This window comes from uncultured Roseobacter sp., from assembly GCF_947496515.1.
Taxonomy (GTDB): Bacteria; Pseudomonadota; Alphaproteobacteria; order Rhodobacterales; family Rhodobacteraceae; genus Roseobacter.
Genome location: NZ_CANMDB010000005.1, coordinates 1 through 56354 on the forward strand (window position 1 = coordinate 1; position 56354 = coordinate 56354).

The 56354-nt window shown below is 61.8% G+C and carries 54 protein-coding genes (1 of these 54 running past the window's edge); 27 read left to right on the forward strand and 27 right to left on the reverse strand.

The window, feature by feature from the left end; all coding sequences use genetic code 11:
• The first annotated feature begins 144 nt into the window (after positions 1–144).
• Entirely contained in the window at positions 145–1485 is a 1341-nt protein-coding gene (locus Q1A53_RS10550) for an IS1182 family transposase (protein ID WP_299966093.1), read from the forward strand.
• A gap of 305 nt (positions 1486–1790) precedes the next feature.
• Here the strand turns inward: Q1A53_RS10550 and Q1A53_RS10555 are convergent, their stop codons facing one another.
• On the reverse strand, positions 1791–2138 hold the full coding sequence (locus Q1A53_RS10555) for an H-NS histone family protein (protein ID WP_299966096.1): 348 nt from the start codon (positions 2136–2138) through the stop codon (positions 1791–1793).
• Positions 2139–2472: 334 nt separating this feature from the next.
• Between Q1A53_RS10555 and Q1A53_RS10560 the strand changes: the two genes are divergently transcribed.
• From Q1A53_RS10560 to Q1A53_RS10575, 4 genes are all read left to right on the forward strand, one after another.
• Positions 2473–3102, forward strand: coding sequence for an antirestriction protein ArdA (locus Q1A53_RS10560; RefSeq protein WP_299966099.1), 630 nt, complete (start codon positions 2473–2475; stop codon positions 3100–3102).
• Between the two features lie 93 nt (positions 3103–3195).
• Entirely contained in the window at positions 3196–4902 is a 1707-nt protein-coding gene (locus Q1A53_RS10565) for a ParB/RepB/Spo0J family partition protein (protein WP_299966101.1), read from the forward strand.
• 226 nt (positions 4903–5128) lie between these two features.
• Positions 5129–6067: a DNA repair protein RadC gene (gene radC / locus Q1A53_RS10570; RefSeq protein WP_299966103.1), complete on the forward strand. Its 939-nt coding sequence runs from the start codon at positions 5129–5131 to the stop codon at positions 6065–6067.
• A 29-nt stretch (positions 6068–6096) separates the two neighbouring features.
• Positions 6097–6801 carry a thermonuclease family protein gene (locus Q1A53_RS10575; RefSeq protein ID WP_299966105.1) on the forward strand — a complete coding sequence of 235 codons (705 nt, stop codon included), beginning with the start codon at positions 6097–6099 and terminating at the stop codon, positions 6799–6801.
• 15 nt (positions 6802–6816) lie between these two features.
• On the opposite strand, the gene Q1A53_RS10580 is transcribed toward Q1A53_RS10575, so the two are convergent.
• Entirely contained in the window at positions 6817–6996 is a 180-nt protein-coding gene (locus tag Q1A53_RS10580) for a hypothetical protein (RefSeq protein WP_299966107.1), read from the reverse strand.
• A gap of 505 nt (positions 6997–7501) precedes the next feature.
• On the opposite strand from Q1A53_RS10580, the gene Q1A53_RS10585 reads away from it, so the two are divergent.
• Positions 7502–8401 (forward strand): hypothetical protein, encoded by a 900-nt coding sequence (locus Q1A53_RS10585; protein WP_299966110.1) that lies wholly within the window; start codon positions 7502–7504, stop codon positions 8399–8401.
• A 124-nt stretch (positions 8402–8525) separates the two neighbouring features.
• Here Q1A53_RS10585 and Q1A53_RS10590 read toward each other — a convergent pair whose 3' ends face one another.
• From Q1A53_RS10590 to Q1A53_RS10600, 3 genes are all read right to left on the reverse strand, one after another.
• The gene (locus Q1A53_RS10590; RefSeq protein WP_299966112.1) at positions 8526–10673 is read right to left on the reverse strand and encodes a P-loop NTPase fold protein; all 2148 of its coding nucleotides are present in this window, start codon (positions 10671–10673) and stop codon (positions 8526–8528) included.
• A gap of 145 nt (positions 10674–10818) precedes the next feature.
• The gene (locus Q1A53_RS10595; protein WP_299966114.1) at positions 10819–12075 is read right to left on the reverse strand and encodes a relaxase; all 1257 of its coding nucleotides are present in this window, start codon (positions 12073–12075) and stop codon (positions 10819–10821) included.
• The gene (locus tag Q1A53_RS10600) at positions 12072–12515 is read right to left on the reverse strand and encodes a hypothetical protein (protein ID WP_299966117.1); all 444 of its coding nucleotides are present in this window, start codon (positions 12513–12515) and stop codon (positions 12072–12074) included. Before Q1A53_RS10600 ends, Q1A53_RS10595 begins: the two co-directional genes overlap by 4 nt.
• A 617-nt stretch (positions 12516–13132) precedes the next feature.
• On the opposite strand from Q1A53_RS10600, the gene Q1A53_RS10605 reads away from it, so the two are divergent.
• Positions 13133–15163, forward strand: coding sequence for a DEAD/DEAH box helicase (locus Q1A53_RS10605; RefSeq protein WP_299966119.1), 2031 nt, complete (start codon positions 13133–13135; stop codon positions 15161–15163).
• A 157-nt stretch (positions 15164–15320) separates the two neighbouring features.
• Entirely contained in the window at positions 15321–16715 is a 1395-nt protein-coding gene (locus Q1A53_RS10610) for an aminotransferase class III-fold pyridoxal phosphate-dependent enzyme (RefSeq protein WP_299966122.1), read from the forward strand.
• 1 nt (position 16716) lies between these two features.
• On the opposite strand, the gene Q1A53_RS10615 is transcribed toward Q1A53_RS10610, so the two are convergent.
• On the reverse strand, positions 16717–18057 hold the full coding sequence (locus Q1A53_RS10615) for a hypothetical protein (protein WP_299966125.1): 1341 nt from the start codon (positions 18055–18057) through the stop codon (positions 16717–16719).
• 155 nt (positions 18058–18212) lie between these two features.
• Between Q1A53_RS10615 and Q1A53_RS10620 the strand changes: the two genes are divergently transcribed.
• The 8 genes from Q1A53_RS10620 to Q1A53_RS10655 all read left to right on the forward strand — a co-directional run bounded on the left by Q1A53_RS10620 (position 18213) and on the right by Q1A53_RS10655 (position 29513).
• On the forward strand, positions 18213–18467 hold the full coding sequence (locus tag Q1A53_RS10620) for a glycine zipper 2TM domain-containing protein (RefSeq protein WP_299966127.1): 255 nt from the start codon (positions 18213–18215) through the stop codon (positions 18465–18467).
• Positions 18468–19290: 823 nt separating this feature from the next.
• On the forward strand, positions 19291–20772 hold the full coding sequence (locus tag Q1A53_RS10625) for a PLP-dependent aminotransferase family protein (protein WP_299966129.1): 1482 nt from the start codon (positions 19291–19293) through the stop codon (positions 20770–20772).
• An 87-nt stretch (positions 20773–20859) separates the two neighbouring features.
• A complete protein-coding gene (gene xsc, locus Q1A53_RS10630) occupies positions 20860–22638 on the forward strand; it encodes a sulfoacetaldehyde acetyltransferase (protein ID WP_299966131.1) in 1779 nt (592 codons plus the stop codon).
• Positions 22639–22675: 37 nt separating this feature from the next.
• Positions 22676–23680: a phosphate acetyltransferase gene (gene pta / locus Q1A53_RS10635; protein ID WP_299966132.1), complete on the forward strand. Its 1005-nt coding sequence runs from the start codon at positions 22676–22678 to the stop codon at positions 23678–23680.
• A 43-nt stretch (positions 23681–23723) separates the two neighbouring features.
• Positions 23724–24746, forward strand: a complete 1023-nt coding sequence (locus Q1A53_RS10640) for a putative sulfate exporter family transporter (protein WP_299966781.1) — start codon at positions 23724–23726, stop codon at positions 24744–24746.
• A gap of 117 nt (positions 24747–24863) precedes the next feature.
• A complete protein-coding gene (locus Q1A53_RS10645) occupies positions 24864–27698 on the forward strand; it encodes a molybdopterin-dependent oxidoreductase (protein WP_299966134.1) in 2835 nt (944 codons plus the stop codon).
• Positions 27699–27879: 181 nt separating this feature from the next.
• The gene (locus Q1A53_RS10650) at positions 27880–28641 is read left to right on the forward strand and encodes a 4Fe-4S dicluster domain-containing protein (protein ID WP_299966136.1); all 762 of its coding nucleotides are present in this window, start codon (positions 27880–27882) and stop codon (positions 28639–28641) included.
• The gene (locus Q1A53_RS10655; protein WP_299966138.1) at positions 28641–29513 is read left to right on the forward strand and encodes a DmsC/YnfH family molybdoenzyme membrane anchor subunit; all 873 of its coding nucleotides are present in this window, start codon (positions 28641–28643) and stop codon (positions 29511–29513) included. The genes Q1A53_RS10650 and Q1A53_RS10655 overlap by 1 nt, the downstream gene beginning before the upstream one ends.
• A 67-nt stretch (positions 29514–29580) precedes the next feature.
• Here Q1A53_RS10655 and dapA read toward each other — a convergent pair whose 3' ends face one another.
• Positions 29581–30456, reverse strand: a complete 876-nt coding sequence (gene dapA, locus Q1A53_RS10660; RefSeq protein ID WP_299966140.1) for a 4-hydroxy-tetrahydrodipicolinate synthase — start codon at positions 30454–30456, stop codon at positions 29581–29583.
• 164 nt (positions 30457–30620) lie between these two features.
• Here dapA and Q1A53_RS10665 point away from each other — a divergent pair, with 164 nt between their 5' ends.
• Positions 30621–32558: a lytic transglycosylase domain-containing protein gene (locus tag Q1A53_RS10665; protein WP_299966142.1), complete on the forward strand. Its 1938-nt coding sequence runs from the start codon at positions 30621–30623 to the stop codon at positions 32556–32558.
• Here Q1A53_RS10665 and Q1A53_RS10670 read toward each other — a convergent pair.
• On the reverse strand, positions 32523–33392 hold the full coding sequence (locus Q1A53_RS10670) for a DMT family transporter (RefSeq protein WP_299966145.1): 870 nt from the start codon (positions 33390–33392) through the stop codon (positions 32523–32525). The two genes, Q1A53_RS10665 and Q1A53_RS10670, sit on opposite strands and share 36 nt — an antisense overlap.
• Positions 33389–34066 (reverse strand): tRNA (5-methylaminomethyl-2-thiouridine)(34)-methyltransferase MnmD, encoded by a 678-nt coding sequence (mnmD, locus tag Q1A53_RS10675; protein ID WP_299966149.1) that lies wholly within the window; start codon positions 34064–34066, stop codon positions 33389–33391. The genes Q1A53_RS10670 and mnmD overlap by 4 nt, the downstream gene beginning before the upstream one ends.
• Positions 34067–34129: 63 nt before the next feature.
• Here mnmD and Q1A53_RS10680 point away from each other — a divergent pair, with 63 nt between their 5' ends.
• A complete protein-coding gene (locus tag Q1A53_RS10680; protein ID WP_299966151.1) occupies positions 34130–35161 on the forward strand; it encodes an FAD-binding oxidoreductase in 1032 nt (343 codons plus the stop codon).
• 55 nt (positions 35162–35216) lie between these two features.
• Positions 35217–35627 carry a VOC family protein gene (locus Q1A53_RS10685; RefSeq protein WP_299966154.1) on the forward strand — a complete coding sequence of 137 codons (411 nt, stop codon included), beginning with the start codon at positions 35217–35219 and terminating at the stop codon, positions 35625–35627.
• Positions 35628–35678: 51 nt separating this feature from the next.
• Here the strand turns inward: Q1A53_RS10685 and Q1A53_RS10690 are convergent, their stop codons facing one another.
• The 4 genes from Q1A53_RS10690 to Q1A53_RS10705 all read right to left on the reverse strand — a co-directional run bounded on the left by Q1A53_RS10690 (position 35679) and on the right by Q1A53_RS10705 (position 39337).
• Positions 35679–36221: an NAD(P)H-dependent oxidoreductase gene (locus Q1A53_RS10690; RefSeq protein ID WP_299966156.1), complete on the reverse strand. Its 543-nt coding sequence runs from the start codon at positions 36219–36221 to the stop codon at positions 35679–35681.
• 113 nt (positions 36222–36334) lie between these two features.
• Positions 36335–36997, reverse strand: a complete 663-nt coding sequence (locus tag Q1A53_RS10695; protein WP_299966158.1) for an OmpA family protein — start codon at positions 36995–36997, stop codon at positions 36335–36337.
• Between the two features lie 124 nt (positions 36998–37121).
• Entirely contained in the window at positions 37122–37988 is an 867-nt protein-coding gene (locus Q1A53_RS10700; protein ID WP_299966161.1) for a bifunctional helix-turn-helix domain-containing protein/methylated-DNA--[protein]-cysteine S-methyltransferase, read from the reverse strand.
• A 236-nt stretch (positions 37989–38224) separates the two neighbouring features.
• Positions 38225–39337 carry a Hint domain-containing protein gene (locus tag Q1A53_RS10705; RefSeq protein WP_299966163.1) on the reverse strand — a complete coding sequence of 371 codons (1113 nt, stop codon included), beginning with the start codon at positions 39335–39337 and terminating at the stop codon, positions 38225–38227.
• Between the two features lie 96 nt (positions 39338–39433).
• On the opposite strand from Q1A53_RS10705, the gene nth reads away from it, so the two are divergent.
• From nth to Q1A53_RS10720, 3 genes are read left to right on the forward strand one after another with little or no spacing between them, the layout of a single operon-like run.
• A complete protein-coding gene (gene nth, locus Q1A53_RS10710) occupies positions 39434–40078 on the forward strand; it encodes an endonuclease III (RefSeq protein WP_299966165.1) in 645 nt (214 codons plus the stop codon).
• On the forward strand, positions 40075–41061 hold the full coding sequence (locus Q1A53_RS10715; protein WP_299966168.1) for an adenosine kinase: 987 nt from the start codon (positions 40075–40077) through the stop codon (positions 41059–41061). Before nth ends, Q1A53_RS10715 begins: the two co-directional genes overlap by 4 nt.
• A 2-nt stretch (positions 41062–41063) precedes the next feature.
• Positions 41064–41660, forward strand: coding sequence for a GNAT family N-acetyltransferase (locus Q1A53_RS10720; RefSeq protein WP_299966171.1), 597 nt, complete (start codon positions 41064–41066; stop codon positions 41658–41660).
• Here Q1A53_RS10720 and Q1A53_RS10725 read toward each other — a convergent pair.
• Positions 41657–42145 carry an RNA pyrophosphohydrolase gene (locus tag Q1A53_RS10725; protein ID WP_299966174.1) on the reverse strand — a complete coding sequence of 163 codons (489 nt, stop codon included), beginning with the start codon at positions 42143–42145 and terminating at the stop codon, positions 41657–41659. The genes Q1A53_RS10720 and Q1A53_RS10725 overlap by 4 nt on opposite strands.
• Entirely contained in the window at positions 42142–42696 is a 555-nt protein-coding gene (locus tag Q1A53_RS10730; protein WP_299966176.1) for a GNAT family N-acetyltransferase, read from the reverse strand. The genes Q1A53_RS10725 and Q1A53_RS10730 overlap by 4 nt, the downstream gene beginning before the upstream one ends.
• Here Q1A53_RS10730 and Q1A53_RS10735 point away from each other — a divergent pair.
• Complete coding sequence (locus Q1A53_RS10735) at positions 42695–44722, forward strand: NADPH-dependent 2,4-dienoyl-CoA reductase (protein ID WP_299966178.1); 2028 nt, start codon at positions 42695–42697, stop codon at positions 44720–44722. The two genes, Q1A53_RS10730 and Q1A53_RS10735, sit on opposite strands and share 2 nt — an antisense overlap.
• Before the next feature lie 6 nt (positions 44723–44728).
• On the opposite strand, the gene Q1A53_RS10740 is transcribed toward Q1A53_RS10735, so the two are convergent.
• Positions 44729–45172, reverse strand: coding sequence for a DUF4399 domain-containing protein (locus Q1A53_RS10740; RefSeq protein ID WP_299966181.1), 444 nt, complete (start codon positions 45170–45172; stop codon positions 44729–44731).
• A 209-nt stretch (positions 45173–45381) separates the two neighbouring features.
• Here Q1A53_RS10740 and Q1A53_RS10745 point away from each other — a divergent pair, with 209 nt between their 5' ends.
• Entirely contained in the window at positions 45382–46287 is a 906-nt protein-coding gene (locus tag Q1A53_RS10745; protein ID WP_299966185.1) for a LysR family transcriptional regulator, read from the forward strand.
• 11 nt (positions 46288–46298) lie between these two features.
• Here Q1A53_RS10745 and Q1A53_RS10750 read toward each other — a convergent pair whose 3' ends face one another.
• From Q1A53_RS10750 to Q1A53_RS10765, 4 genes are read right to left on the reverse strand one after another with little or no spacing between them, the layout of a single operon-like run.
• Entirely contained in the window at positions 46299–47243 is a 945-nt protein-coding gene (locus Q1A53_RS10750; protein WP_299966187.1) for an OmpA family protein, read from the reverse strand.
• Entirely contained in the window at positions 47240–47812 is a 573-nt protein-coding gene (locus Q1A53_RS10755) for a peroxidase-related enzyme (protein WP_299966190.1), read from the reverse strand. The genes Q1A53_RS10750 and Q1A53_RS10755 overlap by 4 nt, the downstream gene beginning before the upstream one ends.
• On the reverse strand, positions 47805–48539 hold the full coding sequence (locus Q1A53_RS10760; RefSeq protein WP_299966193.1) for a GNAT family N-acetyltransferase: 735 nt from the start codon (positions 48537–48539) through the stop codon (positions 47805–47807). The genes Q1A53_RS10755 and Q1A53_RS10760 overlap by 8 nt, the downstream gene beginning before the upstream one ends.
• Positions 48536–49261 (reverse strand): molybdopterin-binding protein, encoded by a 726-nt coding sequence (locus tag Q1A53_RS10765; RefSeq protein WP_299966195.1) that lies wholly within the window; start codon positions 49259–49261, stop codon positions 48536–48538. Before Q1A53_RS10765 ends, Q1A53_RS10760 begins: the two co-directional genes overlap by 4 nt.
• Before the next feature lie 51 nt (positions 49262–49312).
• On the opposite strand from Q1A53_RS10765, the gene sfsA reads away from it, so the two are divergent.
• Both sfsA and map read left to right on the forward strand, forming a co-directional pair.
• Positions 49313–50020: a DNA/RNA nuclease SfsA gene (gene sfsA, locus Q1A53_RS10770; protein WP_299966197.1), complete on the forward strand. Its 708-nt coding sequence runs from the start codon at positions 49313–49315 to the stop codon at positions 50018–50020.
• Positions 50021–50086: 66 nt separating this feature from the next.
• The gene (gene map / locus Q1A53_RS10775; RefSeq protein WP_299966199.1) at positions 50087–50905 is read left to right on the forward strand and encodes a type I methionyl aminopeptidase; all 819 of its coding nucleotides are present in this window, start codon (positions 50087–50089) and stop codon (positions 50903–50905) included.
• On the opposite strand, the gene Q1A53_RS10780 is transcribed toward map, so the two are convergent.
• Genes Q1A53_RS10780 through Q1A53_RS10790 form a run of 3 tightly spaced genes read right to left on the reverse strand, consistent with a single transcriptional unit; the run spans position 50890 to position 52855 of the window.
• Positions 50890–51075: a hypothetical protein gene (locus Q1A53_RS10780; RefSeq protein WP_299966203.1), complete on the reverse strand. Its 186-nt coding sequence runs from the start codon at positions 51073–51075 to the stop codon at positions 50890–50892. The two genes, map and Q1A53_RS10780, sit on opposite strands and share 16 nt — an antisense overlap.
• Positions 51076–51092: 17 nt before the next feature.
• Positions 51093–51650, reverse strand: a complete 558-nt coding sequence (rsmD, locus tag Q1A53_RS10785; protein ID WP_299966205.1) for a 16S rRNA (guanine(966)-N(2))-methyltransferase RsmD — start codon at positions 51648–51650, stop codon at positions 51093–51095.
• On the reverse strand, positions 51647–52855 hold the full coding sequence (locus tag Q1A53_RS10790; protein ID WP_299966207.1) for an FAD-dependent oxidoreductase: 1209 nt from the start codon (positions 52853–52855) through the stop codon (positions 51647–51649). Before Q1A53_RS10790 ends, rsmD begins: the two co-directional genes overlap by 4 nt.
• Positions 52856–52951: 96 nt before the next feature.
• Here Q1A53_RS10790 and Q1A53_RS10795 point away from each other — a divergent pair, with 96 nt between their 5' ends.
• The gene (locus Q1A53_RS10795; RefSeq protein WP_299966210.1) at positions 52952–53440 is read left to right on the forward strand and encodes a peroxiredoxin; all 489 of its coding nucleotides are present in this window, start codon (positions 52952–52954) and stop codon (positions 53438–53440) included.
• 17 nt (positions 53441–53457) lie between these two features.
• Here the strand turns inward: Q1A53_RS10795 and Q1A53_RS10800 are convergent, their stop codons facing one another.
• The 4 genes in view from Q1A53_RS10800 to Q1A53_RS10815 are tightly spaced (at most 48 nt apart) and all read right to left on the reverse strand, a layout consistent with a single transcriptional unit that may run on beyond the window.
• Positions 53458–54384, reverse strand: coding sequence for a mechanosensitive ion channel domain-containing protein (locus Q1A53_RS10800; protein WP_299966213.1), 927 nt, complete (start codon positions 54382–54384; stop codon positions 53458–53460).
• 2 nt (positions 54385–54386) lie between these two features.
• A complete protein-coding gene (locus Q1A53_RS10805) occupies positions 54387–54683 on the reverse strand; it encodes a 4a-hydroxytetrahydrobiopterin dehydratase (RefSeq protein ID WP_299966215.1) in 297 nt (98 codons plus the stop codon).
• Positions 54680–55867, reverse strand: a complete 1188-nt coding sequence (locus Q1A53_RS10810) for a GNAT family N-acetyltransferase (protein ID WP_299966218.1) — start codon at positions 55865–55867, stop codon at positions 54680–54682. Before Q1A53_RS10810 ends, Q1A53_RS10805 begins: the two co-directional genes overlap by 4 nt.
• Before the next feature lie 48 nt (positions 55868–55915).
• Positions 55916–56354: the 3' portion of a glycerophosphodiester phosphodiesterase family protein gene (locus Q1A53_RS10815; protein WP_299966220.1), read on the reverse strand. It continues 329 nt past the right edge of the window; 439 of the gene's 768 nt are visible here — the last part of the coding sequence; the start codon falls outside the window, past its right edge; its stop codon occupies positions 55916–55918.

The window sequence follows — 56354 nt, forward strand, 5'->3', positions numbered from 1 at the left end:
ACGGCAAGTTTATCCCACACTGCGAAGACACCCCCCTGCCACAATCTGTGTGCCTACAATGGCCGATGCTGATTGAACAACTCCGGCCTTGATCGAGGCCCAACCGACTGATTCACTTGTCATATTGGCGAGGAGGATCGAGCGATGATGGGACGGCTGGAGACGCAGGAGAAACTGTTTTATCGGTTCCGGATCGAGGATCATGTTCCCCAAGGTCATCTGTTGCGCCGGATCGATTGGCTGTTGGACTTCGACGCGATCCGCCAGGAGCTGGCTGCGCTCTACAGCCATACAGGCCGCCCGTCTGTCGATCCCGAGCTGATGCTGCGCATGCTGCTGATTGGCTATTTGTACGGCATCCGGTCCGAGCGACGGCTTGTCGAGGAGGTTCACCTCAATCTGGCGTATCGGTGGTTCTGCAAGTTGGGCCTGGAAGGCCAGTTGCCGGATCGCTCAACCTTTTCCAAGAACCGCCATGGTCGCTTTGCCAATGGCGATGTGCTGCGTCGCCTCTTCGAGAGCGTGGTCGAGAAGTGCATCGGCTTCGGCATTGTCGGCGGCACGGACGCGGCCATCGACGGCAGCACCATCGAGGCGGATGCCAACCGGGATCGTAAGGATGCGCCGGACGCGATTCAAAGAATCTGGTCGCGGCAGGAACAGGTGCAGCGCCCGGTGGCTGAATATCTGGAAAAGCTGGCCGACGCCGAAGGCACGGTACAATCCGGCCCGAAGAAGAAGCCGCCCAAGTATATCTCAGAGATCGATCCAGAAGCGGCATGGTCGCTGAAGGACGGCCCTGGCCGGTTCAGCTACGAGACCAACTACCTGGTCGACACCGATCATGGCATCATCGTCGATGTCGAGGCCACGCCCGCCCGGCTCAGCCAGGAAATCGTCGCGGCGAAGGCCATGCTCGACCGCAGCCGTGACCGCCATGACTTCCGCCCGGATCGGGTGGCGGCAGATGGGTCATACGGCACCGGCCCGTTCCTGGCCTGGCTCCTGAAGCGTGAAGTCACGCCGCATGTGCCGGTGCTGGATCGTCAGCATCAGACCAAGGGCAAATACGACATCAGCCATTTCCAATATGACCCAGAGCGCGACAGCTACACCTGCCTTGAAGGCCATGAGATGCCGCTGCGGCGGATAAAGCAGGCCGACCGGATCAAGAGCTACTTTGCAGGGAAGGACACCTGCGGCGCATGCCCGATCAAAAAGGCCTGCACAGACGCGCCGTTCAGAACGGTCACGCGCCACATGGATGAAGAAGCGCGGCAGGCCGTTCGCGATCTGCGCGACACGGCCGCCTATGACGAGAGCCGACGACGACGAAAGAAAGTCGAGATGTTGTTCGCCCACCTGAAACGGCATCTCGGCTTCAAACGCCTCCGGCTCCGAGGCCTCAAAGGAGCCAACGAAGAATTCCTCCTCGCCGCCACCGCCCAGAACCTAAAACGTCTTGCCAAAATGGTCCCGTGCTGAGGTTCGCTAAACCAGTAATCGGCAACTGCCAAAAACACTGCCTTTGACCGCGATTACAGCGAGTTGAGAGACCGCGCGTCGGTCAAACACAACATCTAGTAGGTCGAGTTTTTCACCTAAATCGACCGTATTCGGCCTGGCTGAATCGCAGCGATTCACACAAAGCCCCGCACCTTGCCCGCTCCATCGTCCATTTCCAATGTCCGCTACGGGCTGAAGACGACAAAAAGGTGCGATTTATGCCTTCGCGACAGCTACCGCACTATTGCTTTGAGTAGAGCAAATAACTGGATACCTCAGAAACCTCACCCCTTCTTTATGGCTAGCTCTTCCGGTTTCTTGCCCGCTGCAACCGCTTCCTTAAACCAGGCAGGCTGGCGACCTCTGCCAGACCAGGTGAGTGCCGGATTTTCCGGGTGGGCATACTTTGGCTTTGCCGGTGCCTTAGGCTTGGATCTTTGAGCTGAACGCTTAACCGGCTTTGCTGTTTGCACGATCTCTGTAAGATCAAAGCCGTGCTGCTTGGCTGCTTTGACAGCTGCTGCAAGAGCCTGTTTCTTCTCCTGCGCTTCCAACTTCTTCAACTGCTTCTCAGCATCCGCAATGATTTTGGTGAGATCTTTGCGGGATTTATTCTTCAGATTAAGTGCCATTTCTGCATACTTTCTCGGGTTACTTATTCAGTGCTTTAGCCAGGTCTCTTTTGGAGTTCAAGGCGAATAACTTAGGGCCATTAGTAATGGCAGTTGCTCGTATGAATGAGACTGGACAGCGGCTTGGCCGCTGACACCTTTTTTCGCGTGGGTGTACCCACGCTTGGAACCTGTCTTTCAGCTTACATCAAATCCGGCGACGCCTCCGGCTGCGGCGCAACAGGTTTTACCCGTAAGGCGTTTTCGCCGAAACGTGGCCGTTTCGGAAACGCCTAAACGGTCCCCCACAAAACCTGTTGCCCCGTCCCCGGCCTTTGATCGAGACGTCCTGATATTGGCGCGCTCTTCGAGCGCGGTTTTCCTTGTTTGTTTTAGCAGGACGCTCGCCGCTGGGCAGAGGTTCAAGCGCGGCCTTTTGGAAGGGCTGCGAAAGAAACCTCAAAAAGAAAGCGAGATAATCATGCCTCAACTTCATGCCCAACCCTATGACATCACAGCCAGCGGATTTTACTTCGAAGATGCGGAGGAGTTCCGCGTTAGAGTTGCTGCCCTGCGCAACGATCATGGAGACCCCATCGAAGAGTTTGAAATCCAGTTCATCGACGGTGACGACATCGACTGTGCTCTTGCCAGTGCCATCGGTCTCAGCCAAGCGAACTATGCGGCGTATCTGGAATGCTGTACGGCGTGGGAAGACTGGCAAAAAACCCTTGTCATTATCGCAGTAGCGGAAAGCGGCTACAGCTTCGAGCCTGACAAAGACCCCGCTGACTACGATATCGACATCTATCCTGCGGACGGCCTGAGAGAGCTTGCCCATCAATTCGTTGATGACGGCCTCCTCGGCGATATCCCCGACAATCTCCTGCCGTACTTCGATTATGACGCCTTCGCCCGTGATCTGAGCGTCGAGTACACGGAAGCCATGATTGCGGGGCAGCGGCTCGTCTGGCGAGCGGGGTGAGCGCGGCGGCGCAGCCCCAAGTCGCACGGCAAATGCGGCTTCGGCGTGCGCCTGTCGCACGAACTCACCCCAAGCAATGAAAGGAAACACATCATGCAACTCAACCATATTCCCCTCGATGACCTCACCCCCGCCAAACTGAACGTGCGCAAACGCGGCGGTAAGCAGGCAGGCGATCTTCTGCCCAGCATCCGTGCCCACGGCCTCTTGCAGCCATTATTGGTGCGCGCCACAGAGAATGGCTTTGAAATCGTCGCAGGTCAGCGCCGCTATTATGCGCTCAAGACCCTCGCATCAGAGCAGGACGACACGCCGCCCGTGCCCTGCATGATCATGGAGGAAGGCGAAGATGCGCAGGCTATCGAGGCTTCCCTCGCCGAGAACCTCGCCCGTCTCCCCATGGATGAAATCGACCAGTACAAGGCCTTTGCCGCCCTCTCGAAACAGGGCATGAGCACCGAGGACATTGCCGCACGGTTTGGCATCACCACGCGGCTGGTCACTCAACGTCTGGCGATTGCGGGGATCATTCCGCAAATCCTGAGCGCCTATCAGAAAGGCGACATCGCGCCCGAGACCCTGCGCTTGCTCACTATGGCGACCAAGACTCAGCAAAGAGACTGGCTGCGTCTGTTCAAGAGCGACGATAACCACGCCCCCGAGGGCTACCGCCTCAAGTGCTGGCTCTTTGGTGGTGCGGAGATCAAGACCGATGCCGCGCTCTTTGATCTGGACGACTATAAGGCCAGCATACTCTCCGATCTGTTTGGCGAAGATAGCTACTTCGGTGATAGCGAGGCCTTTTGGATGTTGCAGAATACCGCCATCGCCAAAGCCAAGGACGCCTATCTCGCCGAAGGCTGGACAGAAGTGGTTGTTCTCGACGTCGGCGAATACTTCCCGTCATGGGACTATGTGACCACGGCAAAGGAAGACGGCGGCAAGGTCTATGTGCATGTCGCGCATTCGGGCGAGGTCACCTTCTATGAAGGCCAGCTCTCCCGCAAAGAAATCACTGCGCGGTCAAACAAGAGCGCTGACAAACCTGCAAAGCCCGAACTGACCGCCGCCATGCAGAACTACCTCGCATTGCACCGTCATGCCGCCGTGCGGGAAAACCTTCTCGCCCATCAAGGCATCGCGCTTCGTCTGGCAGTTGCGCAGATGATTGCAGGCTCCGCCCTCTGGTCTGTTCAGGCCGAGCCGCAGAAAGCGGGTAAGGAGGCCGTTCGGGACAGCCTTGCGACCAACAAGGCGCAGCAGCGCTTTACCGAGGCACGCTCAGATATTGCCAAGCTTCTGGACTTGCCACTGGAAGCTGGCCAGACCGTGGTGCCGCGCCGTGAGGATTATGGCGCAGGGCGCGATCTGCACCGCATTTTTCGCAAGCTCTGCGATCTTGGTGACGACGAGGTCATGACCATCCTGACCTTCGTCAGCGCAGAGTGCCTCTCAGCGGACAGCGCCATGGTGGAGGTCTTGGGCAAAGCGCTTGGTGTCTCTTTGGCCAACGACTGGTCACCTGACGAGGCGTTCTTTGACCTCTTGCGCGACAAGCAGGCCATCAACGCCATAGTCGGCGAGGTCGCAGGTAAGGACATCGCTGCCCAGCACATCACCTCAACCGCCAACGTTCAGAAATCCGTGATCAAGGCCTGCCTCGAAGGTTCGCGTCCTGCGAAGGTAAAGAACTGGCAGCCAGGCTATATAGGCTTCCCCATGAAAGGCTACACCGACAAGGGCGGTCTACGGGCGGAGCAGCTTTGGAACACCGTCAGCAAGATCTACAAGAAGACATAGGAGTGTCGCTGCGCCCGCCAGACTGGTAGGGCGCAGCGTTCCCAGATCTGAAAAAATCGCGCGAAGGACCCGAGCGGGCCTTCGCGCTTAGCTGTGCAGGAAATGAAACAGGACAGGCATCGGCATGTAAGATGTCCAGGCATTCGCGCATTAACTGAAATTTAACCATGACTGCGCGACGTTGCGCGCTGGAGCACGCACCGCGCATCAGTTCAAGAGTTTCATCATGTCTGAACTTTTTACCTCCGGCCCGGCAAGAGTGATCAAGTCTCTAGTCTCACACCCTCTGCCGCGTAAGAAGCGCGCGCCGTCCCAAGAGGCGGGATTTTCGGAGGATGCTTTGCGTGGTCTCAAAGATCTGGATGCCCGCTCACCGCCCCCTGGTGTGGAAACCAAACCGGCCTTCACACCGGGCTACAGACGTACCGAGCGCTTGTCAGAAGAGGCTTCTGCAGGTGGTGGTCTGGTGACAGATCACAACGGCGACGAGGTTCCGCACTATTGGGGTCATCGAGATCGGTTGCGCAAACGCTTCCTTTCGGGTGGGCATGAACCGATGCCGGAGTATGAGCTGCTCGAACTGCTGCTTTTCAACGCGATCCCGCGCATTGATGTGAAACCGCTGGCCAAGCGGTTATTGTCGACGTTCGGTGACCTTAACGGCGTCATCGCCGCCTCAGAGCACCGTATCCTGCAAGTCGCAGGTGCAAACCGCTGGGTCTACTACCACCTGCGGGTGGCCGAGGCCTTTGCGCAACGCATGGGACAGGCAAAGGTCTTGCAACGTGACATTGTCTCCAATTGGGACGATCTCATCACCTATTGCCGAACCTCAATGGCACACCGCGAGACCGAGCAGTTCCGCATTCTGTTCTTAGACCGCAAAAACGTGCTGATTGCAGATGAAGAACAGGCCAAGGGCACGGTCGATCATGTTCCCGTCTATCCACGCGAGGTCGCAAAGCGCGCACTGGAACTCAATGCCAGTGCCATCATCTTGGTGCACAACCATCCTTCAGGTGATCCGTCACCGAGCCCCTCTGATGTATTAATGACGGAAGATGTCGGTGCCGCCTGCAACACCATCGGTGTAAAGGTCCATGACCATGTCGTGATCGGCAAAGAGGAGGAGTACTCCTTCAAAGCTGCAGGACTGATTGAGTAGCGGTGCTGGTCCCGCGCGCATTGAGGGTCATGACATCGCTGTTCTGTAGGTTCGCCATGGCAATGGTCATGGCGCACACGCCCGCTCATGCAGAGCCAACCCCTGAAGGCGCGCAATCCATCACGGTTCGTGGGGCTCTAAGCATCTTCGATGGTGATACCCTTGAGATCGGACCACTCCTCATCCGACTGCACGGTATTGACGCGCCCGAAAAGGGACAGCGTTGTAACGCCAAAGACGGCGAGACGTGGCGTTGTGGCACCGCTGCGATCAATCGGCTCACAGATCTCGTCGCAGATCAGGACATCGCCTGCGCAGCGCTCAGCCGCGATCCCTATGGTCGGATCATCTCCCGCTGCGAAGTCGGCGGTGAGGACATCGCGCGAACCCTGATCGAAGAGGGTCTCGCTTGGGCCTTCACAGAATACAGTGATGACTATGTGTCGCTAGAAAGTACGGCGCGGGCTAGAGGCATTGGTATCTGGCAGGCTGAGACGCAAACACCGTGGGACTTCCGCGACGACAAATGGAACAGAGCACTAGCCGAGGCCCCAGATGGTCGTTGTCCAATCAAGGGCAATATCAGCTCCAGCAAAGACAAGCAGAAGATATACCACACACCCTGGTCACCGAACTACACCAACACCAAGATCGATACCGACGCCGGAGAGCGCTGGTTCTGCGATGAGGCCCAGGCGCTCGCCGCGGGATGGCGGCCTGTGGCAGGAAGGTAAGGTTAGTCGGCCGCATCAGTCACACAAACCCGCGAAAATCGGATGAAACTGGTGGTCGAAAGCATCATAGTACGAGCTGACAACATGATACTCGTACTCCCATCGCTCATATTCCTGCTGGTCTGGCATCAGGGCATCCCATTCCGCTTTCAAACTAGCAAGTTCGCGATCACATTCTTCATATAATTTTTCCATCCAGGAATTTACCACAAGATATTGTGAATCAACAATATTTTTACGCCCGGCTTCACCGGCAGAAAGGGCAAACTTGCCTAGACCATCGGACAGATATCGCTAAATCGATATCTGAAATGCCCGAAGGGCTGTCGGAGCCCTTCGCGACCGCCGTGGCCCCAAGTACAATGTCTGAAGTCATGGCGGTCGATGTGAGAAGCACACACACAAGACCTTCTAAGACTAGACGTTAGCAGACTATCCACCTTAGAGTGCACCAAACATAGTACTTTTACTTCCTACCAACAGCTTACATACACGCAGTCAAGTTTGATCAAAATGTCGCCCAGCCGATCAAAACCACACTTAGAAAAATGGCAGTATGTGATCGCGTGCTTCGCCGTTTTGGCAACTCTAGCTATAGCTTCAGCTTTCTGGCACGAAAACCTATCCAAAAACCCAAACAGAGAGCCTACCCAAACCACGAAGGGGGATTGTAGCCCCAATATTTCGGAGAACCATGGTGATGTTGAAGTATCTTGCTAGTGTATTTTTTCCGTTCTTTCTCGTCGTGCCAATGGCGTTTGCGCAGGGCCAAATCTCCACAGGCGACTGTAGTCCAAATATTCTTAACTCTAGTGGTTCGGTGACCATCACCTGCTTCAATGGTGAGCAAAAGCGGCCCCTAAAATCTGAGATCACCTATGAAATTCAGAGTATTGGTGGATATGAAAGCCAGGTTATTGCGACAGTCGATGGAATTCCCTATGTCGCACTCAAGCCGGACGCCGGATTGACTTTTGAGATTGCGACAGGCGATTTCGACAACAATGGTCACACAGATCTGTTGTACAGTTGGTCATCTGGCGGAAACTGTTGTCCTCCTAGTTTTGGCGTCTTATCGTATTTTGGTAATGGAGTCTTTAAGGATTTAACACATGATGATTTTTGGAGTTGGAATGACCCAGAGCTGACAACTCGCGGCACGAAGACCCGATTTAGGGTCGACAGCGTCGTAAGCGGTATGGGCGGTACAGAAACCAGTTCTACAATGAATGTTTTCGAAATTGCTGACGGCGAATTGGTGCAAATAGAAAACGGCGTAGCTACAGCTTACGTTCCAAGTCTGGTCGAGCTGTTTGCTACGGACTTCGAGAAGTATGCCATTTCGAAATCCCAAACGATTTCGGTTGGTATTGATGTCGATCTCGACAATGAGCAAGACACGATGGTCTGTTCTTGGTGGGAACGGTGGGGACTGATTGTTTGTGAGATTCACGCATCTGCGAAAGGGATGATTGAAACTTCAACGGGTTGCACGCGCGTGGGTGTCTTGGAAACATCTAGCGATGGAGTTCGAGACCTAGTCTGTAACCGAGACACTATCATGCGCTACTCCGCCGCTTCAAATCGATACAGCTATTGATTCGAAATCAAATCACGTCGCGTCTGACGCAACAATGTGTGAGGCTTTGCCGTCATCTATGTTTTACGCTCGCGCAACGCGATCCAAATCCGACCGGGCTCAACCGACGCCTACCGTTCAAACGCTAAGTATCGTCAATCCCGTCGAGCAATTCTCGTGCAAGAACTCTTTTCTCAGAGGCCACAGATCCATCATCAGAAATAGCCTTGAGCCGCTCTTCTACTTCACGCCATTCACCAAAAAAGTGCTCCAAGGTGAGAGTCTTAAGTCTATGTCGGATGCCCTCATTGGAAGAGTCAATCAAGCTGGTCATCTTGCTTAATACATTCAAAAACTCTTCGTCCGTCTCGGTGTTTCGTTCCAACCACGCGAAGACCTCCTTTCTATCACCGAGTTGCAACCAAGCATACATCAGGGATAGGAAGTGGGGCGTCGCGAGTAAGGTCTCGGTATCAGCAAGCGATAGCCGCTTTAGGTATACTGTTGTCGCGCACTCCATCTCCTCCGCGGTCAACAAACGCTTGTCTTCGGGTTGAGCTTCCTCGCCATAAATGCCATGCGCGAACGTCGAACTTCGAATTATTCCCGTCAACCAAGCAAGAGACGGCGCTGTTGAGAATATGGTGCGGATCAGCTCCACTCGCTTTGAGGGATCGACACGCTCCAGAAGTCCAAAAACTTGTCGCTTGTCGCCGCGTAGTAGATCAGGATATCCCAATTGCGCGATTGCAACCTTTGCAAGTTCGTCCATATGGTGCCCAAGTACCAGAAACAGTCCAATCACTTGCTCAGATGAAATCTGATCTCTATGAGATTGTAGTCTGTAGAGCATCACCTCTGCCATTCGACCACCTTGTGGCCGCCGCTCCGCAATAAGCGCGCTGAACTCTGATTCTGCCGCTGTTCGGTCATTGGCGCACAATGACAAGAAATCCCGAACCTCCGCGTCGCTTATCGCCCCCGACGGGCTCGAAAACGAAAAATAAAGGCGGAAGTGCATAGGGCTAGCAAGTCGCATGTTCGAGGCAAGCCGCTGACGCTCATCCTGCGTAAAGCCTGAGAAGACTTTAAATTCTTTGTCCTTTTGGTACAGCGAGTAAGCATCTATTCCCGTTAGATGCTCTTGAAGAGCAAGGATCAGTCTTTTCACCTCCTCACCCTCTGCGTCGATCACCTCAAGAAGTTTCTTGCCCATGTGAACGTTTGCGTTTGGAGTGATCATTCCCCAGTCTCCGATTGCCGAGAGACTGAAAACATACTGTTCAATCCAATCGTAGAGCTTTGGTTTTTTGGTACGCACGATCTGTAGGAAAACAGCGTCTGCCGGGTCCACCTGATCAATCATTGGCAGCCAGTTGAGTCTAAGAAAGTTGAGGACCCTCACGACATCGCGGGGTGTCGCGAGATGTCCATTTACCCAGCTTTCCATGACCGTACTGAGCCTGCTTTTCTGATCTTCAGTTAAAACTCTACCAGCAACCAGTTCCTCCACTTCACTTGAAAGCCAATTCTGTAGGTCAAAATGCTGCGTCAACGGAACGCGGAAAGATGCTTGAACTATCTTTTCTAGGTAGGATTTCCCATCCGGTATGCTAACCGACTTTTCAAGAGCATGTGCAAGGACCGTTGGATCATAGGCCAGAATATAGCCAACATTCGGAAAATCAGCCACTGCCCGAACGAGCCTAAGGACTTCTGCTGCCTCATTCGGTTCCAGCCGATCTAAATCATCTATAAATACGACAATAGGGCGACGCAGCTTCTCAAGTTGAGATCGAAGTTTTTGACGAAGCTCACTCAAAGACTGATTTGCGAGCTCGGATGCGCGCGAGCCACTTAACCGAGCAAAACGCGCTATACGCTCAGCCCACGGCAAACCAAGCAACCCGGCAGCATCTGTGAGTGTAGCCAGACCGGACGATACCTGAGCATAGCTTCGCAGCAGCTTTCTAACATCGTCATTCGCATCACTTGGAGCGAGCTTAACCACAGCAGGTTCGAGTTGAATAAATAGTTGTCGCAGAAGCTCGTCTCGCCCTCCGATCAGCCAGGGTTCAAATCTGATCACGTCTGGGCCGTTTTCCTCATTAGAAAGTCGGTTCAGCGCGAGACTTACAAGAGATGACTTTCCCGACCCCCACGGACCTTCTACACCAATGACAAATCCATCCGTTAGGTCATTTTGGAGAAATGCCTTCGCGAGTTGGTCTGCGATGGCCCCAAAGCCAAGTCGGTCACTTTCTTCGTTATCAAGCGGTAGATCACCAATCATTAGATTTAGGGTGTCCTTTTTCTGCTCCGTCGTTCAATCACACTTTTGCCGGACACAGGCATTGCCGCAATGCCCACGACAGAAAAAAGATACAAGGCGTCTAGATCCATCTACTTGGATCTCAACGACGACGTGACCGGAAGCATTACCTATCAAAAGCCGGTTGTTGCGTTCGGTCAAGTTGCTCATGACTTCTTGACCAATCGAAGCGTTCTCGATCTTGGCTCAAGGCTTGGGCTTGCGCTTGCAAGTGATCCTGCTCTCGCTGGTTGGATCGTTTAAGGTGGCGACGTTCTTCAAGATGCCGGAAAATGAGATCATCACTTTGGTTTTGGTCGCGGAGATGCGCCTGCCAGGCAGCCTGTTCGTTCTCGTGCCGAATGCGTCCGTGCTCACCAAGTAGTCGGTCCCAGAGGCCACTTAGGCCCCGCCGGAACATAGATTGACGCATACGCGCTTCTGCCTCGCGGCGTTGGTTCAAACGGGTCTTGAGCTTCTGCCGTTCGTGCTTTTGCTGTTCCTTAAGGCGCGCTTTCTCTTTGGCTTGGCTACGAGAGAGTGCCTCCGCTTGCCTTGCCAAGTCCTCGTCCCAACGAGAGAGGGTTGTGTTCATCTGACTTGCAATTTTGGCGTTAGTCTCTTCGACACTGGCATAGCCATCGGGCTTGCCCAGCTTTTCTCTTACATCCTTTGTCTTTACTCCTGTCCATTTTGGAACGGCATAGACCTCCCCTTGAACGTCAACCGCGACGTAGCCACGCCGATCACCTCTGGCCAGGTAGAAGCCTTTCTCTTCCAGCGCACTTGCGAATGACGCCGCATCATCTGAGCATTGCCACGCTTCCCGGAAGACACGCTTGATGTCGCGTGGATCTTTCTTCGCCCGTTTTGCCTGCTGCCATTCTGCGAGCGTGAAGTTAGTCGGGTTGCGGTTCTCCCTGTCCCGCAGCCCTTTAGGCAATCGCCAGTGATGTTCCAGAAACAGATCCTTTGAGAGTTCGGTCAGGCGGTTGTGATAAAAGGGCAGGTTGATCGCTTTCATCTCTTTCACGTCAATCCGCGACCAAACCACATGGGCATGACGCCGACCGTTCTTCTCATGGAAGACAATCGCGCGAGGTTGACCCGTAAGACCGAGACGTTCTTCCGCAGTGGATATGGCGGTTTCAAAAGCGGCTACAGGCACATTCTCTGTCTCGGGTGGATTGAGACTGAGTGAAAACAGGAACTGTTTGCACTGCGTACCTTTGGCGATGGCCTCTGCTTCTTGCATCGCGCCACGCATCGTCTCAGACACGAAGCCTCGCAATTCGTGTAGCTCAACGTGATCGTTCTCCATCACGTTGCATAGGTGAGCAGCCAGCTTCAATCCGCCACCACGCTGGTTGCCATTCAGGATCATGATGCGTCCGTGTCTTCATACCTGAGCGCGCGCATGACTTCCGCTTTGATTGCCAGAACGGCGGCGCAGGCATTCACGAGTTCTTCTTCGGTCTCCGGCGTTACAGGCAGTGCTCCTGCTTGAGCCGCCTTAGCCAGCTCTCTTAGACTGCTGGCTGCTTCCATAGCACCCAGCATGCCCAAGACCTGCGCAAGTGCTGCATGATCACGGACTGGCAGGGCCTTGGCTGATGGCTTTGGTTTTTGACCACCTTTGAAGATCTGGCTCTTCACGTAGCGATTGAGCGAAACCCCTGCGGCAGCTTCTTCTAAGGCAGCACGTTCTTCCTCGTTCAAGCGAAGAGACAGCGGTGCCAGACGCTTCTTCTTAGGCTTTGCTGATGGCTGGCCAGCGCCCTCAAAAGCACCCACCAGCTTTTTCGATGCTGGAAGGTTCCTCATGGCTGCACCTCGGGTGAAGCCAAAGCCGCCGATGCAAGACTACTCTCCTCGCATTCTTGACCGCCCGGCTCCAAATTTATGTGAAATTCAAAGCCTTTGAGTTGTTCTTCCCAATCTGCTAGTGTTTCAAAAAAGGTGTTCGAGCTTTCTCCCCGTAAGCGCACCACAGTCGCTTCGGACAGTAGCGACCAAGCTCGGCACAATGGTGTCATGCGGCAGTCGTTTCGAAGAAGCGATGAAAGCGCTTGGTTCTAGTTTTCTCTCATCATCCGCGCAACAGTCGCTTCGGACAGAAGCGACAATCCTATATCACATCCGACGTCGGTCAGGCACGGGAGACAGATTCAAAAACATATGGTGAGCCACCGTATTCCGATCTAACGGAGGTGAGCTCGTACATCCCTCGGCCCGTCCGGTGGCGCGTATGTGCGATCCACGGCGCGACACTTGGGCGTGCGGCGTCGCAAAAGTCGGGGACGATCGTCAAAGCCACCGCGCGCGAAACCCGCACCGCTGTCAACCAAGAGCGCCCTACCCATCGACTCCGCCCGCCGGGCAGCATAAGGCCAGCGCAACCCCGGCGCGCCCCCCGTGCGCCCAGCCAAAGGACGGCCCCCGTGATCCAGACCCTGACCGACGCCCTGCAAGAACGTGGCTATGACAGCCTGACACCCGTGCAGGAGGCCGTCACCGACCCCGGCCTCAATACGGCCGATCTGCTCGTCTCCGCTCAGACGGGCTCCGGCAAGACGGTGGGCTTCGGCCTCGCCATCGCGCCGACCCTGCTGGAGGACGCAGCCCAGTTCGGCCCTGCGGCCGCCCCCCTTGCGCTGATCATCGCACCCACACGGGAACTGGCCCTGCAGGTTCAGCGAGAGCTGGGCTGGCTTTTCGCCAAAGCAGGCGCCACCGTCACCTCCTGCGTGGGCGGGATGGACAGCCGCACCGAACGTCGCGCGCTGGAACGGGGGGCGCATGTTGTGGTGGCAACGCCGGGACGGCTGTGTGACCATATCAATCGCGGCAACATCGACCTCTCTGCCGTGCGTGCGGTGGTCCTGGACGAAGCCGATGAAATGCTGGACATGGGGTTCCGCGAAGAGCTGGAAACGATCCTGTCCGAGACCCCGCAGGACCGGCGCACGCTCATGTTCTCTGCCACTGTTCCAGCGGCCATCGCCAAGCTGGCGGAGCGGTACCAGCGCGATGTCCAGCGGATCTCGGTTGCGGGGCCCGCACGGCAGCACGCCGACATCGCCTACCGCGCGCTGCTGACCCATCCGCGTGACATCGACAACGCAATCATCAACGTGCTGCGCTATTATGAGGCACAGAACGCGATCATTTTCTGCAACACCCGCGCGGCGGTCGCGCGCATGACCGCCCGACTGACAAACCGTCGGTTTCCTGTTGTGGCGCTCTCCGGTGAGTTGACACAATCGGAACGCAGCAACGCGCTGCAGGCGCTGCGCGACGGGCGTGCCCGGGTCTGTGTGGCCACCGACGTGGCCGCCCGCGGCATCGACCTGCCGGATCTCGCGCTGGTGATCCACGCCGATCTGCCCTCCAACGCCGACACGCTGCTGCACCGGTCGGGCCGCACCGGCCGCGCCGGGCGTAAAGGCGTCTCGGCGCTGATCGTTCCGCCCAAGCAACGGGCCAAGGCCAACCGGCTGCTGGGGTGGGCCAAGCTCTCCGCGGACTGGGGGACACCGCCCTCAGCGGCAGAGGTCTACGCCGAGGACGAGACCCGCATGCTGGAGGATCCCGCGTGGAACGCCCCGGTGCCGGACGCCCAGCAAAGCCTTGTCACAAGCCTCGCGGACCGCTTTACGCCGGAGCAACTGGCCGCGGCCTTCGTCAGCCTCGCACAGTCGCAGCGCGCCGCCCCGGAGGAGCTTGGCGACCCCGATGCGCGCGACACCGCCCCCCGGCAGGCCTTTGGACCATCGGTGTGGTTCTCGCTCAACCAGGGTCGGAACGCGGGCGCCGAACCGCGCCGGATCCTGCCGATGATCTGCCGCCCCAGCGATCTGACCAAGGACGACATCGGCGCGATTCGCATCCAGTCCGAGCAAAGCTTCGTCGAGGTGCGCGCCGACCGCGCCGATGCCCTGAACGGTATCGCGCTGGAAGAAGGGCTGACCCTGACCCGCCTCGATGCCCCGCCCAGTTTCGAGACCGCCCCGCGCGGCAAACCTCCGCAGCCGAAGCCCTACAAACCCGCCGCGGCCCCCAAGGGCAAGCGCCCGCCGAAATCTCACAAGACCGAGCGGTCGCCCATGAAACCCGGTGCCAGGCCACAACCGAAATCATCCGCGACCGGGCCGGAGGGTGCCACGGCGGGCGCACCAAAATCAAAGGGACGGGCCAAGGCGGTCTGGACTGAACCGCGCCGGCAGGCCGCCGACGCCGCGACGCGGGACGCTTCGGCAGGCGCGGATCCGGCAGGGCACAAACAGGCGGGCCAGAAGAAACCTGAGGGCAAGAAACCGAGGGCAAAGCCCGCAGGCACACCCGACGCCAGCCGCAAACGGGCCGCCGACCCCTCCAAACGCTTTGTGCCCCCGCACAAGCGCGGCAAACCGGCGACCAATGCCCGTCGAAGCGGCAAAGGCCCCAATGCAACGCCCCGGCGCAAGGGCTAGACGGCCCTGCCCTTGTCGCGACCCTGATTCTGGCGCTATGATTGGGATGTCGCTGGCCCTACTGGCGCGTGCGGAAAAACAGTCATAAGGCGCGAATACGGGCGCACCGCGTGTATCGCCCGGCTTTCATTTCACGCTCAACAGAAAGGTCTGACCCATGGACGGCAATTTCAACGAGAACGACCTCAGCCGCGTTGTCGAGGCAGACCGCGCGAATGTTTGGCACCACCTGATCCAGCACCAGCCGTTTTTTACCGGCGCGGACCCCAAGATCATCATCGAAGGCAAGGGCCTGCGCGTCTGGGACCAGCACGGCGTCGAACACATCGATGCGGTCTCGGGTGGCGTCTGGACCGTCAATGTGGGCTACGGCCGCGAGACCATGGGCGACGCGGTGCGCGATGCCATCGTCAAGATGAACTTCTTTGGCGGCACTGTGGGCTCGATCCCCGGGGCGCTCTTTGCCGAGAAACTGCTGACTAAGATGCCCGGGCTCGACCGGATCTATTATGCCAACTCCGGCTCCGAGGCGAATGAGAAAGCCTTCAAGATGGTGCGCCAGATCGCGCACAAGCGCTACGGTGGCAAGAAGCACAAGATCCTCTACCGCGACCGCGACTACCACGGCACCACCATCGCGTGCCTGTCGGCGGGCGGTCAGGACGAGCGCAATGCGCAATACGGCCCCTACACGCCCGGTTTCGTGCGCGTGCCCCACTGTCTGGAGTACCGCAAGCACGAACAGGACGGCGCGCCGGAGGCGAACTACGGCGAATGGGCCGCCAACCAGATCGAAGAGGTCATCCTGCGCGAAGGCCCCGACACCGTGGGGGCGATCTGCCTTGAGCCGGTGACCGCAGGCGGCGGCGTGATCGTCCCGCCAGAGGGTTATTGGCAGCGTGTGCAGGAGATCTGCAAAAAATACGACATCCTGCTGCACATCGACGAGGTCGTCTGCGGCGTGGGCCGCACGGGCGAATGGTTCGGCTATCAGCACTACGGCGTCCAGCCCGACATGGTGACCATGGCGAAAGGCGTGGCCTCGGGCTATGCGGCGATCTCCTGCCTCGCCACCACCAACGAAGTCTTTGACATGTTCAAGGACGATGCGTCGGATCACATGAACTACTTCCGCGACATCTCCACCTTTGGCGGCTGCACCGCCGGGCCTGCCGCGGCACTGGAGAACATGCGGATCATCGAGGATGAGGATCTGCTGGGCAACACCAACCGCATGGGCGCCTACATGCTCGACAAGCTGCATGAGCTCAAGGACAAGCACGCCGTGATCGGTGACGTGCGCGGCAAGGGCCTGTTCGTCGGGGCGGAACTGGTGGCAGATCGCGCCACCCGCGAACCCGCCGCCGAGAAAATGGTCCAGGCCGTGGTCGGCGACTGCATGAAGCAGGCGGTGGTCATCGGCGCCACCAACCGCTCCCTGCCGGGCAAGAACAACACACTGTGCTTCTCGCCCGCACTGATCGCCACAAAGGACGACATCGACCAGATCTGTTCTGCGGTCGACAGTGCCCTGACCCGCGTCTTCGGCTAAGCTATCTGTCCTCCGCGCCCTGCGCGGGGGACGCCCCTGGCGCCATCGGTGTTATCAAAGGGTTGATCCGAGCTAAGGACACGAGTTCTTGGCAAACTGGTCCAGGCTCTTGCTGTGTGAGCCATGCGCTGAAATCATCAGAAAAATGGGGGCCTTTGTTTAGTCGAACACCGGTCCAGTCTGGTGGGATGACATCGGCGCGGTGTAGCACGGTTATCCCATTCAGAGGTTTTTCCGGGTCCGGGCGGGTAAAGACGTTCCCGAAACCCGACAACGAATGTTGCCTGCGTTTGAAAAAGACCGACGTTCCGACATGGACATGGCACGCCCCGCAGAACAGAGCTGGCACATACGAGGCCTGAAATACGAGTCGATACGCCTGATTGCTCAAAAACACAGGATCGGTGATCATCACGCTGCGCAGATGCACTTCACTCTCCAGATAAGGCTGGCCGATCTTATCCAGAATGAGTAGCGCGCCCAAGACCACACCCCCGTTCCGATCCTGCGTCAATAGCCGCAATGCGTCGACGACCCGCCCGCCTAAGGCATCGCTCTTTGTCAGCTCAATGATAGCACCCAGCGTCGCCGTGCTAGGTTGCGAGTGCAGCAAGTGATCCTGATTGAACCCGAGCCCGCAGGCCTCGCGCTCCGTCACATAGCTCACAATCGGCTCATCCACGCCTGCCAACCCGAATGACCGTAGCCAGTCCCCCAAGGGTTGGGTCTCGATCGACGCCAGCATCTGATCGCGCAGCTGGTTCACCAGGCTCAGCGTCATGATCTCATTCTGCATCGCCGCGGCTTCGGTCTGCTCCTGCAACCGCTGGGTCTGCGCCTCCATGAACCCGGTCTGTGCGGCCATCAGCTCCTGCTGCTTCTGCATCACCTGCGTCTGCTCTTCCAGCTTGGCGATCTGCTCAAAGAGCAGCACGGTTCCCGTGAAGGACGCAAATGCCAGCAGCAACGCCAACGCCGTCCCGATCACCCAACGATAAAGGTTCGACCAGGCGTACCAGCCCAGCGTCACCCGGGCGAGCTTGTCCGCCGCCTGCTCGGCAGCGGCCCGGTCCTGCGCCATGGCCGCCGACACGCCCGAGATCAGGGTCGAGGAGATCTCCTCCACGCTCGCCTCCGCCCGCCCCGTCAGCCGCCGCAGGATCTGACCGCGGAAAAGCAACACAATGACCAGCACGGCCACAAGCGTCACGATCACGCTGAAAATGATCGCGACCCAGTTCTCGACGAAGCCTTTCGTTACACCCCAGGCGCCTACCGCGACAGGCACGCTGACCAAAAAGGCCGCGAAGACGCCGATCCAGAACGAAAGATGACGTGACATGGCCCCCCGCTGTTCCATTGCTGCGCGCACCTTGCCACAGGCCCGCACGGCGCCAAAGCCGAAATCAAATCGGCGGGTTCCCGCACGGACCCATGGGCGCGGTGGAACCGGTCCGGAGATGCTGCGTTGAGGCGGCAGACCACAAGGAGTTTGCCATGAAAAAGTTAGCTGTTTGCCTTTCGCTGGTTGCCGTCGTGTCGGCCTGCGCCACCCGGGATCAGAACACCGTCGCCGGCACCGTCGGTGGCGCCGCACTTGGCGCTGCCATCGATGACGACAACCGCTCCCGCGGTGCCCTTATCGGCGCCGCCGCCGGTGCGCTCGCTGGCAATTATCTGGGACGGACCGCGGGCGGCGACTGCGTCTATCAGAACCCCGATGGCAGCCGGTACACCGCTGCCTGCCCCTAATTCGGATGGGCCAGACGAACAACTCCTCCCCCCAGTGCTTCGTCTGGCACCTGTTCGGTCGCGCGCCCCATGTCGCAGCCCCGCGTCACTTGGCCCACCGAACGCTCGCGCGGGTGGCTACCTCCTTGCCATTCAACCACCCGCGCGGCATTTTTCGAAAAATGCCATCATCACCCCAGCGGCGACCTGCCGCACACACTGTAGTCGCATCGCGACGTTGCACACAGATGGGGTCGGCAAGGTCTTGACCGACCGGTCCGCAATTCGACCCCCGGCCACGTGAAACCGGCGGGTACCGCGATCTGCGGGCCAACGGTATACAAATAAATCGACATGGTCAGACGTGAGCACATCCTCGGCTGTCTCCAATACAAGCGGCGCCATGGGGTTGCGGTCCATGGTCCCCGGCTCCAAAGGCCTTCGAAGGCCTTTGGCCACCGGTGCGCCCACCCCGGCCGTGGGCACCGGGACGGCCCCCATCACCTGAACGGCAAGGGAGTGATGAAATCCCAAACAAGACTTCCCTCACTGGCTGGTTTCTGCGTCTATGAGAGCATCCAGCCACGCTGTCAGCAGTCCCGTGCCGGTAACGCGCACATTGGGTCGCAGCTCACCCCGCGGCCGCGAACCCACAGGCAGCGAGCATATTGCCCGCACATCACAGCGTCATACACTTGCAAAAAATCTCACTTAATGATACCAGAGGTTTCAATATTAGGCGATTTGGTCAAGACAAGTCGGCCGCTCGGGGGAGATAGCAGGTGTTTTCACATCTGAATTATACCAGTTTGCAGCCGATATAAGTCCAGTATAGGCTCGCGACATGGCGCTCCCGGTTGAGACATTCTTTCTGCATCCCGACACCCAGGGTACTCTGCAATCGCAGATCCAGCAGATGATCGCCCAAGGCATCCTGTCGGGACGCTTTCAACGGGGCGAAAAGCTGCCCTCAACGCGCAAGCTCGCCCACCACCTGGGCGTCAGCAGGATCACAGTGACCATCGCCTACACCGAACTGCTGGCCAACGACTACCTGACCTCAAAGGGGCGGTCGGGCTATTTCGTCTCGGCCAACGCACCGGTCCCCCCCGCCTTTGCACCGAGTGCGGCCACCTCCGACGCAGTCGACTGGAACCGCGCCATCGGTCAGCGCTTTTCGGGCGGCGACACGGTGCGCAAGCCGCCGGACTGGGCCGGCTACCGCTATCCCTTCATCTACGGTCAGGCCGATCCGGAGCTTTTCGACCACGCCAACTGGCGGCTTTGCGCGCTCAAGGCGCTCGGCCAGAAGGACTTCACCGCACTAACCACCGACTACTACGATCAGGACGACCCGCAGCTGATCGAATTCATCGCGCGGCACACCCTGCCCCGGCGCGGGATCACCGCGGCGCCCGAGCAGATCCTGATCACGCTCGGCGCGCAGAACGCGCTGTGGCTGACAACGCAGGTCCTGCTGACCCAACGCCGCCGAGCCGCGATCGAGGATCCCTGCTACCACGCGCTCCGAGACATTTTGAACCAGTCCCGCTGCCATATGACCCCTGTGCGCGTGGACGCCGATGGCATGCCGCCCGATGCGATCCCGCCCGATACGGATGTGATCTTTACCACGCCGAGCCACCAGTGCCCGACCACCGGCACCATGCCGATGAACCGCCGCCACGACCTGCTGGAACGGGCCGCCGCGATGGATGCGCTGATCGTGGAGGACGACTACGAGTTTGAAATGTCGTTCCTGAAAAACCCCTCTCCCGCGCTGAAAAGCCTCGATGCAGACGGCCGCGTGATCTACGTGGGCAGTTTTTCCAAGTCACTGTTTCCGGGCCTGCGGCTGGGGTATCTGGTCGGCTCTGCGCCCTTCATCCGCGAGGCACGTGCGCTCAGGGCCAATGTGTTGCGACACCCGCCGGGACACGTGCAGCGCACCGCCGCCTACTACCTGTCGCTGGGTCATCACGATGCGCTGATCCGGCGGATGGGCACCGCCCTACACGAACGGCGCGAGGTCATGGCACAGGCAATCGCCGAGACAGGATTGCAGATCGCGGGCCAGGGCGCCTACGGTGGGTCATCCTTCTGGATGCGCGCCGATCCTGCCATCGACACCAAGGAGCTCGCCCGCCGATTGCAGGCGCGCAGCGTGCTGATCGAGCCGGGGCACGCATTTTTTTCCGGCCATGACCGGCCCCGCAACTACTACCGTTTGGCCTACTCCTCCCTTCCGGCAAACCGGATCGCCAAGGGCATCGACCGTGTGGCGGAGGAAATGCGCAGCATGCAGGAACTGGCCTTAAATGAATGAAATAATTGGCCCTAACCTGTCACCACCCAACACTCTAAGTAACGCTCAACCCAGAATCGAAACACAACTCCAAGGAATGTGCTCGCCATGAAAATGACCACCGAAGAAGCCTTCGTCAAAACGTTGCAATCCCACGGGATCGAACATGCCTTCGGGATCATCGGCTCCGCCATGATGCCGATCTCCGACATCTTCCCCGACGCAGGCATCAAGTTCTGGGATTGCGCACACGAAGGCTCCGCTGGCATGATGTCCGACGGCTACACCCGCGCCACCGGCAAGATGTCGATGATGATCGCGCAAAACGGCCCCGGCATCACCAACTTCGTCACGGCCGTGAAAACCGCCTACTGGAACCACACACCCTGCCTGCTGGTCACCCCGCAGGCCGCCAACAAGACCATCGGTCAGGGCGGCTTTCAGGAAATGGAGCAGATGAACCTCTTTGCCGATTGCGTGGCCTATCAGGAAGAGGTGCGCGATCCCTCCCGCATCGCCGAGACGCTGGCCCGCGTCATCGCCAAGGCCAAGCGTCTGTCCGGCCCCGCGCAGATCAACATCCCGCGTGACTTCTGGACCCAAGTCGTCGACATCGACATCCCCGAGCCCATCGAGTTTGAAGTCTCCCCCGGTGGTGAAAACTCCGTGGCCAAGGCCGCAGAAATCCTGTCCAACGCGAAAAACCCCGTCATCCTGAACGGCGCGGGCGTGGTGCTCTCCAAAGGCGGGATCGAGGCGTCCAAGGTGCTGGCCGAACGCCTTGATGCGCCGGTTTGTGTGGGTTACCAGCACAACGACGCCTTCCCCGGCAACCACCCGCTTTTCGCAGGCCCGCTCGGCTACAACGGCTCCAAGGCCGGCATGCAGCTGATCAAGGAAGCGGACGTGGTGCTTTGCCTCGGCACGCGCCTCAACCCCTTCTCCACCCTGCCCGGCTACGGCATCGAATACTGGCCCGCGGATGCGACCATCATTCAGGTGGACATCAACCCCGACCGCATCGGTCTGACCAAGAAAGTCACCGTGGGCATCGTCGGTGATGCGGCCAAAGTGGCCAACAACATCACCGCACAGCTCTCCGATACCGCCGGTGATGCAGGCCGCGCCGAACGTAAGGCCAAGATCGCCCAGACCAAATCCGCCTGGGCGCAGGAACTGACCTCGCTCACACACGAGCAGGACGACCCCGGCACCGACTGGAACGTGCGCGCCCGCGCGGCCAAGCCCGACTGGATGAGCCCCCGCATGGCATGGCGCGCGATCCAGTCCGCCCTGCCGGTCGAGGCGATCATCTCGTCTGACATCGGCAACAACTGCGCCATCGGCAACGCCTACCCGGCGTTCGAGGAAGGCCGCAAGTATCTCGCACCGGGTCTTTTTGGTCCCTGCGGCTACGGCCTGCCCGCCATCGTCGGCGCCAAGATCGGCCAGCCCGATGTGCCGGTTGTTGGTTTCGCGGGCGACGGTGCCTTTGGGATCGCGGTGAACGAGCTGACGGCGATTGGCCGCGGTGACTGGCCCGCCATTACCCAGATCGTCTTCCGCAACTACCAGTGGGGCGCGGAAAAGCGGAACTCCACACTCTGGTTTGAGGACAACTTCGTCGGTACCGAGCTGGACGAGGATGTGTCCTACGCCGGGATCGCGAAGGCCTGCGGCCTGAAAGGTGTGGTTGCCCGCACTCAGGACGAGCTGACAGACGCGCTGAACCAGGCGATCAAAGACCAGATGGAGAATGGCGTCACAACGCTGATCGAAGCCATGATCAACCAGGAGCTGGGGGATCCCTTCCGCCGCGACGCCATGAAGAAACCTGTCGAAATCGCGGGGATCTCCAAGGAGGACATGCGTCCGCAGACGGTTTGATCCGGGTGCAGGTCCAACCAAGCCAAGGGTGCAGGCCATGAGCGTGCTGGGAGATCTGAAAGATCGCGCCGCCGCCGGGCCTGCCCACATTGTGATGAGCGAAGGCGGCGATCCCCGGATCGTCGCTGGCGCCATCGCTGCCGCACGGGCGGGTATCGCGCGGATCACGCTGGTGGGCGCGCACGATGCCGTGGCCGCGCAGCTTGAGGCTGCAGGCGCCGCCGAAGGACCCGATCTCGCCATCGCGGATCCCACCACGTCCCAGCATACCGCCGCTTTTGCGGATGCCTTCTTTGAGCTGCGCCAGCACAAGGGCGTCACCCGCGACGCCTCAGCTGAACAAGCGCGCGATCCGCTGGTGTTTGCGGCCATGATGGTCCGTCTGGGCCACGCTGACGGGACGGTCGGCGGCGCCGTCTACACCACGTCCGACACCGTGCGCGCCGCGCTCCAGGTGATCGGCAAGGCCAGGTCAGCCCCGCTCGTTTCCAGCTTTTTCCTGATGGCCCTGCCCGAAGGTCACCCCGCGGGTCGCGACGCCATGATTTTCGGGGATTGCGGTCTCGTCATCGAACCCGCGGCCGAAGAGCTCGCCGCCATCGCCGTTGCCTCCGCCGCCTCCTGTCAGCAGTTGCTGGGCACGTCGCCCAAGGTGGCGCTTTTGTCCTTCTCCACCAAAGGCTCCGCCCGGCATGATGCGGTGAGCAAGGTCACGGATGCCGCCGCGATCCTCGCGCGCGATCACCCGGATCTCGACGCCGATGGTGAGCTGCAGTTCGACGCGGCCTTCGTGCCTGAGGTCGCAGCCGCAAAGGCCAAGGGCTCCGCCATCGCCGGTCAGGCCAATGTCATGATCTTCCCCAATCTCGACGCAGGCAACATCGGCTACAAGATCGCCCAGCGGATCGGCGGTGCAGAGGCCATCGGCCCGGTGCTGCAAGGCCTCGCCAAACCGGCAAACGACCTCAGCCGCGGCTGCACCGCCGAAGACGTCACCAACATGATCGCCGTCACCGTCCTGCAAGCGCGGGCGCAGACATGATCCCCCCCGCCACCATCCGCCGGGGGACGCTCGCCCCATGACCATGGCCGATACCGCCTCGCACTTTGTCCGCGACCTACCCGAGCAGGCCCGGACCCTCTTTCCGGGGGTGATTGTGGCGGTGATCGTCGCCATCACCGCCCAGTTCCTCGCCGATCACTACGAAGCGCCCGCGATGCTGATGGCGCTGCTGCTGGGCATCGCCGTGGCGTTTCTGGGCGACGAGGGCAAGACGGTTGCGGGCATCGGCTTTGCCGCGCGCACCGTGCTGCGCATGGGCATCGCTTTTCTGGGCGTGCGGATCTCCTTCGATCTGATGGCGGGGTTGGGGATCGAGATCGTGCTGCTGGTCATCGGCGGTGTGCTCGCCACCATCGCCTTCGGGCTCGCCATCTCGCGGCTCTTCGGGCACGGCTGGCGCTTTGCGTTTCTCACTGCCGGGTCCGTCGCGATCTGCGGTGCCTCCGCCGCCATGGCCATCGCCGCCATCCTGCCCCGCGACGACAAATCCGAACAGCGGCTGATCTTCACCGTGCTGGGCGTCACCGTGCTGTCCACCGTGGCAATGATCGCCTACCCGATCCTCGTGACCAAACTGGATCTGGGCGACACCGCGGGCGGGATCTTTCTGGGGGCGACCATCCACGATGTCGCACAGGTCGTCGGCGCTGGCTTTTCCCTCTCCGAGAACGCGGGCGACACTGCCACGCTGGTCAAGCTCATCCGGGTGTCGATGCTGGCACCCGTCGTGCTGATCGGCGCATTGCTCATCCGCGCTTTCGCCGATGCCCCCGCAGACGGCAAACGCCCGCCCCTCCTGCCCTTCTTCGTCATCGGCTTTCTCATTCTCGCCACGCTCAACTCACTGGGCTTGATTCCAACCCTTGTCGCGGATTTGATGAGCCAGGCGTCCCGCTGGATGCTGCTGATCGCCATCGCCGCGGTCGGCATGAAAACAAACCTCAAACGGGTGCTGGCGGTCGGAGGACCCGCCATCGCCCTTTTGGTGACCGAAACACTCTTCATCGCAGGGCTGATCCTTGCGGGCATCACATATTTCGCCTGACCCGGCACAGCGGATCTCAGGCCATCACACGCAGGTCGCACCGACAGCCCGGGCCAAAGGGCACCCGATGCGACACACAACAACAAGCGCCCCGCCACGGGCGCAGGGGGAGGCCAGATGACATTCCAGCAACCTAAACTCGACACGTCGCCGCATGTCTCGGACGAAGTGCGCAAGACCACCTGCTACATGTGCGCCTGCCGCTGCGGCATCAACGTGCACATGAAAACCGGCGAGGACGGCGAGAAACACGTGGCCTATATCGAGGGCAACCGCGATCACCCGGTCAATCAGGGCGTGCTCTGCGCAAAAGGGTCTGCAGGCATCATGCAGGTCAACGCCCCCTCGCGGTTGCGCAAGCCGCTCAAACGTGTGGGCGAACGTGGCTCGGGCGAGTTCGAGGAAATCGAATGGGACGAAGCCCTGCAGATCGCTGCCGACTGGCTGGAGCCCGTGCGCGCCGAAAACCCCGAAAAGCTCGCCTTCTTCACCGGGCGCGATCAAAGCCAATCCTTCACCTCCTTCTGGGCGCAGAACTTCGGCACCCCCAACTACGCAGCCCACGGCGGGTTCTGCTCGGTCAACATGGCCGCGGCGGGCATCTACACCATGGGCGGCGCCTTCTGGGAGTTCGGCCAACCCGACTGGGACCATACCAAGCTCTTCATGCTCTTCGGCGTGGCCGAGGATCACGACAGCAACCCCATCAAGATGGGCATCGGCAAGATCAAGGCCCGCGGTGCGCGCGTGATCGGGGTGAACCCCATCCGCACCGGCTACAACGCGGTGGCCGACGACTGGGTCGGCATCACGCCGGGCACCGACGGTCTGTTCATTCTGTCGATGATCTATTGCCTGATGAAGGCGGGCAAGATCGACCTGCACTACCTCGCGCAATATACCAACGCGCCGGTCCTGGTGATCAACAACCCCGGCCAGCCCGACCACGGCCTGCTGATGCGCGACGAGAATGGCAAGGAACTGGTCGTGGACCGCGCCACCGGCCAGCTCACGCCCTTCGATCAGCCCGGCGTCAAACCCGATCTCGCCGCCACCTACGAGGCAGATGGCCAGACCCACCGCCCGGTCTTTCACCAGATGGCGGAGATGTATCTCGATGACGCCTACACGCCCGAGGCCGTGGCCGAGCGCTGCGGCATCCCCGCAGGCCGCATCCGCGCCATTGCCGCCGAACTGGCCCGGGTCGCGTTTGAGGAAAGCTTCACGCTGGATCACGCCTGGACCGACTTCCGCGGCGAAACGCATCTCAGCATGACGGGCCGCCCGGTCTCCTTCCACGCCATGCGGGGTATCTCCGCGCATGCCAACGGCTTCCAGACCTGCCGCGCGCTGCACACCCTGCAGATCCTGCTGGGCACGGTCGAGGTCCCGGGCGGTTTCCGCTTCAAACCGCCCTACCCGAAACCGGCCACCGCGCACCCGAAACCGCATGTGGGCATCACCCCCGGCGCGCCGCTCAACGGCCCGCATCTGGGCTTCACCCACGGCCCGGAAGATCTGGCGCTGAAGGACGACGGCACCCCTGCGCGCATCGACAAGGCCTTCACCTGGGAAAACCCCATGTCGAGCCACGGGCTCATGCATATGGTGATCTCCAACGCCTACGCGGGCGATCCCTACAAGATCGACGTGCTGTTCATGTATATGGCCAACATGTCGTGGAACTCCTCCATGAACACCCGCGGCGTGATCGACATGCTCACGGACAAGGATGAAAACGGCGACTACGTGATCCCCAAGATCATCTACTCGGATGCCTACTCCTCCGAGATGGTCGCCTATTCCGATCTCATCCTGCCCGATACGACCTATCTGGAGCGCCACGACTGTATCTCGCTGCTGGACCGTCCGATCTGCGAGGCCGATGCCGCCGCGGACGCCATCCGCTGGCCGGTGATCGAACCTGACCGCGACGTGAAATGCTTCCAGTCCATGCTCTGCGATCTCGGCGCCAAGATGAAGCTGCCCGGCTTCATCAACGAGGACGGCAGCCAGAAATACGCCGATTACGGCGATTACATCGTCAACCACGAACGCCGACCGGGCATCGGCCCGCTCGCAGGCTTCCGCGGCGAAAACGGCGATCAGGCGGGCCGCGGGTCGGTGAACCCGGGCCAGCTCGACAAATACATCGCCAATGGCGGCTTCTTCGTCGAACACATCCCCGCAGGCGCCAACTACTACAAACCCTGGAACGCCGCCTACCAGGACTGGGCGGTGAAAATAGGGATCTACGACGCGCCCCAGCCCTATCTCTTTTCGCTCTACGTGGAACCGCTGCGCAAATTCCAGCTCGCCGCCGAGGGCCATGGGCCAATCCAGCCCCCCGATCACCTGCGCGAACGGATCAAGGCGACCATGTCTCCCCTGCCCATCTGGTACTCCTCGGAGGCGGACAACCACGGGTCCGAGTTCCCCATCACCGCGCTGACCCAGCGCCCCATGGCCATGTACCACTCCTGGGGCTCGCAGAACGCCTGGCTGCGGCAGCTTCACGGGCACAACCCGCTCTACCTGCCCACCAAACTGATGCGCGAAAACGACCTTGCAGACGGCGGCTGGGCGAAGGTCACCTCGCCCCACGGCGAGATCACCGTGCCCGTGCTGGAAATGGCCGCCCTCAACGACAACACAGTCTGGACCTGGAACGCCATCGGCAAACGCAAGGGCGCCTGGGCACTGGAGGAAAACGCCCCCGAAGCCACCCGGGGGTTCCTGCTCAACCATCTTATCCACGAGTTGCTGCCGCCCAAGGGCGACGGGCTGCGATGGGCCAACTCCGATCCTGTCACGGGACAGGCCGCCTGGTTCGACCTCAAGGTCCGCGTGGAAAAAGCCGCGGCCCCCGCCGAGGCCAAACCCGGCTTCGCCCCCATAAAATCCCCCGTGGGCACAGGCCCCAAAGACCTCACGTGGAAGGTGGGTAAATGAGCGTGCCCCTGCCCTCCCGGCCGCTCTTTCATCTTGCCAGGAAAACTCCGGGGTCCGGGGCAGAGCCCCGAAAAACCATCACCGAAACCCAAACGCACCGTGCGCCGGGCACCGACGTGATACCGACGTGTTACCGACGTAATACCGACACCGCACCGACAGCCAGAACCGGGGGCCAGCCATGACCACTCTGCCAGCCAGCACGACCAGGAAACTGGGGCTCGTGATCGACCTTGATACCTGCGTCGGCTGCCACGCCTGCGTGATCTCCTGCAAAGGCTGGAACACTGAAAACTACGGCGCGCCGCTTTCCGATCAGAACGCCTATGGTGCTGATAACGCAGGCACTTTCCTCAACCGGGTCCACTCCTACGAGGTCCAGCCCGAAGGCGATGCCGCAGCCCAGCTCATCCACTTCCCCAAATCCTGCCTGCATTGTGAGGACGCGCCCTGCGTCACCGTCTGCCCCACGGGTGCGAGCTACAAGCGCGTCGAGGACGGTATCGTTTTAGTCAACGAATCCAACTGCATAGGCTGCGGCCTCTGCGCCTGGGCCTGCCCCTACGGCGCGCGCGAACTGGACGCCGCCGAAGGCGTGATGAAGAAATGCACCCTCTGCGTCGACCGCATCTACAACGAAAACCTGCCCGAGGAAGACCGCGAGCCCGCCTGCGTGCGCACCTGCCCCTCGAACGCCCGCCACTTCGGCGATCTCGGCGACGAGACCAGCGATGTGAGCAAACTGGTCGCAGAGCGTGGGGGCATGGACCTGATGCCCGAACAGGGCACCAAGCCGGTCAACAAATATCTGCCGCCCCGCCCCAAGGACACCCTGCCCCACGAGGGCCATGATCTTGACGTGCTGGCCCCCTTCCTTAAGCCCGTCGCGGAAGAGCCCAAGGGCTTTCTCGGCTGGCTCGACAAGACGCTGGAGAAACTCTGATGCACCCCGCTCCTTCCGTTATTTTCTTCACGACGTTCAGTGGCTTGGGCTTCGGCCTCCTGGTTTTTCTGGGCCTCGGTTACCCGGGGGTAACCGGCTGGTCGGCCTTCGCGTTTCTCACCATCGCCTATGTCATGGCAGTGGGCGGGCTGATGGCCTCCACCTTCCACCTGGGCCGCCCGGAACGGGCGCTCAAGGCCTTTACCCAGTGGCGCTCCAGCTGGCTCAGCCGCGAGGCCTGGTGCGCCGTAGGTGCGCTCGTGCTCATGGGTCTCTACGGCGCGGGCCTCGTGTTCTTCGGCACCAGGGTCACGGCACTCGGCGTTCTCGGTGCGGCCCTCTCCTTGGCGACGGTCTTCACCACATCGATGATCTACACCCAGCTCAAGACCATTCCGCGCTGGAACATGGCCCTCACACCCGTCAAGTTCCTGTCGCTGTCGCTGGCGGGTGGCGGGTTGCTGGCGGGGCAACTCACCATCGCACTTGTCCTGCTCGTCATTGCCGGAGGCGTGCAATTGCTCACCTGGAAAGAAGGCGACAAGGCGCTCGCCGCCTCAGGCACGAACATGGCAACTGCGACAGGTCTGGGCGACCGCGGTACAGTGCGGGCCTTTGAGCCGCCCCATACCGGCACCAACTATCTGCTGCGGGAATTCGTCCATGTGGTCGGCCGCAGACACAGCCAGAAACTGCGCCTCATCGCGCTGGTGCTGATGACGGTCGTGCCGGTTCTGCTCTTGATGCTGCCGTTCTCACACATCATCGGGATCCTGGCCATCGCCAGCCATATCGCAGGCGTTCTCACCGCGCGCTGGCTCTTTTTTGCCGAGGCAGAGCATGTGGTCGGCCTCTACTACGGCAAACGCTAAAGCCCGACCCGGAAACGAAAAAACCCGCGGCATCCCCCGCGGGTTTTCTACGTCCGCTGAACGCAGCTCAGTTCATCAGCCCCGCGTGGCGCAACCCTTCGTCCACCAGCGCACGCGTCGGATCCGACAGCGCCACCAGCGGCAGGCGCACTTCATCCGAGCACAAGCGCAACTGCGACATGGCGTATTTCACCCCGACCAACCCGGGTTCCGTAAAGATCGCCTTGTGCAGTGGCATCAGCCGGTCCTGGATCTCCAGCGCCGTCGCGTAGTCACCGGCAAGACACGCGGTCTGCATCTCTCCGAGCAGCCTTGGTGCCACATTGGCCGTGACCGAAATACAGCCGACACCGCCCTGCGCATTAAACCCATGGGCCGTGGCGTCTTCTCCCGACAGCTGCACGAAATCAGGCCCGCAGGTCAGGCGCTGATCGCTGACCCGGGCAAGATCCCCGGTGGCATCCTTGACGCCGATGATCCGTGGCAGCTTGGCCAGCTCCCCCATGGTCTCCGGCGACATATCCACCACCGACCGGCCCGGGATATTGTAGATGATGATCGGCAGCTCCGCACAATCGTGCAGCGCCGTAAAATGCGCGATCAGCCCTGATTGCGTGGGCCGGTTGTAATAAGGCGTCACCACCAGCGCCGCATCCGCACCCACCGCTTCGGCGTGGCGCACCAGCCGCATGGCCTCGATCGTATTGTTGGAGCCAGCGCCCGCGATCACCGGGATACGGCCCGCCGCGGCCTTGACGACCTCCTCGACGACGACCTCATGCTCCCGGTGCGTCAGCGTCGGGCTTTCCCCGGTTGTCCCCACGGGGACCAAACCACTGCTTCCTTCACCGATATGCCATTCGACCAGCTTCTTGAGTGTCTCCAGATCCAGTTCGCCGTTTCTAAACGGCGTGACGAGGGCAGGCAGAGAGCCTTTGAACATGAACACGCTCCTTTGATGTTTTGGCCGGCAAATGGCCCTGGGATTAACGCAAAATAAGCAGGATCGTGATTTGATCATGGCTCTATGCGCTGTATGTGTCAGAGGCTCTAGCCTCCAAAGCCCGGGAATTGCAAGTGATCACACGCTGGTTGACGGTCCTGACGATGATTCTCTTGGTAGCGGCGCCTGCGCTGGCGGAACGCCCGCGCCCGCTGGCCAAGGCAATGGATGCCATGCGCGGGGGCGATTGGGGCGCCGCTGCCAAGATCGCCGCGCGCGATGGTGATCTGGCCGCTGACATCATCGAATGGCACCGCCTGCGCGCGGGTGAAGGCAATGCTGCCGAGGTCACGGATTTTCTGTCGCGGCGCAGCGACTGGCCGGGCGAGCCCTACTTGCGCAAACAGTCCGAACCATCGGTGATCTCGCAACCTGACGGGGCAGTGCTCGCCTTCTTTTCGGACGTACCCGCCCAGACATCCGAAGGGGTGCTGCGCCATGCAGAGGCGCTTTCGCGCACCGGGCGCAGCGCCGAGGCAGAGGCCCTTGTGATCCAGACATGGCGGCAGATGCGGATGGGAAAAACCGCGCAGGCGCTGTTTTTGTCAGAACATGGCCCATTGCTGCGCGCCCATCACACGGCCCGGCTCGACGCCATGCTGTGGGCAGGCGCATTTGAGAATGCGCGACGGCTTTTTGGCCTGGTACCGGAGGCGGAAGTGGCCGTTGCGCGGGCCCGGATGGCCTTGCGGGCGATGGAACCGGGGGTTGATACGCTGATCGCACGCATACCGGCCAGCCATCGCGCCGCACCCGGGCTGCAATACGAACGCTTCGTCTGGCGGGCGCGCAAGAACCGCTGGGACGACGCAAAGGATCTGCTGCTCGCCACGTCGACAAGCGCTGCGGCACTGGGCAACCCCGAAGCCTGGGCCAACAGGCGCCGGTCCATGGCGCGCGACGACATGCGCGACGGCAAAGCCGAACGGTCATATGAACTGGCCGCGCGGCATTTCCTGAGCGAAGGGTCAAACTACGCCGATCTGGAATGGCTTGCGGGCTACATCGCCCTTCGCCTGCTGAACGAGCCGCAAACGGCTCTGGAGCACTTCAACAATCACGATGCCGCGGTCCGGTCGCCGATTTCCAAAGGGCGGGCGGGCTACTGGCGCGGGCGCGCCTATGAGGCCATGGGCGATGTCGCAGCGGCAGATCAGGCCTATGCGGCTGGCGCTCAATATCAGACATCCTTCTACGGTCTGCTGGCGGCAGAACGCGCGGGCCTGCCCTTCGATCCTGAAATGATGGGGACACCGCCGCAGCAAGACTGGCGCGAATCGGCTCTTGCCAAAAGGCCGCTCTTTCAGGCCGGGCTCTTGCTGCAAGCCTCGGGCGAGCTCAATCTGGCCGAACGGTTCTGGACCCATCTGGCCGAAAGCCTCGACCCGGACGAGGCGACGCTGCTGGCCGAAGCAACGGTGGATCTGGAACAACCCCATCTCGGCGTGATGGTCGGCAAGCGCACCGCGCGGCGCGCCATCGTGGTGCCGCGTGGCTATTACCCGCTGCACCCGGTGGCAGAACAGGACCTGCCCATGGCGCCCGAGATGGTTCTTGCCATCGCACGGCGCGAGAGCGAGTTTGACCCCCAGGTCCAGAGCGGGGTGGGCGCGCGCGGTCTCATGCAGGTGATGCCCGCAACGGGCCGCGAGGTTGCAACCCGCATGGGGCGGGCCAGCGGTCACAGCACGCAACGGCTGATGAGCGATCCTGCCTACAACGCAGAGCTCGGCGCTACGTATCTGTCCGGCCTTGCCGCCCGGTTCCGCGGCAACGTGGTGATGATGTCGGCGGGATACAACGCAGGACCGGGGCGTCCGGACCGCTGGATGCTGGCCTATGGCGATCCGCGGCGTCCGGAAATCGACATGATCGACTGGATCGAACACATTCCGTTTCGCGAAACCCGCAACTACGTCATGCGCGTGACCGAGAGCCTGCCGATCTACCGCGCCCGCCTGGGTCTTGATCCCTTACCTGTTCCCTTCAGTGCGGAACTTACGGGCTCAACGCTTCTGGCGTTCGCGCCAAAGGGTGAATAACCCCGCCGCAACGATAACCGCGACGCCCACCGCAACGTTGGGCCGCAGAGTCTCTCCGAAAACGGTGATCCCGACGAGTGCTGCAAAGACCAGCTGAAAATAGGCGAATGGCTGCACCGAGCTTGCCTCGGCCACCTCGTAACAGCGGATCAGCAGCCAGTGGCCGCACACGCCGGTGACACAAAGCGTCGCCATCCAGCCCCAATCGGGCGCCGTCATCGCCTCCCAAAAGGCCAGGCCAATCAGGGTCATCGTGACCGCACCCGCCACACCCGTCCAGAAAAAGCTCGTGGCAGTGGTGTCCTGCCGCGCCGCGTAGCGCGTCAACAACCCGTAGAGCGCGAACATCAAAGCCGCGACCAGAGGGATGACCGCCATCGGGTCAAAAACCGACCAGCCGGGCTCCAGAATGATCATCACGCCCACGAAACCCACGGCGATCGCGGCCCATCGCCGCCAGCCGACCGCCTCGCCAAGCACCGGGCCCGACAGCGCTGCCACCAGCAACGGGTAGCAGGCAAAGACCGCATGGCTTTCCACCAGACCCAGCACCGTAAAACCGGTGACCATGACGCAGACTTCGAGCGCAAGCAACACGCCGCGAAACCCCTGCAGCAGCGGCTGCCGGGTGCGCGCAGCGGCACGTACGCCCCCGCCTTTGCGCCCCGCCAGCCAAATCACGAAAGCCGCAAAGAACCAGTAGCGGATCATCACGACCATATAAACGTTGTAGGTCTCCGCCAAATGGCGCGAGATCCCGTCCTGCAGCGCAAAGACGATACTGGTCAGCACCATCAGCAGGATCCCGAGACGGACATTGTTGCTCTGGGTCACGCCGGCATCGATCCCACGGTCATGTGCCGCTTGCGACCGAAACCCGGCACCCTTTGTACCGCAAATCCGGCGTCGGCCAGCGCGCGGCGGACAAACCCTGCGGCCGTATAGGTCGCGCATGTACCTCCCGACCCAGTCCGCGCGCCGACGGCCTCCATGAGCGGTGCCGACCACAGCTCCGGGTTCTTGGCCGGTGAAAACCCGTCCAGAAACCACGCGTCCGCCCGTCCCGACCACCGCGGCAGCGTCTCGCGCGCATCCCCCACGATCACCTCCAGTCGGACACCCGGAACCGGCGCGAACACCCCGCCAGCGGGATCCCAACTCGCCGCCAAAGTCGTACGCAACTCCCCCAATGCGTCAAAGCGCGCCAACGACCGGGCCAGATCATCCGGAGCCATCGGGTAGGCTTCAAAACTGGTGAAATGCAATGTGCCCGGCGCATCCATCTCCTGCCAGAGATGCAGCGCCGATAAAAAGTTCAACCCCGTACCAAAGCCAAGCTCGGCGATATGAAACCCGTCCCGCAGCCGTTCCGCCAACCGGTTGCCGTCGAGAAACACATGCCGTGTCTCCGCAAGCCCATCTTCGAGACTGTAATAAGGATCATCAAACCGCGCGGATACCGGCGTGTCATTCGCGCCCCAAGATACCTCTGCCGACTGGTTCTGCACGGACGGGCCTTGTAAACGGGTGGGACGATGACGCGACCTTGAGGCAGAACTGGAGCTTTGGCAATGGCCGATATCACCGTGCGCGGCGCGGGCATTTTTGGACTTTCGATTGCCTGGGTCTGCGCCTGCCGCGGCGCGCGTATCCAGGTGATCGACCCGGCCGGACCCGCAGCAGGCAGCAGCGGCGGGCTTGTCGGGGCGCTGGCCCCGCACGTGCCCGAAAACTGGAACCCCAAGAAGGCGTTTCAGTTCGAAAGCCTGCTCGCCGCGGCGGCGTTCTGGCAAGAAGTCGAGGCGACCGGCGGCCAGAGCAGCGGCTATGTCCGAACCGGCCGTCTGCAACCTGTTGCCGACATCACCGCGCTGCCGCTTGCGCAACGGCGCGCCGATCAAAGCCGGGATCTATGGCAAAACAAGGCGGTCTGGAACGTTGAGAAGGCCAGCGCGTCCCCCTGGGCACCCGTCTCTGCGAGCGGTTGGATGATCCGCGACAGCCTTTCCGCGCTGTTGCACCCCAAACAGGCCTGCGCAGCACTGGTCGCAGCCCTCGCCAGCAAGGGCGTGACGATTGCAGCCGATGGCCCGGAAAAAGGTGCCGTGATCTGGGCTACCGGGGTGGACGGTCTTTGCGCCCTGAATGCAACGCATCACCGTCAGGTCGGCAACGGGATCAAAGGACAGGCGGCACTGCTACAGCATGACGCCCGCGGACAGCCGCAGATCTTCGCTGACGGTTTGCATATCATTCCTCATGGCGATGGGACGGTCGGCGTAGGCTCCACCTCCGAGCGGGAGTTCACCGACGCCCGCACCACAGACGCGCAACTCGATGCGGTCATCGAACGGGCACGCGCCGCTGTCCCCGCTCTCGCAGACGCGGCGGTGATCGACAGATGGGCCGGCGTGCGCCCGCGCGCCCGGTCCCGCGCGCCGATGCTGGGCGCTTGGCCTGGCCGCCCGGGTCACTTCATCGCGAACGGCGGCTTCAAGATCGGCTTCGGGATGGCGCCGAAGGTAGCCGAGGTGATGGCTGATCTGGCCCTGGAAGGCTCAGCCCAGGTCCCCCCGGGGTTTGACGTCGCAGCCTCTTTTTGACCCAGGCGCGTTCGGCAGGCATGATCGTGTAGCCCCTTGTTCAGGACACCCGAAGATGCCCCCCGACATTCAATGCCGCGTCCGTGCGCTCGACCACCTGGACCTGATGGTCCGCAATATCCCGGATGCGGTGCGATTTTACACCCAGGTGCTTGGCATGCGCGGCGTTCAGTTCACCGCGCCGGACGGAGGCCGACACTGGGCGCTGCACTTTGGTCAAAGCAAGATCAACCTGCACAGCGCAACCAGCCCGGCGGGCTTGGCCACCGCCACACTCACACCGGGCACTGCAAGCCTGTGTTTCCTAAGCGACGCGCCGCTGGCGGACTGGATCGTTCATCTGACCACGCATCAGATCGACATCGAGGACGGTCCCGTGCCCGCAAGCGGTGCCAAAGGTCCACTGACGACCATCTTCATTCGTGATCCCGATGGAACACTGATCCAGATCGCCGAGCATGTGTAGCGGCGCACCATGGATCATCACGGCGCGCCGAGTGTTTCCCACAGGCGAAACTTAACGCTCTATCTCGGCGCGCAACCCATCCATCAGCAATGTCAGTTCCCGCACGTAGATATCACCCGTGAGATGACCCTGATCGTCGAACTGGTTGCTGCTGTCGGCAAGATGGATCTCCGGCCCCTGCAGGATGCGCGGCCTGAACGGCACCATGAAACTACGCAGAATGAGTTGCGCGCGTTCACCCCCCGCCCGACCTGCGGCCGCTGACATGACGGCAACGGGCTTGCCCGTCCACGGCTTGCCGGATGTCCGGCTCACCCAATCCAGCGCGTTCTTCAGCACGCCGGGCGGGCCCTTGTTGTACTCTGGCGTGGAAATCAGCACCGCATCCGCCTGCGCAATATCCTCCGCGATCCGCTGGACCGCGTCCGGCACGCCACCTGCCTCTTCCCGGTCACCGTGGTAGAGCGGCAGATCCAGATCAGCGAGCTTGAAGCTGCACTCACCAAAAAGCCGCGCCGCTTCGTGCAGGAGCATCGTGTTGGTCGAGGCATCGCGTAGTGAGCCGGACAAGCCAAGCAGATTATAGTGGGCCATCATCCCTATCCTTCTAGTTTTTTGTCACGCTAAGGCTGAGGCGGGCGGCCCAAAAAGCAAGGGCTCCGGTGAAAAACACCGAAGCCCCGGTAGATCCACTTCCGCGCACGCCGCTATCCCGTTGGCAGGATCACGATTTCAACACGCCGGTTTTGTGCCTTGCCAGCGGCATTCAGGTTGCTCGCGACAGGCTGGCTCTCGCCGCGACCCACCGTGCGCACGCGACCCGCGGCAACACCGGCATCTATCAGCACATTGCCGACAGCACCCGCCCGGCGTTCCGACAGCCGCTGGTTATAGGCCGCATCGCCGTCACTGTCGGTGTGGCCAATGACCTGTACCGTGGATTGCGGATATTTGTTCAGACTGGCGGCCACCGAAAACAGATCGTTGCGCAGATCCGACCGGACCGCAGCACTATCGGTGGCAAAAAGGATGTCCTGCGGCAGGCTCAGAATCAGCCGGTCACCGGTGTTGGTGATGAGGACGTCATTGTCCAGATCGCGGCGCAGTTCAGCCTCCTGCTGGTCGAGATTATAGCCGATGCCAGCACCGATGGCACCACCGACCACCGCACCGAGCAGCGCCCCTTTGTCCCGGTTTCCGTCGCCACGCGACAGTGCGCCGGCAAGCGCACCGGCGCCCGCGCCGATCAGCGCGCCCTGCTGGGTCTTGGACGTGTTGGTGCCGTTGCCCACCTGGGCAGGGTCGGTGCACGCGGCCAGGATCAGGCTGCCCGAAAGCGCAATCGCCATAGGAATTCTTGAAATACTCATAGTCTACTGCCTTCAATGGTTGCGGCCCCGTTCGGGCAGGGCGTCGTGATGAGACAGCCTACATATGGGCCAGCCCGCAGGGCAATCCAAGGGGAAAAGGCGACGGCGGAAACCCGCCAACGGCTCACATCTGCGTGCGCGCCGCCTCATAGGCCAGCATGGCGCGCTTCATCGGCAGGCCCCAGTGATAGCCACCCAGACCACCGGATTTGCGCAAAGCCCGGTGACAGGGGATCAGCCAACTGACCGGATTGCGCCCCACCGCCGTGCCAACGGCGCGCACCGCCTGTGGTTTGCCAATGGCCTGCGCGATTTCGGAATAGGTGGTGACGTGGCCCGAGGGGATGCTGAGCAACGCTTCCCAGACCTTGATCTGGAACGGTGCGCCGATCAGGAACAGAGGTGCGGTGCCCAGCCTGCCATCCCCGGCACCGAATGCCTGCAGGACCCAAGGCCGCAACATCACCGGATCTTCGACGAAATCAGCGCGCGGCCAGCGCGACAGCAGATCCTCGAGCGCGGCGTCTTCACCCATTTCCGCCGCAAACCCGATGCCGCAGATGCCTTTTTCGGTGCCCATCACGATTGCGGCTCCGAAAGGGCTGTCGAACCACCCCCAGAAGATCGTCAGCCCCGCGCCGCTGCGGGCGAAATCACCGGGGCTCATCGCTTCCCATCGCACAAAGAGATCGTGGAGCCTGCCGCTGCCCGACAAGCCGACCGCCTGCGCTGCCTCCAGGGTGGTGAACCGTTCTCGCAGCAGCGTTTTGGCGTGGCCCAGCGTCAAATACTGCTGGTAGCGTTTCGGCGACACCCCGACCCACCGGGAGAAAACGCGCTGGAAATGCGCGGCACTCATCCCCATTTCCGCCGCCATCCGGTCCAGTGACAGGGGATCGTCTGCGGCGTCGATCAGGTCGATGGCGCGGCGTACTACACCGTAGTGATAGGCCGTCTCGGTCTCGTCGGGGAGGATCTGATGCTGTGTCATGCCTTCAAGCTAAAGGCTGGCATTGGAGGAATCGACCCGAAACCTGCGCCATCGCACCCGCGGAAGTCCCGCGCGACTAGACCGCCGGGATAGTCCCGATACAGACCACGACGGTCGAAACCGAGGCTCTGCACTTGCCCGTAGACACAAACCTCACCGGGATCGCTGCCGAACGCGCGCCCCGCAGTCAGGCGGCCAGATCGCCGCGTGGACCGGCCAAAGGTCGCCTCGCCGAGCTATGCGCTCAGCGCGATATCCTCCAGCATCGCAGTGCCTGCCTCAATCAGCAGCCGCGCTTCGGTTCGGCTCAGGCAGGGACGTGCCGTCACCTGGTTTTCGGCAACCGCATCCACGGCGCTCCGCAACGAATTCGCATCCTGTTGCGACAATCGGCGGAATACCTCCGCTCCGGCAAACATCGTCTCGACCCAGGCGCCTTCCGCGAGGATGATCTGGTGCTGAGCACAGGCAATGCCGGTGAGCGTATAGGGCACCATGGGGATCACGGAGCGCGCGACCCCCCGGTCGATCCAGGCCTTGGCAGGGGCGAGCACCTCATTGGCGCAAAACAGCAACTCTGCCTGTGCCGAATTGATCAACACCCGGTGATCACCGGTGACCTGAAGATCATGCGTCGGCATACCGGGACCGAGCGCCCCTGCCGGAAGGCAGACGGGCCGGGCCTCTGGCTGTTCCGCGAAGTACCCCGGCTGAAGCTTCGTCCGCCCGATCCAGACGATCGGCTGATACCCGTTGTCGCGCGTCAGCACCCGATCCCCTGTTTCCAACCATTCGACGGGAATGTCCCCGTTCTGGGTGGTGATCATCGTCCCGGGGCCGAAACAGGGTACGCTGCGCTGCTGGTACTGCTCGTAGGTCTGCCGGGTGTCGGCACCGCCCTGCGACATCAGGATGTTGTCGATCTCCTGACTGCCGACGAAGTCGTAGCTCACCCCCTTTTGCAGCGGCTCGGTAGGGATGTAGCCGACCAGAACGCCCGCAATCTCAAAACTGTCTACCGCAATGGTCGAGCCGTCGGGCGCTTCGAGAAACAGCGTTTCCTCGCCGTAGATCCGGCCAGAGGCGATGGTGGAGCCATCCGGCCGCGTCACGGTCCCCAACTGGTTGGCATCCTCGCCCACTTCGGCGTTGTGCTCATCCCCGTCCAGCGAGTCGTCATCGTCATCGATAAAGAAGCGGACCCGATTGACGTCCGTATCGTAGGCCGGGTCGAGTTGATAGCTGTTGGTGTCGGCGTCGTAGATCAACGCGCCCGCGTCATATCCGTAAAAAGATCTGGTGGCCATCGCGATCCCGCTCACATCAAAACTGGTGCGACTATCCTGCATTAGGGTAAATAAATGGCTGAGGAATTGAGCCGCATTTGAGAGAGGCCACGTGCCAGCGGTCTTGCCGCGCGCCGCGAAAGGCACCATACCGGCGCAATGGCAAAGCAGCTTGGCTATCATACCATCCGCGAGATCTTTTCCCGCTTTCAAGAGGCCGACCCGGAGCCCAAGGGCGAGCTGGAGCACGTGAACGTCTATACGCTCGTGGTCGCCGTGGCCCTCAGCGCGCAGGCCACGGATGCGGGGGTCAACAAGGCCACGCGGGCGCTCTTCCAGATCGCCGATACGCCGCAAAAGATGCTCGATCTTGGACTCGACGGGCTGACCGGGCACATCAAGACCATCGGGCTCTTTCGGCAAAAGGCCAAGAACGTCATGAAGCTCAGCCAGATCCTGGTCGATGACTACGGCGGCGAGGTGCCCAACAGCCGCGCCGCGCTCCAAGGGCTGCCCGGGGTGGGTCGCAAGACGGCCAATGTGGTGCTGAACATGTGGTGGCAGTACCCCGCACAGGCGGTCGATACACATATCTTTCGCCTCGGCAACCGCACCGGCATCGCGCCTGGCAAGACGGTCGAGGCGGTCGAGCGTGCCATCGAAGACCACATACCGGCTGATTTCCAGCTCCATGCGCACCACTGGATGATCCTGCACGGGCGCTATCATTGCAAGGCGCGCAAGCCGCTCTGCCCGACCTGTATCATCCGCGATCTCTGTCCCTACGAGGAAAAGACCCAATGAAAAACTACCAGCTGGTCGGCATCGGCAATGCCGTTGTCGATGTGATCACCCATGCCGATGACAGCTTTCTCGACCTCATGGGCATCGAGAAAGGCATCATGCAGCTGGTCGATCAGGACCGCTCCGAGAAACTCTACGGTGCCATGAACGACCGGTTGCAGACCCCCGGCGGGGCCGTGGCCAATACGGTCGCGGGTGTGGGGGCGCTCGGGTTGCAGACGGCCTTTATCGGGCGGGTGCGGGACGATGCCCTGGGGCGGTTCTACGCCAGTGCCATGACCGACAATGGCATCGATTTCGTCAACCCGCCGGTGCCGGGCGCGGACGTGCCCACCTCACGCTCGATGATCTTTGTGGCCCCGGACGGCGAACGGTCCATGAACACCTTTCTGGGCATCTCTACCGGGCTCACCTCTGCCGATGTGCCCCCCGCGGTCTCAGGCAACGCGCGGATCATGTTCCTGGAGGGGTATCTCTTTGACCACGACGCGGGCAAAACCGCCTTTCGTGAAGCAGCGCGCGCGACCAAGGCGGGCGGCGGCATCGCGGGCATCGCCATCTCGGATCCTTTCTGCGTCGAACGGCATCGCGCGGATTTTCTGTCGCTGATCGAGCACGATCTGGACTACGTCATTGGCAACCACCACGAGATTGAATCGCTCTACCAGACGGATCTGGAAACCGCGCTGGCCAAGACCGCCGAGATCTGCCCGCTGGTCGTGTGCACCCGCTCGGGCGACGGGGTGACGATCATTGCGGATGGCGCGCGCCATGACGTGCCGGTGGCGCGGATCACGCCCGTCGATGCCACCGGTGCCGGCGATCAGTTCGCCGCCGGGTTCCTCTACGGTCTGGCCACGGGGCGCGACAAGGAGACCTGCGCGCGCATGGGCAACCTTTGCGCGGCAGAGGTGATCGGGCATGTGGGCCCGCGCCCGCAGTCCGACATGATGAAGACCTTCCAGAAAGAGGGCCTCGTCTGACCGTGCTCAAAGACGGCTTTCACGACGTCCCCCCCGGAAAGGTGCCGGTCGTGGTCACCTACCTTGAGATGACGTCCAAGGTGCCGACCAAGGACAGCACGCTACCAGAGGGAGTGACATTCCGGCGGGTCACGCCCGATCTGGCCTGGTACCGGGAGATCTTCACGCGCGTGGGCGGGCTTGAGTGGCTCTGGTACGGACGGTTGTTGCTGGACGACGACGCGCTTCAGACTGTGCTGACCGACCCGGGTGTCGAGGTCTATACCCTGTCGCGCGACGGCAGGGATCTTGCTCTGATGGAGCTGGATTTCAACGAAAAGAGCGCATGCGAGCTCCAGTATTTCGCTCTCGCACCCGAGCTGATCGGCACCGGCGCAGGCCGCTACTTGATCAACGCGGCCATTGACCGGGCCTGGAGCAAGCCGATTTCCCGGTTTCATCTGAGCACCTGCACCATCGACAGCCCGCAGGCGCTCGGGTTCTACCGGCATATGGGGTTCACACCGGTCAAGCAGGCCATCCAGATCGCGGACGATCCGCGGCTGCTGGGCATTTTGCCCGAGACCGCCGGGCCACGCGTGCCGCTGATCCGACCCTAAAGCTGCGCGTCGAACTCCGCCAGCACGGCCTCATAGACGTGCCGCTTGAAAGGCACGATGTTCTCCACCAGCGCATCTGCTGCCAGCCAGCGCCATTCGGCGAACTCGGGCTCTTCGGTCTCGATGTCGATCTGATCGTCGCGGCCCTCAAAGCGCATCATGAACCATTTCTGCTTTTGTCCGCGAAAGCGGCCCTTCCACAGCTTGGGCACCAGATCATGGGGTAGCTCATAGGGCAGCCACTGCGCGCTTTCGGCCACGACGCTGACCAGATCGGGCGTGACCCCGGTTTCCTCGCGCAGCTCGCGCAGGGCCGCATCACGTGGCTCCTCTCCCTTGTCGATCCCGCCCTGCGGCATCTGCCAGGCGGGTGTCGATACGGGGCTGTCGCGGCGCTGGCCCACGAAAACCTCGCCCCTGCCGTTCACCAGCATGACACCCACACAGGGGCGATAGGGCAGCTTTGCAATCTCTTCGGGGCTCATCTCAGCGTCTTCTCCATCCACGCGCGGGCGAGGGTTTCGCCGTTACGCACCACTCTCTCGCGATGGATACCCAAAAACCCCGCCGCCCGAAAGGCCGGTTCGGCCATGAGGCTCGCGTGGGTCCGGAGCCGCGGCTCCCGCCTGTGCAGCGCCCAGTCCTCGACCCGCTCAAAAAGCTGGCGAAAGAGCCCGCGGCCCTGATGATCGGGACGGACAAACGCAAGGTCGATGTAGCCCCCCGGCTCGATCGTCATGAACCCCACCGCCTTGCCACCGACCCCGGCCACAGCGACCTGCAGCGGCGCCAGACGCTCGGACCACTGCAAGCCCTTGGGCCGATGGTCCAGCCAGGCGGCCCGCTGGGCTTCGGTGTATCGGCTTGGGCCCTGGCGGACCGCGGCGTAGAAAACCGCGCCCAGAGCGTCTGCATCGCCGGGTGTCGCCCATCTGATCATGATCTTCTCCACACAGGTGACGCCGCGTTCGACGTGACAGCGGATATGTGAAAATGTGATCTCGTGCCAGTTACATCCCGGGGGAGGGTTTGCCATGACCGATTATCCACATCTGCTCGCACCGCTCGATCTGGGGTTCACCACGCTGAAGAACCGCGTGCTCATGGGTTCGATGCACACCGGGCTGGAAGAGACGAAGGACTGGAACCGGGTCGCGGAATTCTACGCCGCGCGCGCCCGCGGCGACGTAGCATTGATGGTCACCGGTGGGATCGGGCCGAACCTTGAGGGGTCCGTGCTGCCCGGGGCGGCCATGATGGTGAGCGGTGAAGATGTGGCAAACCACAGTGTGATCACCCGCGCTGTGCACGCAGACGGCGGCAAAATCGCGATGCAGATCCTGCATGCGGGCCGCTATGCCTACGGGCCGAAATGCGTGGCACCCTCCGCCATCAAATCCCCCATTTCGCCTTTCGCCCCCACCGTGCTGGACGCCGATGGTATTGAAAAGCAGATCGTGGACATCGTGACCTGCGCTCAGCGGGCGCGCGAGGCGGGCTATGACGGGGTGGAGATCATGGGATCGGAGGGGTATTTCCTCAACCAGTTCCTCGTCACCCATACCAACAAGCGCGAGGACGAATGGGGCGGCTCTTACGAGAACCGCATGCGGCTACCGGTCGAGGTGGTGCGCCGGGTGCGTGCGGCGGTGGGCGAGGATTTCATCCTGATCTACCGGCTCAGCATGATTGACCTGGTGCCGAACGGCTCCACCCACGCCGAGGTCGTGCAACTGGCGCAGGCGGTGGAGGCTGCAGGCGCCACGCTCCTCAACACCGGCATCGGCTGGCACGAGGCGCGCATTCCCACCATCGCCACCTCTGTGCCACGCGCAGCCTTTGCCTGGGTCACGCAAAAGCTGATGGGCAAGGTGGGCATCCCGCTGATCACCTCCAACCGGATCAACACGCCGGAGGTCGCCGAAGAGCTGCTCGCAGACGGCTGCGCAGACATGGTATCCATGGCGCGGCCGATGCTCGCGGATGCGGATTTCGTGGCCAAGGCGGCAACGGGCAAATCGGCCCATATCGCGCCCTGCATCGCCTGCAATCAGGCCTGCCTCGATCACACCTTCAGCGGCAAGATCTCAAGCTGCCTCGTCAACCCGCGCGCCTGCCACGAGACGGAGTTGCGCATCACCCCGGCGGAAACGTCACAATCCATCGCCGTGGTCGGAGCTGGCCCCGCCGGGCTGTCGGCGGCCATGACGGCGGCAGAGCGCGGGCATCGCGTCACCCTCTTTGACCGGGCCGAGGAGATCGGCGGCCAGCTCAACATGGCCAAACAGGTGCCCGGCAAGGAGGAATTCTGGGGCCTTGTCGATTGGTACCGCACCCGGGTCGCCGATCTCGACATCGCCTTGCGGCTGGGGCAGGACGCCACGGCGCCGGATCTGGCGGGCTTCGACGCGGTCATCATCGCCACCGGCGTGATGCCACGTGATCCGCAGATCCCCGGCCAGGACGCGCCCCATGTGCTCAGCTACATCGACGTGCTGCGCGGCAAGGCGCAGGTGGGCAAGCGCGTGGCCATCGTCGGCGCGGGCGGGATCGGGTTCGATGTGGCCGAATACCTCGTGCACGAAGGGACGAGCCCCACGGAAAGCCTGCCCGACTGGATGCGCGAATGGGGTGTTGCAGACCCGGCAGAGCATCGCGCGGGTCTTGCCCCCGAAGGACCACAACCCCATGCGCCAGCCCGCGAGGTCACGCTGCTGCAACGCAAGGCCGAAAAGCCCGGCAAACGGCTGGGCAAAACCACCGGATGGATCCATCGCGCCGCGCTCAAGATGAAGGACGTCAAGATGATCGGTGGCGTCACTTACGAGCGGATCGAGACAGGTGGTATCCTGGTGTCCGACGGTGAGGCCCGCGAGAACCCGCGCCTGATCGAAGCCGATACCATCGTGCTCTGCGCCGGTCAGCTGCCCGAGCGCAGCCTCGCCGATGCGCTGGAGGCACAGGGCATCCCCTGCCATGTGATCGGCGGTGCAGATGTGGCTGCAGAGCTGGACGCCAAGCGCGCCATTGATCAGGGGACGCGCCTGGCCGCTACGCTTTGAGCGCGGCTATTCCACGGTAATCGTGATCACCTCGGACATGATCGGATCGCTGTGGGGAACATGCGACCAGTCTCCCAGCACCAGTTGCAGGGTATTCTCGCCTGCGGGCAACTCCATCGTTGTCTCGGTCTGACCGCCGCCGAAGTGTTTGTGGTTCTCATCGGCGGGAATAGGCTCTGACAGCTCCGCGTCACCGGCCTCGCCCTCTCCGAAGGGCGCACGGTTCATGACCAGATGGTGGTGGCCGGTCATGTCCCACTCGGCACCCGCGGGCGCAATCCCCATACCCCGCAGGCCAAAGACGATGGTGACCGGAGAGGACACGGTATCCCCATCCTTCAGATTGACGAAATAAACCTCCGCGTCCGGGTTGGACGGCGTTTCTCCCCCGGCAAATGCGGCGCTGGCGGCCAGTGTCCCGGCGGCTATGGCTGCGATAAGACGTTTCATTTTTGCTTCTCCCTTTGCATTCACATGCACCATTATCGGCTTGCGGTGGGCCAGGGCGCAAGGTCGGGTTTTAACCGAAAAGAAAGAGGATCAGTGTTTCCTGAGGTCGAACGATCTTTGTTGAAACCGCGATACTGTCTCACACTTGCCCCGTTTTTGCCGCAATTCCCCCGTATACCGGTCCACATAGAGCATAGAAAGGGTTGGCAATGGACCGCCTGAGTGAAATGGAAGCCTTCGCCACGGTCGTGGATCAGGGCGGCTTTACCGACGCGGCGCGCAAGCTGGGGATCTCCAAATCCGCAGTGTCCAAGCATGTCTCCTCGTTGGAGCAACGGCTGGGCGCACGGCTTCTGAATCGCACGACGCGCCGGGTCAGCCCTACGGAGATCGGTCTCGCCTATTATGACCGCGCGCGCCGGGTGCTGAATGACGCGGGCGAGGCGGATGCGCTGGTCACTGCCATGCAGGGCACACCCACCGGCGTGCTGCGGATCTCTGCGGCGACGGACTTTGGCGTCAATCACCTCTCTCCTGTGCTGAGCGAGTTCCTCGCGGATTTCCCGGAGATCACGGTCAACATGGAGCTCAGCAACCGCTATGTGGAGCTGATTTCAGAAGGGTTCGATCTGGCCTTGCGCATCGGTGAATTGGAAGACAGCAGCCTGCGCGCCCGCAAGCTGACCGAGACGAACATGCGGATGATCGCGAGCCCCGGCTACTTTGAAAAATACGGGCGTCCCGAAAAGATCGACGACCTGAACCAGCACAAGCTGCTGCATTACACCAACGAGGCCTCGGGCAATGTCTGGAAACTGACTGCGCCGTCGGGGGAGAAACGACAGGTGCGCACCGCTGGCTGGCTCAGCGTGAATGACGGGCAGTCGTTGTTGAACGCGGCCATCTCCGGTCTGGGCATCGCCTATCTGCCCAGCTTTCTCTACGCCGATGCGCTGGCCTCGGGGTCGGTGGTGGACGCGATCCCCGATCTGCCGCTCGACACGCAAGGCATCTACGCGGTCTACCCGCCGGGCCGGTTTACGCAGCCCAAGGTGCGCGCCTTCATCGATTTCCTGGTGCACGCCTTCGCCGACAAGGGCCCATCAGACTGGTAGCTTCGAGACGCTCAGCCACCCTCCAGCAGGACCGCCTCGACCCGCCTGTTGCGGTCGCGGCCTTCCGCTGTGCTGTTGGTCGCAATGGGGGCCAGGTAGCCCATCCCTTCGGCATCCAGACGGTCTGCGGCGACCAGATACTGCTCGATCAGGCGCGCGCGTACCGACCGCGCCCTGTCCCGCGACAGCGCGATGTTGGGTGCGAGACCGCCGACCGTATCCGTATGGCCCACCAGAGCGATGCGCAGTTCAGGACGCTCCGAAAGCAGGGCCGCCAACCGCTCCAGCGAGGCGAAGGGACCCGGCCCGAGTGACGAGGATCCGGTGTCAAAGTCCAGATCGCTCAGCACGACAGCGCCCTCATTCAGCAACGGTGTCATATCGACACCATCCGGTGTCGTAGCCGCCGGTGGCTCAGGCGTCTGCGCAGGGCGGGTAACGGGTGCTGCGACAGGGCCGGTCCGGGCGTGGATCACCTGCACATAGGCCGAAGAACCGGTGACACTGGCGAGGATCGTCACGGCCTCCTCCGGCGCGTCTCGCGGTCCCTTGAACGCGGTCAGATAGCGAAAAGCGCCGATATTGACGTACATGTTCGGGCTCGGCAGCACCTCGACCGCAAAGCGGAAATCAAAGCCACCGCAGGCCGTATCGCTACATTCAAAGGCGATCTCAAAGCCCCGCGCTTCCAGCTGCGCCCGCAAGGGGGCCATTGCCTGCAAGGATGTCATGCCACCCGTCTCGATCCGCCAGGCCTGCCGGTTAACGGACCCTTCCAGTGTCTGGGAAGGCACCGTCGCGCCATCGAACCCGGCCACGGGGGCGGCAAAACTGTCTGGCGACGTGGCCCGTCCCACCGTCATCCGGGCCCCCTCGGGCAGGCTCAGGTCCACCGCCTGAACGGCCGCGCCCAAGCAACAGGCGGCAATCGTCGCCCAGACGCGCGCGGACCTCATCGGGCCTGAGCGTGATAGTCGTCATTGGGCTGCATCGACGTCGCACTGGCCACACGGTTGGTCATGTTGAAGAACCCGGCCACATTCGCGATGTCCCAAATGTCTCGGTCGCTGAAACCCGCCGCGCGCAGGGTCTCGCGATGCGCCTCCTCGATTGTGGCGCTCGCCGTCGTCATCAGCGCCGCAAAATCGAGCATCGCGCGCTGCCGTGTGTCCAGGTTGGCCACGCGGTAGTTCATCACCAGCGCCTCGCCCAGAGCGGGATCCCCCGACATGGCGCGCACTGCCGCGCCATGGGCCACAAGACAGTAAAAGCACCGGTTGATAGAGGAGACGACAACCGCGATCATCTCCCGCTCCAGCTTGCTCAGGCCCGACGGCGCCAGCATCAGATCGTTGTACATGCCGGTGAAGGCATCAAGCTTGTCGATGTCAAAGGCATAGGCCCGCAAAACGTTGGGGATCATCCCCAGCTTGTCCTGACAGACGTCGAAGTATTTCTGCGTGGGTGCAGGCAGAGGGTCGACCATCGGCAGGTCGAGCGCTGTGGGCAGGGTGGGATCAGCCATGTGGTTCGGTCTTTCGCGCGGGGTTCAGGCGGTAATGGTAGTGGCCCACTTCTTCAAAACCCAGAGAGGAATAGAGCGCAAGCGCCGCTGCATTGGCGCGGGTGCACAGCACCATCATCTCGGCAGCGCCCTGCTTGGCCGCCCAGAAGGCCGCGGCCCGCATGACCCATCCTGCAACACCCTGACGGCGTTGGTGAGGCAGGATCTCGACTGCGTGCACCACCCCAACGTCGCCTGACATGGCGACAAAGGCAGCACCTGCGGGTTTTTCGTTCCAGCGCGCGAGGATTCCCGTCTTTTGGGCGGCACGCTCCATGACGGCCAGACGCGCAGGTCCGATCCCACCGGCGGCCCAGATCTCCTCCATGATGGCCAGCGGCTCCCAGATGCAAAAGGCCGTGACCCGCGGCACGGGCGTGTCCGTCAGACGGGCAACGGGCGTACACAGCAGTACCGTCGGGTCAACGATCCCGTAACCCCGCCGGGCCAGTTCTGCATCCAGCGCCTCCTCGCCCGGGCGCAACATGAAAAGCGGCGCCTGACCGAATGACCGCATGCCTGCCTCGGCGTCCTCGATGTGATCCAGTGCGGTCGCGTCCTGTGCCGTGGCCGCAGAGACACGCTTGCCACCGCCCTGGCCTGCGCGCAGCACCCAAGGCCCCACCGTGCGCCGTTCAGCCGCGGGCCAGGTTGCATCAACGGCGGCAAAATAGTCGGCCCCGCTCACGCGGCAAACACATCCGCCAGACGCGCCCGGACTTCCCGCACCAGCGCCCCGTCGGTGCCGCGGATCACCACATTCGCGCCAAAGCGCCCGTCGGGTTGCTGGAACGGGTAGGATCCCATGCTGAGCGTCGGAAACTCCGCCGCCAGCGCGCCCAGCGGCCCCGCGATGTCTCCTTCTCCCCTGTCGATGCGCAGCGTCTCCGACACCAACGGCGCGCCACCGGACAGCCCGGCCAGCACACTTTCGACCATCGCCTGAAAGATCGCGGGCACCCCCGCCATCACGTGCACATTGCCAAGCGTAAAGCCGGGGGCGGCCGAAACCGGGTTGTCGATCAACTCTGCCCCGTCCGGGATCCGCGCCATGCGCAACCGGGCCGCGTTCATCTCGGTGCCGGTCTTGGCGTAATGCGCCGCCAGGATCGCACGGGCATCGGCGCGCACGTCGATGTGGGCACCGAAAGCCGCAGCAATGCAATCGGCGGTGATGTCATCGTGGGTCGGCCCGATGCCACCGCTGGTAAAGACGTGATCAACCGTCTCCGACAGTGCCTTGACCGCTGCAATGATGGCCTCGCGGTCATCGCTCACCACCCTGACCTCGCGCAGGTCGATCCCCGCCGCCGTCAGCTTGCCCGCCAGATGGTACATATTGGCATCGCGCGTGCGGCCCGACAGGATCTCATCACCGATGACGAGCATGGCAGCGGTTGGGTTGGGCATGGGCACGGCACTCCTTGCCTGAGGGATGGTGCCGGGTATAGACGCTGCCTCATGCGCTTTCAAACCGAACTTGTGCCCGCCCGATTGACCCGCCGCTACAAACGCTTTCTGGCAGACTGCGTGCTGGAGGCCGGCGGGCAGGAGGTCACCGCACACTGCGCCAACCCCGGCTCCATGATGGGGCTGGCGGAGCCGGGCACGCGCATCTGGCTGGAGCCGAATGATGATCCCAAAAAGAAGCTGAAGTACGGCTGGCGGCTGGTCGAGCACGCGAGCGGTCATTTCACCGGCGTGGATACGGGCGTGCCCAACAAGGCGCTGAAGGCAGCACTTGAGGCCCGCGCGCTGAGCCCCTTTGCCGGTTACAGCACCGTGCGGCCCGAGGTGCGCTATGGCACGGGCAGCCGCATCGACTTTCTGCTGAGCGCACCGGGGCTGCCCGATGTCTACGTCGAGGTCAAAAGCGTCACCCTGTCGCGCAAACCCGGGCTGGCGGAGTTTCCCGACAGCGTGACCGCGCGCGGGACCAAGCACCTGCAGGAACTGGCCGAGGTCGCGCAATCGGACGCACGCGCGGTCATGCTGTATCTGGTGCAACGCACCGATGCCGCCCGCTTTACCATCGCCGCCGATATCGACACCGCCTACGCTGCGGCATTTCGCGCCGCGCGCGCGGCTGGCGTTGAAACTCTGTGCTACGGGACCGATATTACGCCCCAAGGGGTCGACATCGCGGATCCCTTGCAAGTCGAGATCTGAGGGCGCACTGGCTCTTGGGTCTTTTTGACGTTAAACCGCTTGAAACACTCGCAATGGAGCATCCGCGTGAACGAGGATCTTCGGGGCCGCCACACCAAAGACGGCATACGGATTTACGAAAAGGCCGATTTTGACGGCATGCACGCCGCAGGCGCGCTGACCGCGCGTATTCTGGACGATATCGCCGGGCTGGTCTTTGTCGGCCAGACAACCGCTGCCATCGACAAGGCCATCACCGAGATGGTCGAGGACGCCGGGGCGACCTCGGCCACCATCGGCTACAAGGGCTATCAGCACGCCAGTTGCATTTCCGTCAATCACGTCGTCTGCCACGGGATCCCGGGCGACAAGGTGCTGAAAGACGGCGATATCCTGAACATCGACGTGACCACCATCGTGGACGGCTGGTTCGGCGACAGCAGTCGGATGTATGTGGCGGGCAAGCTGCCGCGAAAGGCGGAACGCCTTATCCAGGTGACACACGACGCGCTGATGCGCGGGATTGATGCGGTAAAACCCGGCAACACCTTTGGCGACATCGGCCATGCGATCCAGTCCTTCGTCGAGGGCCAACGCATGTCGGTGGTGCGGGATTTCTGCGGCCACGGGCTGGGCCGGGTGTTCCACGCGCCCCCCAATGTACTGCACTACGGTCGGCCCGGGACCGGTGCCGTGCTGGAAGAGGGGATGTTCTTTACCATCGAGCCGATGGTGAACCTCGGGCGGCCGGAGACCAAGACCCTGTCGGATGACTGGACGGCCGTAACCCGGGACAAGTCACTCTCGGCCCAGTTCGAGCATTCCATCGGTGTGACCGAAACGGGGGCGGAGATTTTTACCCTGTCGCCCGGCGGGTTGTTCCACCCGACCTACTCGAACGGCTGATCTTGCTCGGCGGCATCGCGCCGCAGCACCGCCAGCAAGAGCGTCTCCGCGCCCCATGGCTGCACAGTGTCACTGATGAATACCAGTGTGGACGGGCGCGGTCGCGGTTTCGCCCCGGTGGCGTCACTGGAGATCTGAGCGCAGAACGGAGGCAACGCGATGCTGAGCATATCTGATCCCTATCAGATCAAGCATCCGCTTTCGACAGAAAGGTGATTTGCGTATCGCCGTAGCGCCGCTGATCCACCAGATCGAAACCGGGGGGCGCTGGCATGGGCGCGGCCTCTTCCCAGACAATCAGTGCACCCGACGCCAGCCAGCCGCTTTGGCCTGCTGTCGCCAGCGCCGCCTCGCCCATCTCTTTGCCATAGGGCGGATCAAGGAAGATCAGCCCAGCGGGAGGACCCTCGCGGACAGGGAGGCGACGGGCATCCCGCGCGACAATGGTACTTCGATCCGCGACGCGCAGCTTGGCGATGTTCTGACGCAGAAGCCCAAGCGCTGTCCGGCCGTTGTCCACAAATGTGGCATGGGCCGCCCCGCGCGACAACGCCTCCAGCCCCAAAGCACCCGTGCCCGCAAATAGATCCAGCACCCGGGCACCGTCCGTCACGCCCAGATGGGTCAGCACGCTGAAGAGGCTCTCGCGGACCCGGTCGGACGTAGGGCGCAGGTGGGCGCCGTGATCGCCCTTGCCCAATGGCGCGAGGCTCACCCCGCGATGCTCTCCGGCGATGATCCTCACGCGGTCAGCAACGCCTTGAGCTCTGCCCCCGAATCCGCAACCACGGTCCGGTCGGCGGTGCGGCCTGCCTCGATGAGGCGCTTGCCGATCATATAGGCACGCGGATCGTTCATCGCGTCCACGGCCAGCAACGCCTCGCCCCGGTAGTACCAGAAAGAGGCAGTGCGGCCCGGCCCCTGCCGGGTGACAACATCGGCGTAGCCCGTGTTCAGACCTGCAATCTGCAGCTTCACGTCGTACTGATCCGACCAGAACCACGGCTTGGCCACATAGTCCTTGCCCGCGTCCATCAGATTGTCCGCCACGACTTCGGCCTGATCAATGGCGTTAGGCACGCTCTCCAACCGGATACGGGCGTCGCGGTAGGGAAACGAGGTGCAATCCCCCGCCGCCCAGATATGGGGATCGGAGGTCTGCCCCCGTGCATCCACCGCGATGCCGTTGTCGATTGCAAGCCCGGCCTGTTCCGCCAAGGCTGTCGCGGGTGCGATGCCCACCCCTGCGATCACCAGATCCACATCAAGCACGGTTCCGTCGGTCAGCTCCGCACCGCTCACAGCACCATCACCGGTCAATCGTTTGACGCCGACCCTTTCGCGGAGATCGACGCCGTGGGCGCCATGCAACGCACGGAAATACGCGCTTGTCTCGGGCGCGGCCACCCGCTGGAGGATCCTGTCAGCCATCTCCACCAGTGTGACCTGCAGGCCCAGTTTCACCGCGACCGCCGCCGCCTCCAACCCGATGTATCCGCCCCCCACGATCATCACGCGCTTGTCCGCCGTCATCAGCGGTGCCATGGCATCCACATCAGCCAGAGTGCGTACCGCAAAAACGCCGCGCAGATCACCGCCCATGGCCGTCGGCAGGCGGTGCGGCACCGAGCCTGTCGCGAGCACCAGCGCGTCATAGCTCAAGACCTCATCCTCCAGGATGACCGTCCGCGCGGCGGGATCAATCGCGCTGACCCAGGCGCCGGTGCGCAGGGTGATGTCCTCATCCGCATAATAGGAGACGGGCCGCAGGTAGAGACGCTCCAACGCCATTTCACCCATCAGATAGGCCTTGGAAAGCGGCGGACGCTGGTAGGGCGGCTGCGGCTCTTCGCCGATCAGGGTGATCCGGTCCGTGCAGCCCGCGCTGCGCAACCGCGCCACACAACTGGCCCCCGCCTGCCCTGCGCCGATCACGATGATATGCCGCATAGCGCCCCTTACCCCACTGAAATCATCTAGTATCGCCCAAGGCCGCACCCTATATCCAAGACAGTAAAAAGCGCAATTGAAAGAAAGGCGTATCACATGACGATCTCACAGGGCGATCACCTTCCCGACGCGACACTGGTTCAACTGGGCGACGATGGCCCCGCACCGGTCTCGCTGGCGGAAAAGACCAAGGGCCGCAAGGTCGTCATCTTTGCCGTACCCGGCGCCTACACCGGCGTCTGCCATTCGGCGCATGTGCCCAGCTTTATGCGCACCAAGGACCAGTTCGACGGCAAGGGTGTGGATGAGATCATCTGCATCGCCGTCAATGATCCTTTCGTGATGAATGCCTGGGGCGAGGCGACCGGGGCGACAGCCGCCGGGATCACGATGCTGGGCGATCCCGAAAGCGCCTTTACCAAGTCCATCGGCATGGATTTCGACGCGCCGCCCGCCGGGCTCATCGGGCGCTCCAAACGCTATGCCATGCTGGTCGAAGACGGAAAAGTCACGCTCTTCCAACCGGAGGAAAATCCCGGAATGTGTGAAGTGTCTGCAGGCGAGGCGTTGCTCGCCAATATGTAGAGCCGGTGCGGCCGGGATCAGGCCTGATCCCGGTTGTCCTCTTCGCCGTCGAACCCCTGACGCGCGGCACCATTGCTGGTGCCATGCTCGGGATCGTCCTCGCTGGATGTGCGCATGATGGTCCGCGTCGGGAAGGGAATGTCGATCCCGCCTGCATCCAGCGCTTCTTTCACCGCGCGTTTCATGTCGGCCTGGTAGGCGAAGTACTCCGCTGCATCGACCCAGACCCGCACCAGAAAATCAACCGAGCTGTCGCCCAGATTGTTGACCTGTATGAACGGCTCCGGCTCCGCATCAGAGCGGGGGTCCGCCATAATGGTGTCCAGGATGATCCGTTGCGCCTCGCCCAGGTTCACCCCGTATCCGACGCCAAAGGTCCATTCCGCACGGCGCTTGTTGTTGGCCGAGTAATTGGTGATCACATTCCCCCAGACCTCTGAATTGGGGATGATCACCTGCACGTTGCTCAGATCCGCAAGCTCGGTGAAGTTGAGCGTGATCGCCTTGATCGTGCCCATCTCACCGCCTACCTCGACGAAATCGCCCAGTTTGATGGGCCGGAACAGGATCAGCATCACCCCTGCCGCCACGTTGGACAAGGTGCCTTGCAACGCCAGACCGATGGCAAGACCAGCCGCACCGATGACAGCGACGACAGAGGTTGTCCGCACGCCGAAGGTGTTGAGCACGAAGAGAACCGTAAAGCCCAGCACCACGTAGCGGATGATCGAGGACAGAAAGTCAAAGAGCGTGTCGTCCAGATGCCGGTGACGCCGCCCGAGGTTCTGAACCCGCCGCTGCAACCAGGCAGAGACGATCCAGCCGATGATCAGGATACCGACAGCGGCAGAGATGGATCCGACAGCACTCAGCAAGAAATCGAGTGTCAGCAGATCGGCGACAGTCTTGTCCTGCCAGATCTCGGTTTGTAGCAATTCTTCCATGTCTATTCCGCCAAACCGTCCATCTTGCGTGCCAGCTTGGCATCCAGCGCGCTCAACCCGTCGACATCATGGGTGCTCAGCACCACATCCACGGTCTTGTAGACGTTGTGCCACTCGGGATGATGATCCCATTTTTCAGCCCAGATGGCCACTTTGGTCATCCAGCCGAATGCTTCGACAAAATTGTCAAAGACAAACGTCTTTTTCAGCGCATCGCGATCCTCAACCATTTCCCAACCCGCCTCAAGAAGGGGCTGCAAAAGGGGGCCGCGGGTTTCTTCGCTCAGTTTTTCCGTCATTCCTGTTCCTCGACTTCTGCCCGTTTGAAGGGTCCATATTCCGTCAGCACCTCAATCTCTTCCTCGATCGCGCTCCGCTCCGCCTTCAGATAGGTCCCGATGGCGTCGGCAAAACCGGCGTCACGCACCCAGTGCAGCGACCAGGTCGGTGTCGGCAAGTAGCCGCGGGCCAGCTTGTGCTCACCCTGCGCGCCCGCCTCTACCCTCGAAAGACCCTGCGCTATCGCAAAATCAATGGCGCGGTAGTAGCAGAGCTCAAAGTGCAGGCAAGGGTGATGCTCCGTACAGCCCCAGTAGCGGCCGTATAACGCCTGAGCCCCGATAAAGTTCAGTGCCCCGGCGATCCAGCACCCGTTTCGCTCTGCCATCACCAGTGCCATATCATCGCGCAGCCGCTCCTGCGCATGGTCGAAAAAGGCGCGGGTCAGATAGGGTGTTCCCCATTTGCGCGCGCCCGTGTCCTGATAGAACGTCCAAAAGGCATCCCAATGCTCGGGTTCCAGCGTATCGCCGGTAAACGTGTGGATGGTCCCGCCAAAGGCGTCAGCCTTGCTGCGCTCCTTGCGGATATTCTTGCGCTTGCGCGAGCTGAGCGAGGCCAGGAAGCCATCGAAATCCGCGTAACCATCGTTGCACCAGTGAAACTGCTGGGTCTTGCGCAACATCAGCCCCATATCTTCGCCCGCGTGCGCTTCGTCCTCGGTACAAAAGGTCAGATGCAGCGAGGACAGCCGGTTGCTTTCGGCCAGTTGCACGGCCCCCTGGATCAGGGCGGCGCGGCCTGTCTGCTCAAACCCCGGGCGGACAAGCAACCGACGCCCGGTTGCGGGCGTGTGTGGCACCGCAATCTGAAGCTTGGGATAGTAGCGGCCACCGGCCCGCTCATACGCATGCGCCCAGTTGTGATCAAAGATGTATTCGCCCTGGCTGTGGGATTTCGCGTACATGGGCGCCACGGCGATCAGCTGGCCTGCGGCATGGGCCGTCAGGTACTGCGGCTGCCAACCAGTGCCGGTCCCGACCGACCCGCTTTGTTCGAGCGCCAGCAGAAAGCGGTGCGTGGTGAAAGGATCATTCGGGCGCGCGCCCGACGTCGTCTCCGGACACGCGCAGGCATCCCAGTCGCTGGCGCTGATCTCGCTCAGCGAGGGCAGAACCCGGATCTCGATTTCATGTTGGTGCATGGACACAGCCTTTGATCTTCGCTCTACCTGTGTCCGAAGGTCAAAGGATCAAGCATCAAGCGGTGGCTTGTAGCCCTCGAAGGTGATATTTTGCGCCACGCTGCGGGCCTGCGCTTCATCCTCGGGCGACCGGACCGTCCAGCACAGCACAGCCGCACCCTCGGCCTTGAGAGCAGCAACGCGGGGGCGCGCCAGATCGTGCATATTGTGGCTGATGAAGCTGCACCCAAGATCCCAGTAGTCGGGAACGCCGCGCAACCGTGCGCGGGTCTCCTCCGGCAGGGTCCAATCGCGCGCTTCAAAGGCGTCCGTGACAAGGCCGCGCGGGATTTCGGGGCAGAGTTCCGCCATGCGGGCCACCGAGTGGGGGTTGAAGGACATCACCGCCACGGGGCCTGCGTATCCTGCGAGGGCCAAGGCAATGGCCTGCTCCAGCGGGCCGATGGCGGGGCCCATGGCACCGTCCTGATCCTTGATCTCGATCAGC

Bases quoted from the DNA above. Each gene is read 5' to 3' on its own strand.
- Q1A53_RS10550 (WP_299966093.1), top strand. From the start codon at position 145: ATGATGGGACGGCTGGAGACGCAGGAGAAACTGTTTTATCGGTTCCGG.
- Q1A53_RS10555 (WP_299966096.1), bottom strand. From the start codon at position 2,138: ATGGCACTTAATCTGAAGAATAAATCCCGCAAAGATCTCACCAAAATC.
- Q1A53_RS10565 (WP_299966101.1), top strand. From the start codon at position 3,196: ATGCAACTCAACCATATTCCCCTCGATGACCTCACCCCCGCCAAACTG.
- radC (WP_299966103.1), top strand. From the start codon at position 5,129: ATGTCTGAACTTTTTACCTCCGGCCCGGCAAGAGTGATCAAGTCTCTA.
- Q1A53_RS10575 (WP_299966105.1), top strand. From the start codon at position 6,097: ATGACATCGCTGTTCTGTAGGTTCGCCATGGCAATGGTCATGGCGCAC.
- Q1A53_RS10580 (WP_299966107.1), bottom strand. From the start codon at position 6,996: ATGGAAAAATTATATGAAGAATGTGATCGCGAACTTGCTAGTTTGAAA.
- Q1A53_RS10585 (WP_299966110.1), top strand. From the start codon at position 7,502: ATGTTGAAGTATCTTGCTAGTGTATTTTTTCCGTTCTTTCTCGTCGTG.
- Q1A53_RS10590 (WP_299966112.1), bottom strand. From the start codon at position 10,673: ATGATTGGTGATCTACCGCTTGATAACGAAGAAAGTGACCGACTTGGC.
- Q1A53_RS10595 (WP_299966114.1), bottom strand. From the start codon at position 12,075: ATGATCCTGAATGGCAACCAGCGTGGTGGCGGATTGAAGCTGGCTGCT.
- Q1A53_RS10600 (WP_299966117.1), bottom strand. From the start codon at position 12,515: ATGAGGAACCTTCCAGCATCGAAAAAGCTGGTGGGTGCTTTTGAGGGC.
- Q1A53_RS10610 (WP_299966122.1), top strand. From the start codon at position 15,321: ATGGACGGCAATTTCAACGAGAACGACCTCAGCCGCGTTGTCGAGGCA.
- Q1A53_RS10615 (WP_299966125.1), bottom strand. From the start codon at position 18,057: ATGTCACGTCATCTTTCGTTCTGGATCGGCGTCTTCGCGGCCTTTTTG.
- Q1A53_RS10620 (WP_299966127.1), top strand. From the start codon at position 18,213: ATGAAAAAGTTAGCTGTTTGCCTTTCGCTGGTTGCCGTCGTGTCGGCC.
- Q1A53_RS10625 (WP_299966129.1), top strand. From the start codon at position 19,291: ATGGCGCTCCCGGTTGAGACATTCTTTCTGCATCCCGACACCCAGGGT.
- xsc (WP_299966131.1), top strand. From the start codon at position 20,860: ATGAAAATGACCACCGAAGAAGCCTTCGTCAAAACGTTGCAATCCCAC.
- pta (WP_299966132.1), top strand. From the start codon at position 22,676: ATGAGCGTGCTGGGAGATCTGAAAGATCGCGCCGCCGCCGGGCCTGCC.
- Q1A53_RS10640 (WP_299966781.1), top strand. From the start codon at position 23,724: ATGGCCGATACCGCCTCGCACTTTGTCCGCGACCTACCCGAGCAGGCC.
- Q1A53_RS10645 (WP_299966134.1), top strand. From the start codon at position 24,864: ATGACATTCCAGCAACCTAAACTCGACACGTCGCCGCATGTCTCGGAC.
- Q1A53_RS10650 (WP_299966136.1), top strand. From the start codon at position 27,880: ATGACCACTCTGCCAGCCAGCACGACCAGGAAACTGGGGCTCGTGATC.
- Q1A53_RS10655 (WP_299966138.1), top strand. From the start codon at position 28,641: ATGCACCCCGCTCCTTCCGTTATTTTCTTCACGACGTTCAGTGGCTTG.
- dapA (WP_299966140.1), bottom strand. From the start codon at position 30,456: ATGTTCAAAGGCTCTCTGCCTGCCCTCGTCACGCCGTTTAGAAACGGC.
- Q1A53_RS10665 (WP_299966142.1), top strand. From the start codon at position 30,621: ATGATTCTCTTGGTAGCGGCGCCTGCGCTGGCGGAACGCCCGCGCCCG.
- Q1A53_RS10680 (WP_299966151.1), top strand. From the start codon at position 34,130: ATGGCCGATATCACCGTGCGCGGCGCGGGCATTTTTGGACTTTCGATT.
- Q1A53_RS10685 (WP_299966154.1), top strand. From the start codon at position 35,217: ATGCCCCCCGACATTCAATGCCGCGTCCGTGCGCTCGACCACCTGGAC.
- Q1A53_RS10690 (WP_299966156.1), bottom strand. From the start codon at position 36,221: ATGGCCCACTATAATCTGCTTGGCTTGTCCGGCTCACTACGCGATGCC.
- Q1A53_RS10695 (WP_299966158.1), bottom strand. From the start codon at position 36,997: ATGAGTATTTCAAGAATTCCTATGGCGATTGCGCTTTCGGGCAGCCTG.
- Q1A53_RS10700 (WP_299966161.1), bottom strand. From the start codon at position 37,988: ATGACACAGCATCAGATCCTCCCCGACGAGACCGAGACGGCCTATCAC.
- Q1A53_RS10705 (WP_299966163.1), bottom strand. From the start codon at position 39,337: ATGCAGGATAGTCGCACCAGTTTTGATGTGAGCGGGATCGCGATGGCC.
- nth (WP_299966165.1), top strand. From the start codon at position 39,434: ATGGCAAAGCAGCTTGGCTATCATACCATCCGCGAGATCTTTTCCCGC.
- Q1A53_RS10715 (WP_299966168.1), top strand. From the start codon at position 40,075: ATGAAAAACTACCAGCTGGTCGGCATCGGCAATGCCGTTGTCGATGTG.
- Q1A53_RS10725 (WP_299966174.1), bottom strand. From the start codon at position 42,145: ATGAGCCCCGAAGAGATTGCAAAGCTGCCCTATCGCCCCTGTGTGGGT.
- Q1A53_RS10735 (WP_299966178.1), top strand. From the start codon at position 42,695: ATGACCGATTATCCACATCTGCTCGCACCGCTCGATCTGGGGTTCACC.
- Q1A53_RS10730 (WP_299966176.1), bottom strand. From the start codon at position 42,696: ATGGCAAACCCTCCCCCGGGATGTAACTGGCACGAGATCACATTTTCA.
- Q1A53_RS10740 (WP_299966181.1), bottom strand. From the start codon at position 45,172: ATGAAACGTCTTATCGCAGCCATAGCCGCCGGGACACTGGCCGCCAGC.
- Q1A53_RS10745 (WP_299966185.1), top strand. From the start codon at position 45,382: ATGGACCGCCTGAGTGAAATGGAAGCCTTCGCCACGGTCGTGGATCAG.
- Q1A53_RS10750 (WP_299966187.1), bottom strand. From the start codon at position 47,243: ATGAGGTCCGCGCGCGTCTGGGCGACGATTGCCGCCTGTTGCTTGGGC.
- Q1A53_RS10755 (WP_299966190.1), bottom strand. From the start codon at position 47,812: ATGGCTGATCCCACCCTGCCCACAGCGCTCGACCTGCCGATGGTCGAC.
- Q1A53_RS10765 (WP_299966195.1), bottom strand. From the start codon at position 49,261: ATGCCCAACCCAACCGCTGCCATGCTCGTCATCGGTGATGAGATCCTG.
- sfsA (WP_299966197.1), top strand. From the start codon at position 49,313: ATGCGCTTTCAAACCGAACTTGTGCCCGCCCGATTGACCCGCCGCTAC.
- Q1A53_RS10780 (WP_299966203.1), bottom strand. From the start codon at position 51,075: ATGCTCAGCATCGCGTTGCCTCCGTTCTGCGCTCAGATCTCCAGTGAC.
- Q1A53_RS10790 (WP_299966207.1), bottom strand. From the start codon at position 52,855: ATGCGGCATATCATCGTGATCGGCGCAGGGCAGGCGGGGGCCAGTTGT.
- Q1A53_RS10795 (WP_299966210.1), top strand. From the start codon at position 52,952: ATGACGATCTCACAGGGCGATCACCTTCCCGACGCGACACTGGTTCAA.
- Q1A53_RS10800 (WP_299966213.1), bottom strand. From the start codon at position 54,384: ATGGAAGAATTGCTACAAACCGAGATCTGGCAGGACAAGACTGTCGCC.
- Q1A53_RS10805 (WP_299966215.1), bottom strand. From the start codon at position 54,683: ATGACGGAAAAACTGAGCGAAGAAACCCGCGGCCCCCTTTTGCAGCCC.
- Q1A53_RS10810 (WP_299966218.1), bottom strand. From the start codon at position 55,867: ATGCACCAACATGAAATCGAGATCCGGGTTCTGCCCTCGCTGAGCGAG.